The sequence below is a fragment of the Vibrio sp. HM8-C genome (genome assembly GCF_058630515.1).
The window spans coordinates 1-43,815 of record NZ_JBMMKS010000024.1; the positions used below are offsets into that span (position 1 = coordinate 1).

General features: G+C 44.2%; 39 protein-coding genes and 1 pseudogene. 25 read left to right on the forward strand and 15 right to left on the reverse strand.

Features of this window, described 5'->3' with window-relative positions; translation table 11 throughout:
* Positions 1 to 47 precede the first annotated feature (47 nt).
* From ACOSVQ_RS19655 to rsuA, 3 genes are all read right to left on the reverse strand, one after another.
* Positions 48 to 707, reverse strand: coding sequence for a DUF2913 family protein (locus ACOSVQ_RS19655; RefSeq protein WP_491984131.1), 660 nt, complete (start codon positions 705 to 707; stop codon positions 48 to 50).
* Positions 707 to 1,915: a Bcr/CflA family multidrug efflux MFS transporter gene (locus ACOSVQ_RS19660; protein WP_491984132.1), complete on the reverse strand. Its 1,209-nt coding sequence runs from the start codon at positions 1,913 to 1,915 to the stop codon at positions 707 to 709. Before ACOSVQ_RS19660 ends, ACOSVQ_RS19655 begins: the two co-directional genes overlap by 1 nt.
* 168 nt (positions 1,916 to 2,083) lie before the next feature.
* Complete coding sequence (gene rsuA / locus ACOSVQ_RS19665; protein WP_491984133.1) at positions 2,084 to 2,779, reverse strand: 16S rRNA pseudouridine(516) synthase RsuA; 696 nt, start codon at positions 2,777 to 2,779, stop codon at positions 2,084 to 2,086.
* An 86-nt stretch (positions 2,780 to 2,865) separates the two neighbouring features.
* Here rsuA and radD point away from each other — a divergent pair, with 86 nt between their 5' ends.
* The 5 genes from radD (at position 2,866) to rplY (ending at position 7,622) form a co-directional block, all read left to right on the forward strand.
* Positions 2,866 to 4,602 (forward strand): DNA repair helicase RadD, encoded by a 1,737-nt coding sequence (gene radD / locus ACOSVQ_RS19670; protein ID WP_491984134.1) that lies wholly within the window; start codon positions 2,866 to 2,868, stop codon positions 4,600 to 4,602.
* A gap of 203 nt (positions 4,603 to 4,805) precedes the next feature.
* Positions 4,806 to 5,126 carry a PepSY domain-containing protein gene (locus ACOSVQ_RS19675; RefSeq protein WP_491984166.1) on the forward strand — a complete coding sequence of 107 codons (321 nt, stop codon included), beginning with the start codon at positions 4,806 to 4,808 and terminating at the stop codon, positions 5,124 to 5,126.
* Positions 5,123 to 5,782: a response regulator transcription factor gene (locus ACOSVQ_RS19680; protein ID WP_491984135.1), complete on the forward strand. Its 660-nt coding sequence runs from the start codon at positions 5,123 to 5,125 to the stop codon at positions 5,780 to 5,782. Before ACOSVQ_RS19675 ends, ACOSVQ_RS19680 begins: the two co-directional genes overlap by 4 nt.
* The gene (locus ACOSVQ_RS19685) at positions 5,772 to 7,148 is read left to right on the forward strand and encodes an ATP-binding protein (RefSeq protein WP_491984136.1); all 1,377 of its coding nucleotides are present in this window, start codon (positions 5,772 to 5,774) and stop codon (positions 7,146 to 7,148) included. Before ACOSVQ_RS19680 ends, ACOSVQ_RS19685 begins: the two co-directional genes overlap by 11 nt.
* A 195-nt stretch (positions 7,149 to 7,343) precedes the next feature.
* Entirely contained in the window at positions 7,344 to 7,622 is a 279-nt protein-coding gene (gene rplY / locus ACOSVQ_RS19690; protein ID WP_491984137.1) for a 50S ribosomal protein L25, read from the forward strand.
* Between the two features lie 136 nt (positions 7,623 to 7,758).
* On the opposite strand, the gene ACOSVQ_RS19695 is transcribed toward rplY, so the two are convergent.
* On the reverse strand, positions 7,759 to 7,944 hold the full coding sequence (locus tag ACOSVQ_RS19695; RefSeq protein WP_491984138.1) for a hypothetical protein: 186 nt from the start codon (positions 7,942 to 7,944) through the stop codon (positions 7,759 to 7,761).
* A gap of 239 nt (positions 7,945 to 8,183) precedes the next feature.
* Here ACOSVQ_RS19695 and ACOSVQ_RS19700 point away from each other — a divergent pair, with 239 nt between their 5' ends.
* The 6 genes from ACOSVQ_RS19700 (at position 8,184) to ACOSVQ_RS19725 (ending at position 18,140) form a co-directional block, all read left to right on the forward strand.
* Positions 8,184 to 8,414: a cysteine-rich CWC family protein gene (locus ACOSVQ_RS19700; RefSeq protein ID WP_491984139.1), complete on the forward strand. Its 231-nt coding sequence runs from the start codon at positions 8,184 to 8,186 to the stop codon at positions 8,412 to 8,414.
* 358 nt (positions 8,415 to 8,772) lie between these two features.
* On the forward strand, positions 8,773 to 10,227 hold the full coding sequence (locus ACOSVQ_RS19705) for a circularly permuted type 2 ATP-grasp protein (RefSeq protein ID WP_102941744.1): 1,455 nt from the start codon (positions 8,773 to 8,775) through the stop codon (positions 10,225 to 10,227).
* Between the two features lie 2 nt (positions 10,228 to 10,229).
* Positions 10,230 to 11,174: an alpha-E domain-containing protein gene (locus ACOSVQ_RS19710; protein ID WP_112403969.1), complete on the forward strand. Its 945-nt coding sequence runs from the start codon at positions 10,230 to 10,232 to the stop codon at positions 11,172 to 11,174.
* A complete protein-coding gene (locus ACOSVQ_RS19715; RefSeq protein ID WP_491984140.1) occupies positions 11,171 to 14,530 on the forward strand; it encodes a transglutaminase family protein in 3,360 nt (1,119 codons plus the stop codon). The genes ACOSVQ_RS19710 and ACOSVQ_RS19715 overlap by 4 nt, the downstream gene beginning before the upstream one ends.
* A gap of 191 nt (positions 14,531 to 14,721) precedes the next feature.
* Positions 14,722 to 17,259: a circularly permuted type 2 ATP-grasp protein gene (locus tag ACOSVQ_RS19720; RefSeq protein ID WP_491984141.1), complete on the forward strand. Its 2,538-nt coding sequence runs from the start codon at positions 14,722 to 14,724 to the stop codon at positions 17,257 to 17,259.
* Positions 17,256 to 18,140 carry a transglutaminase family protein gene (locus ACOSVQ_RS19725; RefSeq protein WP_491984142.1) on the forward strand — a complete coding sequence of 295 codons (885 nt, stop codon included), beginning with the start codon at positions 17,256 to 17,258 and terminating at the stop codon, positions 18,138 to 18,140. The genes ACOSVQ_RS19720 and ACOSVQ_RS19725 overlap by 4 nt, the downstream gene beginning before the upstream one ends.
* Before the next feature lie 130 nt (positions 18,141 to 18,270).
* On the opposite strand, the gene ACOSVQ_RS19730 is transcribed toward ACOSVQ_RS19725, so the two are convergent.
* Positions 18,271 to 19,908, reverse strand: coding sequence for a methyl-accepting chemotaxis protein (locus ACOSVQ_RS19730; protein WP_491984143.1), 1,638 nt, complete (start codon positions 19,906 to 19,908; stop codon positions 18,271 to 18,273).
* 172 nt (positions 19,909 to 20,080) lie between these two features.
* Positions 20,081 to 20,365 carry a N(2)-fixation sustaining protein CowN gene (gene cowN, locus ACOSVQ_RS19735; protein WP_491984144.1) on the reverse strand — a complete coding sequence of 95 codons (285 nt, stop codon included), beginning with the start codon at positions 20,363 to 20,365 and terminating at the stop codon, positions 20,081 to 20,083.
* Between the two features lie 376 nt (positions 20,366 to 20,741).
* Between cowN and ACOSVQ_RS19740 the strand changes: the two genes are divergently transcribed.
* Both ACOSVQ_RS19740 and ACOSVQ_RS19745 read left to right on the forward strand, forming a co-directional pair.
* Positions 20,742 to 22,370: a methyl-accepting chemotaxis protein gene (locus ACOSVQ_RS19740; protein WP_491984145.1), complete on the forward strand. Its 1,629-nt coding sequence runs from the start codon at positions 20,742 to 20,744 to the stop codon at positions 22,368 to 22,370.
* Positions 22,371 to 22,598: 228 nt separating this feature from the next.
* The gene (locus ACOSVQ_RS19745) at positions 22,599 to 23,309 is read left to right on the forward strand and encodes a hypothetical protein (RefSeq protein ID WP_491984146.1); all 711 of its coding nucleotides are present in this window, start codon (positions 22,599 to 22,601) and stop codon (positions 23,307 to 23,309) included.
* Between the two features lie 17 nt (positions 23,310 to 23,326).
* Here ACOSVQ_RS19745 and ACOSVQ_RS19750 read toward each other — a convergent pair whose 3' ends face one another.
* Together ACOSVQ_RS19750 and ACOSVQ_RS19755 are read right to left on the reverse strand one after the other, a co-directional pair.
* On the reverse strand, positions 23,327 to 23,491 hold the full coding sequence (locus ACOSVQ_RS19750) for a hypothetical protein (protein WP_491984147.1): 165 nt from the start codon (positions 23,489 to 23,491) through the stop codon (positions 23,327 to 23,329).
* A 198-nt stretch (positions 23,492 to 23,689) separates the two neighbouring features.
* Positions 23,690 to 26,560, reverse strand: a complete 2,871-nt coding sequence (locus ACOSVQ_RS19755) for a polysaccharide lyase family 8 super-sandwich domain-containing protein (protein WP_491984148.1) — start codon at positions 26,558 to 26,560, stop codon at positions 23,690 to 23,692.
* A gap of 307 nt (positions 26,561 to 26,867) precedes the next feature.
* Between ACOSVQ_RS19755 and ACOSVQ_RS19760 the strand changes: the two genes are divergently transcribed.
* Complete coding sequence (locus tag ACOSVQ_RS19760) at positions 26,868 to 27,497, forward strand: TetR family transcriptional regulator C-terminal domain-containing protein (protein ID WP_491984149.1); 630 nt, start codon at positions 26,868 to 26,870, stop codon at positions 27,495 to 27,497.
* A gap of 85 nt (positions 27,498 to 27,582) precedes the next feature.
* Here the strand turns inward: ACOSVQ_RS19760 and ACOSVQ_RS19765 are convergent, their stop codons facing one another.
* From ACOSVQ_RS19765 to ACOSVQ_RS19790, 6 genes and pseudogenes are all read right to left on the reverse strand, one after another.
* Positions 27,583 to 28,335, reverse strand: a complete 753-nt coding sequence (locus tag ACOSVQ_RS19765; RefSeq protein ID WP_491984150.1) for a transporter substrate-binding domain-containing protein — start codon at positions 28,333 to 28,335, stop codon at positions 27,583 to 27,585.
* Positions 28,336 to 28,358: 23 nt separating this feature from the next.
* Positions 28,359 to 29,240: a DMT family transporter gene (locus ACOSVQ_RS19770; protein WP_491984151.1), complete on the reverse strand. Its 882-nt coding sequence runs from the start codon at positions 29,238 to 29,240 to the stop codon at positions 28,359 to 28,361.
* A gap of 9 nt (positions 29,241 to 29,249) precedes the next feature.
* Positions 29,250 to 29,933, reverse strand: coding sequence for an ABC transporter permease (locus ACOSVQ_RS19775; protein WP_491984152.1), 684 nt, complete (start codon positions 29,931 to 29,933; stop codon positions 29,250 to 29,252).
* 10 nt (positions 29,934 to 29,943) lie between these two features.
* Entirely contained in the window at positions 29,944 to 30,654 is a 711-nt protein-coding gene (locus ACOSVQ_RS19780) for an ABC transporter permease (RefSeq protein ID WP_491984153.1), read from the reverse strand.
* Between the two features lie 9 nt (positions 30,655 to 30,663).
* Positions 30,664 to 31,443 carry an ABC transporter ATP-binding protein gene (locus ACOSVQ_RS19785; protein WP_491984167.1) on the reverse strand — a complete coding sequence of 260 codons (780 nt, stop codon included), beginning with the start codon at positions 31,441 to 31,443 and terminating at the stop codon, positions 30,664 to 30,666.
* Positions 31,444 to 31,542: 99 nt separating this feature from the next.
* Positions 31,543 to 32,676: pseudogene (locus ACOSVQ_RS19790) on the reverse strand (pyridoxal phosphate-dependent aminotransferase); the annotation flags it as partial.
* 484 nt (positions 32,677 to 33,160) lie between these two features.
* On the opposite strand from ACOSVQ_RS19790, the gene ACOSVQ_RS19795 reads away from it, so the two are divergent.
* The 4 genes from ACOSVQ_RS19795 to ACOSVQ_RS19810 all read left to right on the forward strand — a co-directional run bounded on the left by ACOSVQ_RS19795 (position 33,161) and on the right by ACOSVQ_RS19810 (position 36,538).
* The gene (locus tag ACOSVQ_RS19795) at positions 33,161 to 34,105 is read left to right on the forward strand and encodes an HlyD family secretion protein (RefSeq protein WP_491984154.1); all 945 of its coding nucleotides are present in this window, start codon (positions 33,161 to 33,163) and stop codon (positions 34,103 to 34,105) included.
* An 8-nt stretch (positions 34,106 to 34,113) separates the two neighbouring features.
* Positions 34,114 to 35,040 (forward strand): ABC transporter ATP-binding protein, encoded by a 927-nt coding sequence (locus ACOSVQ_RS19800; protein WP_491984155.1) that lies wholly within the window; start codon positions 34,114 to 34,116, stop codon positions 35,038 to 35,040.
* Positions 35,037 to 36,134, forward strand: coding sequence for an ABC transporter permease (locus tag ACOSVQ_RS19805; RefSeq protein WP_491984156.1), 1,098 nt, complete (start codon positions 35,037 to 35,039; stop codon positions 36,132 to 36,134). The genes ACOSVQ_RS19800 and ACOSVQ_RS19805 overlap by 4 nt, the downstream gene beginning before the upstream one ends.
* A gap of 176 nt (positions 36,135 to 36,310) precedes the next feature.
* The gene (locus ACOSVQ_RS19810) at positions 36,311 to 36,538 is read left to right on the forward strand and encodes a hypothetical protein (RefSeq protein ID WP_491984157.1); all 228 of its coding nucleotides are present in this window, start codon (positions 36,311 to 36,313) and stop codon (positions 36,536 to 36,538) included.
* Positions 36,539 to 36,607: 69 nt separating this feature from the next.
* Here ACOSVQ_RS19810 and ACOSVQ_RS19815 read toward each other — a convergent pair whose 3' ends face one another.
* Positions 36,608 to 36,856 (reverse strand): DUF1289 domain-containing protein, encoded by a 249-nt coding sequence (locus tag ACOSVQ_RS19815; RefSeq protein ID WP_491984158.1) that lies wholly within the window; start codon positions 36,854 to 36,856, stop codon positions 36,608 to 36,610.
* Between the two features lie 390 nt (positions 36,857 to 37,246).
* Between ACOSVQ_RS19815 and rbsD the strand changes: the two genes are divergently transcribed.
* The 7 genes from rbsD to ACOSVQ_RS19850 all read left to right on the forward strand — a co-directional run bounded on the left by rbsD (position 37,247) and on the right by ACOSVQ_RS19850 (position 43,793).
* Positions 37,247 to 37,666: a D-ribose pyranase gene (gene rbsD / locus ACOSVQ_RS19820; RefSeq protein WP_491984159.1), complete on the forward strand. Its 420-nt coding sequence runs from the start codon at positions 37,247 to 37,249 to the stop codon at positions 37,664 to 37,666.
* A gap of 33 nt (positions 37,667 to 37,699) precedes the next feature.
* Positions 37,700 to 39,205, forward strand: a complete 1,506-nt coding sequence (rbsA, locus tag ACOSVQ_RS19825) for a ribose ABC transporter ATP-binding protein RbsA (protein ID WP_491984160.1) — start codon at positions 37,700 to 37,702, stop codon at positions 39,203 to 39,205.
* A complete protein-coding gene (gene rbsC / locus ACOSVQ_RS19830) occupies positions 39,202 to 40,185 on the forward strand; it encodes a ribose ABC transporter permease (protein WP_491984161.1) in 984 nt (327 codons plus the stop codon). Before rbsA ends, rbsC begins: the two co-directional genes overlap by 4 nt.
* Before the next feature lie 57 nt (positions 40,186 to 40,242).
* Positions 40,243 to 41,121, forward strand: coding sequence for a ribose ABC transporter substrate-binding protein RbsB (rbsB, locus tag ACOSVQ_RS19835; protein WP_491984162.1), 879 nt, complete (start codon positions 40,243 to 40,245; stop codon positions 41,119 to 41,121).
* A 130-nt stretch (positions 41,122 to 41,251) separates the two neighbouring features.
* The gene (rbsK, locus tag ACOSVQ_RS19840) at positions 41,252 to 42,172 is read left to right on the forward strand and encodes a ribokinase (RefSeq protein WP_491984163.1); all 921 of its coding nucleotides are present in this window, start codon (positions 41,252 to 41,254) and stop codon (positions 42,170 to 42,172) included.
* A 14-nt stretch (positions 42,173 to 42,186) separates the two neighbouring features.
* Positions 42,187 to 43,188: a substrate-binding domain-containing protein gene (locus ACOSVQ_RS19845; protein WP_491984164.1), complete on the forward strand. Its 1,002-nt coding sequence runs from the start codon at positions 42,187 to 42,189 to the stop codon at positions 43,186 to 43,188.
* A 164-nt stretch (positions 43,189 to 43,352) separates the two neighbouring features.
* A complete protein-coding gene (locus tag ACOSVQ_RS19850; protein ID WP_491984165.1) occupies positions 43,353 to 43,793 on the forward strand; it encodes an META domain-containing protein in 441 nt (146 codons plus the stop codon).
* Positions 43,794 to 43,815 lie beyond the last annotated feature (22 nt).

The window sequence follows — 43,815 nt, forward strand, 5'->3', positions numbered from 1 at the left end:
GCTCTGGAAAAATTCACAGAGCCTTTTTATTACTCAAACACTTGCCACTAATCCGCTTTAAATGACAACGGAATCTCAGCCAGTTGCTTACCCTGATTGGCAGGAAATACCAAGTATTCACCATGATATTTCACATTCGATTTGTAGTCTGTTTGCTTATGGACCATAAATCCGGCTGCACTGGCCATTTCAACAAACTGAGCATGGTTGCCGCGAACAAACCAGTTCATTGGCTTCACCATCAATTCGCCATCAAAGCTTGATTCACACTGTTCAGAACACAGCGCCAATGAGTTTTGCCCGTCAGTAAAGATTTGCACTTTACCCGCACCAACCAAAGGTTCAGAAGTAGAAACTTCCCATTCAGCCTGCTCCATCTGGTCTAAAAATGCTTCAACTTTTTTGTCGGTAATCACGTTATCAACGTCACCTTCAAAAAAAGTTTTATAAAACGAAGAGATACGCTTAAAAGTAAACAGCAATTCCGACTGATTACCCTTCGAACGACCTGCTTTTAGCCAACGTGTTAGATCTGGTACAACACAACGGTCAAAACGCTGCGCTTTAATTGCTTTAGATACCCAGTGAACCAAGAAATGGTTATTTGCCACGGGTGCGTTGACCAGTTTTCCAGACTCATGTTCCGCGGCCAGTTCGCCCAGCGCTGAGTTAACTACATTTTGAATTTCTAAATAATAAGCTGACACTATGCTTTTCTTCCTAATGTCCAATAGAAGGTTGCTGAAAGTACCGAACAGGCTGACATCACTAAAATCATCGGCCAGACAACGTCGCTAGGCATTGCTGCGACAACCATACCAACCACAGATCCTGTTCCAAATCTCAACGTTCCCGCCAACGAAGCGGCGGTCCCCGCCATTCTTGGGTAACGGCTTAGTAATAGCGCCATCGAGTTACTACCGATGGTTGAAATCGTGCCAACAAACATCACCACAAATGGTACTGTACCCCACAATCCCCAATCCAATAGCCAACCTAGGAACAAGCCAAAGCCAGCCATTAATTGAATGAACAGACCAAAGCGCAGCATGGCGTGAGAGCCTACTTTTTTAACGAATCGACCATTCAGACTTGTCATGGCAATCATGGCCACAATGTTAAGACCAAACAGATAACCGAACTCACTAGGGCTAACACCGTACAAATCGATATAAACGAATGAACCTGCAGTTAAGAATGCAAACATACCCGCAAAAGAGAACGCGCCGGCGAAAATCAAACCCATAGCAAAGCCAGAACGACACAACTGAGCATAGTTACGAATCGTACTGCGAATATGCAGCGGTTGACGGTTTTCAGCAGAGAGCGTTTCTGGAATTTTCCAGAACACCATCAGGATGACGATCACTGCAAAGATTGCCAGTACCCAGAAAATCGAGCGCCAACCAAACCAAACGGCTAAGTGACCACCAATCATTGGCGCGGCAAGTGGCGCAAGAGTGATGACCAAAGTCACAAACGACATCGCACGGGCGAAATCTTCACGGTCAAACATGTCACGAACAACCGCCTGAATCACCACCGCAGCTGCAGCACCCGCAAACCCTTGAGCTGCACGAACATACGTTAATGCATCAATACCGTTAGTGGTTGCGCTGACAACTGACGCAATTGCAAATAACGCAATACCCACCAACATGACTGGCCTACGACCATAGCTGTCCGCTAGCGGACCATGCAGAAGCTGGCCAATAGCAAAACCGGCAGTATAAGCGGTAAGCGTAACTTGTACCGAACCCGCGCTTACACCCAAATCTCTTGCAATAGCAGGCATGGCTGGCAAATACATATCAATAGCCAGCGGCGTCAAAGCACCAATAGCACCCAGCACGATAAACATTATCAAGCTCATCTTAGTGGCGTCGTTGGCAGACGTCGTAGTATTCGAAGTCATAAATCTCCGGTTGAATGTAGAACAAGTGCATCACCTAAGTGACGCACTTAATAATAGCTTAAAGAAAGGACAATACGCCCAGGCTATGAGAACTGTATCAGAATGCGAATTCTTGTAAGGAAACAAAGTGTTTCCTAAAGTTGTATTTGTAAAATCCAGCGAGAGTCATTATTTCCAAATTGAAGCGACTTCTTCTTCCGTAAGGTATCGGTATTCACCTGGCTCTAATGTTTCATCAAGAACAATATTGCCTACTCGTTCACGGTGAAGGCCGACAACTTTATTGCCTAACGCGGCAAACATTCGTTTCACTTGGTGATACTTACCTTCGTGAATCGTCAGAAGGACTTGCTGTTCATCGATCACTTCCATTTGTGCAGGAAGTGTTAGTTCACGCTCATTACGCAGTTCAATGCCTGCTGCAAATTTTTCTTGGTAATCTGACTCAATGGGGTCGGCAAGCCAAACACGATAAATCTTGTCGCACTTATGTTTCGGTGAAGTGATGCGGTGAGACCATTGACCGTCATCGGTAATAAGCACTAAACCTGTGGTATCAACGTCCAATCGACCTGCAAAATGCAAATCGCGCATGTTTACTTCATCAAGCAGTACAAATGCAGTTTGGTTAAAGCCATCTTCGTGTGAGCAAACAAAACCCTGAGGTTTGTTAAGCATGATATAACGCGGACCACTTATTCTGATTTCGCGTCCTTGCCACTCAACGTCCGATTGTTCAGTAACCTTAAATGAACCAACCTTCTGAACTTCACCATCAACAGTAACTTCGCCACTTTTCAGGATTTGAGTCGACTCTTTACGCGTTGTTCCTAGCGCGTCACACAAAAATTTATCTAAACGCATGAATACCTCATCTGCTTGAAGTCGGGTATTATACGCATCTCACTCAAAATAGTTGAGCTATTTCACAGAATTATTCGCCCTATTGCATGTACACACTTCGCCCATATCAAGCTGACTCAGTAAAAGCCGTTATTCACTACTTTCGCAAGCATTCGACTCCCGCCGTCATCGTGCTGCCAACAGGTGCAGGGAAAAGCTTGGTCATTGCCGAACTAGCTAGGCTGGCTAAAGGTCGCGTGTTGGTACTTGCTCATGTCAAAGAGCTGGTTGAACAGAACCACGCAAAGTATGAAGGCTATGGTTTAACTGGCGCTGTATTCTCTGCGGGCTTAGGGCGCAAAGAGACAGACCAGCAAGTCGTCTTTGCTTCAGTACAATCGGTTGTGCGTAACTTAGACGCGTTTAAAAACCAGTATTCCTTGTTGGTTATTGATGAATGCCACCGCGTTCCTGATGATAAAGACAGCAGCTATCAAAAAGTGATTTCACATCTTCTTGAACTCAATCCGGGCATGAAAGTGCTTGGCTTAACGGCGACGCCTTATCGTTTGGGGATGGGTTGGATTTATCAATATCACACTCGAGGATTAGTGCGCAGCGAAGAGCCTCGTTTCTTTCGCGACTGCATTTTCGAACTCCCGATTCAATATCTGCTGGATGAAGGCTTCCTAACTCACGCACGCTTAATTGATGCGCCAGTACTCAGTTATGACTTCTCACAGCTCAAGCCTGCAAATACTGGACGATACAAAGAGTCTGAACTGGATTTAGTGATTGAACAATCTAAACGTGCAACACCCCAGATTGTTTCTCAAATCGTTGAGCACTCCAAAGACAAACAAGGTGTCATGGTATTTGCCGCCACTGTCCGTCATGCTCAAGAAATCATGGGGTTACTGCCCGAGGAACACTCCGCATTAGTAATAGGCGATACGCCATCTCCTGAACGAGACCGAATCATTAATGCTTTCAAGCAGCGTGAAATTAAATATCTGGTCAATGTGTCTGTTCTGACAACGGGTTTTGACGCCCCCCATGTTGATTTAATTGCGATTTTACGCCCCACAGAGTCCGTGAGTTTATATCAGCAAATTGTTGGACGTGGGCTACGTTTATCACAAGGGAAAGATGAGTGTCTGGTCCTTGATTACGCAGGAAACACTTACGATTTGTATCAACCTGAAGTAGGCGACCCAAAACCCGATTCCACCAGCGAAATCATAACCATTCCCTGCCCTGCTTGTGGTTTCAACAATAACTTCTGGGGAAAACTAGACGCTAACGGATTTCTTATCGAACACTATGGTCGAAAATGCCAAGGCTATTTTACCGATGAAGAAACCAACGAACGCGAACATTGCGGTTACCGCTTCAGAGCCAAGTACTGTAACGAATGCGGAGCAGACAATGATATTGCAGCCCGTATCTGCCACGAGTGCGATGCCACCTTGGTTGACCCTGATAAAAAGCTTAAAGAAGCGTTGAGTCTTAAAGATGCTCTAGTCTTTGAATGCCTCAACATGGATTTGAGTGTACATAAAGATGACAAAGGTAAGTCACAACTAAGGGTGACCTACATTGGTGACAACAACGCACAAGTACACGAATTTTGGGCACTGACTACGCCAAAACAAAAAGCCGTGTTTAAAGAACGTTTTGTGCGACCACATTTGGCAGACAGACATCGACCATTCGACGAAGCGTCACCTTCGAAAGTCGTCGACAATCAACATCGTTTTCGCCCGCCACAATTTGTCATTGCCAGAAAATCAGGTCGTTTCTGGAAAATGCGCGACAAAATATTTGCTGATGAGCTAGTGTAAGTTTTCCGACTTGCAAGATGATATCTGTTTTCAAGGCGATAAGATTCACATCCTATTCATATTCCGGCATTTATACTGCACCAATCATGACGTAACGGACGCTTTACATGCTAAATTCCAAACTCAATACCGCTACTTTGATTGCTCTCCTTACCAGCCTTTGTTCTTTAAGTACGGTCAATTCAGCATTTGCCGATCAACCAATGCTCAATGACCCTATTCAAGATACCTACAAAGAAGGCACGCAAGTCAAAATCGACGAAGATCAAGATGAAGTCTACGCTGCGGTGCAAAAAGGGCTTATCAAACCGTTTTCAGAACTCTATGCTGCAATTGATAATGAGCTCTATGGGCGTCTGATCAAAGTAGAATTAGAAGAAGAGGACGATGAATGGATATACGATTTAAAATTAGTTCATGAAGATAAAGTGATACGTGTGGAATACAACGCAACCACACTTGAGCTAATGTCTATCAAAGGCAGAAACGTGCTAAGCGTAATAAAAAATAGAGATGCACAATGAAGATCCTCGTAGTTGAAGACGACCAAAAACTGAGTGAACAGATAGCCCACGCACTTGAAGATGCTGGCTGGGTGCCAGAAGCTTCTTTTGATGGTGAAGATGCGTTGTATCGAGCAACCACCGAAGAGTGGGACTGTATTGTATTAGACTTGGGCTTACCTAAGCTCGATGGTATTTCCGTACTCAACAGTCTGCGCGACCAGCAAATCAATACTCCAGTCATCATACTCAGCGCTCGCGACACACTTACCCAACGTGTGGAAGGCTTAAATGCTGGTGCCGACGACTACCTGACCAAACCATTTGAAATAGTCGAACTGATAGCGCGAATTCGTTCTCAATTACGCAGAGCTTCTGGAAATGCAGCCCCTATTTTGCAAGTAGGAAATTTAAGTTTGGATACGCGAAGTTCAGTGGTGATGTGGAAAGACCAACCACTAAACCTAACGGCTCTGGAATATAAAGTTATCGCCTACTTCATGCATAACCCAGATAAGGTAATTTCTCGTACCGAGTTGGTTGAACACATCTATAAACAGGATTTCGACCGAGATTCGAACACCATAGAAGTGTTCATTGGACGTATCCGCAAAAAAGTGGCGCCAGATGTCATCAAAACTGTGAGAGGCTTGGGGTATCAATTGCATGCCCAATAAACACGATTCGTTAAAAACTGCACCGTTAAAACGAGCTTCGTTAAAACATCTCAGTATCAAAAATCGGTTACTGTTGGCTGCCACGCTTTGGTTAAGCGCCATGATACTGGCTGCGGGATATCTTATTCCTTCAATGGTGAAAGACTATCTTATCGAAGATGCACAGAGCCAATTGCGCCTTTCACTGGATGAAATCACCGCCAATTTAGAAGCAGATAACACAGGTAGACTGAGCCTTTCACGCCGCCTGTCCGACCCTCGATTTAATCAACCCTACAGCGGTGTCTATTGGTCAATGCAGATTGGTGAGCACGCTATTCGTTCTCGCTCTTTATGGGACAAAACGTTGGTCGAAGAGCAGCATAGCCACAAAACCATCTACAAAGGCGCAAAAAACGAAAACTTAGTGGTGCTCACTCAAACTATTTATCTGCCTGAATATTCACGCCCTATTCAGATCATCGTCGGTATGGATGAATCCCCTATCCAAGAAACGTTAAAGCAAGTGATTGGGCAGCTTTGGATCATTCTTGCACTGTTGTTCTCTGGTGTATTAATTCTGATCAGTGCGCAGATTTCTTGGTCGCTATGGCCTCTTGGGAAGATGCAGAAAGAGCTCGCTTTATTGCGCAAAGGTGAGCAATCAACCCTCAGCGAAAACTACCCCAAAGAAGTCTATCCGTTGGTTAAAGATCTCAATGCTCTGCTGTTTCACTATCAAGAGTTATTAGAGCGCGCTCGTAACCATGCGGGTAATCTGTCCCACGCGTTAAAGACACCGCTCTCTGTGCTCAAAAACGAAGTGGCGACACTCAATGAAGAGAACAAACAAGCACTACAAGAACCCATTGAACAGATTCAACAGCACATTGATTACCACCTAGGTCGTGCGCGCATGGCTGGCGCTGCAAACATACTGGCCGTAAAAACAAACCCCAGCGAGAGGGTCGATGCCATTTCTATCGCTTTTGACAAAGTGTATGCCGAGCGTGAAATCACTTTAGTCAACGAGCTAGACTCCAATCTCACTGTCGCCGTAGAACCCACCGATTTTGAAGAAATGATCGGTAACTTATTGGAAAACAGTTACAAGTGGGCGAACTCACTCATTCGTGTGTACAGCGTAGAAGAAAACAAAGAACGCATTGCTATCTGCGTAGAAGATGATGGCGCAGGTATCAGTGAAGAAGATATCGAACGTGCCATCAAACGTGGTATTCGCTTAGATGAAACTGTTCCGGGCACAGGGTTAGGGTTAAACATTGTGAGCGAAATGGCACACAGCTACCGAGGAAAACTTTCCCTATCGAAAGGGCAACTTGGCGGGTTAAAAGCGACTTTAACCTTACCTATCCCCGCCGCTTGATGAATCCTTGTTCAACAAAGCGATAGATACAGATAAGATTCACCGCTAGAACGACATTTTTATTGCTACATACCTGATTGGATGATAGTATCCGCGCTCGTTTTGATAGACATACTTAGTTTATCGAACGTCTATACAACACAAGGTCGCATTGTGTTGTTCATTTATTTTTTACTAATTTTGAGAGTAAATACTATGAAATTTGAAGCAGTAGTACGTACTGAACTAGGTAAAGGTGCGAGCCGCCGCCTACGTCACGCTGGCCTATTCCCTGCTATCGTTTACGGTGGTGAGGCTGCGCCTGTATCAATCACTCTAAACCATGATGACATCATGAACCAAATGGACAAACCTGAGTTCTACGAAGGTATCGTTCTAGTGATTGACGGTGCTGAAGTTAAGGTTAAGCCACAAGACGTACAACGTCACGTGTTTAAGCCAAAAGTTGAGCACATGGACTTCATCCGTATCTAATTCCCTACCAAGGAATTAGTTGGATAAAATCCAACCTTTTGCATATATAAGATAAATCAGCCTTACCAACTGAGACATCTAAAAATTCGAAACCCCGATGCTACCAACATCAGGGTTTCACCGTTTTAGGGAAGAATTAATATCTTCCCATTCCGTGGAACATTCCGCCGAACACTGCCATCAGCAGTGTAAAAATCAAACTCAATATGACAAAAGCTGGGATTGAAGCGATAGCGAATTTCACCATAAAAATCACCATTGACATGAATGGCATTTTGATATCGACAACTGTCACTTCCTGCTTAGCATTATCTTGAGACATATATCTTTCCTTGAAATTAAAACCCAATAATACGTTAACGTAATCAGTGTAGTCGTTCTCTGATTTGGCAATAAGTTTGTTTGATCCTTTAATTGCTAAAGTAACCTGATGTCAAAAGGCGAATGAAAGTAACATCCATCCCCGTCGCATTAACCATGCATTTTATCTACGCTCAGTGTATAACACTCGCTAAGTAACAAAAGCGTATATAACCAAAGTATGACGAAGAGACCTGAGTTGTGAAAATAACCGAACTTAAACCCGATCCACTTGTTTGCCCTTTGTGTGGAAAGCCGAACTCTTGTATTAATATGGGTGCACTGGATATTAAGAAATCCTGTTGGTGTAACGACCCAGCGATCACCTTTCCCGAAGAGTTACTTTCACAAATCCCGCCTGAAATGAGACGAAAAGCCTGCGTGTGCAAAACTTGTGTCTTGAATTTTCATGCCTCAAAGAAATCACTGTAGCCCGATTATTTTTTCCTTAAAAAACAATCTATTTTAGTAATTGTTAAATTATCACCTATGCTTATCTACTGAAGTGCCACGTTGTTAAAAAGCGCGCACTTCTCTGTTTTCAATTTGGAATAGCGGCTTTGACGTAACACCTGTTTTCCAAGACGTTTGTCACCACTCATCGCTCTGGCTTATTCCTTGCTTAAACAACTATATACCGAACCAGATAACTAGGTTCAGGTATAGAAGTAGTTAACTTCAACTAAGCCTTAACAGGAAGTTAAAAGGCAACCACCTCTGATTCGGCACACCATAACTGGCAGTGCTGATCACGTGTTCACTGTTGGTTGCCATAAAGGACGGAACTCCCATGGATAAATTAACTAAAAACTACAACTCCGAATTGTTCTTTGATGAACTCATTGATAGCCAAGGTAAGCCTCGTCAATCGGCTTCGCAACTGCTCACCTATTTAGAATCATTGCCTGCTGAAGAGCTTGAAAAACGTCGGCTTACCGCTGAGACCACCATTCAGGAAATGGGGATCAGTTTTACGGTTTACACCGAAGAGGGAAATATTGACCGAGCTTGGCCTTTCGACATCATACCGCGCACTATTGATGCCAAAGATTGGCAGGTCGCGGAGAAAGGATTAAAGCAAAGACTTACCGCTCTCAACCGCTTTATTGATGACCTTTATCACGATCAAAAGTGCATTAAAGACGGCATTATTCCCAAGCATATTATTGAAGAATCGAAAAACTTCCGACCTGAGTGCATCGGAGTGTCGCCCGCTTTTGGTGTGTGGGCACACATTTGTGGCACCGATTTGGTGCGTGCCGACGATGGTCAGTTCTATGTGCTTGAAGATAACCTACGTGTTCCTTCAGGTGTATCGTATATGCTCGAAAACCGTGCAATCACCAAGCGAGTTCTTCCGGAGTTATTTGAAAACGACGATATTCTTCCGGTCGACTCATACACATCTAGACTGTTTGACATGCTGGCAGCCCTTTCACCAAGAGCGATCGAGCATCCAGAAATTGTCGTTCTGACACCGGGTATCTATAACTCCGCTTATTTCGAACATGCGTTCTTAGCTCAGCAAATGGGGGTAGAACTGGTTGAAGGTGGAGATTTATATGTCGATACCGACGACTGTGTGTATATGAAAACCATCTACGGACCAGAACGCGTTGACGTTATCTACCGTCGTATTGATGACTGGTTTATTGACCCTGAAGTGTTCCATCCTGATTCTATGCTAGGCGTTCCCGGATTAATGCGTGCTTGGAAAGCGGGGAACGTGGCTTTGGCTAACGCTCCAGGCGCTGGCGTTGCCGATGACAAAGTGGTTTACGCCTATGTACCCGATCTGATTCGTTATTATCTGGATGAGGAACCGATTCTACCGAACGTAGAAACTTTCTTATGCGAAGATGAAGAACAGCGTGCTTACGTGTTAGCTAACTTAGATAAGCTAGTAGTAAAACCAGCCAACGAATCTGGCGGTTACGGTATGCTTGTTGGTCCTCACTCTACGGAAGAAGAGCGTGTTCTTTTTGCAGACTTAATACAGAAGAACCCACGAAACTATATAGCGCAACCAACCCTGAAACTCTCCACGGCGCCGACCTTGGTTGACACCAACTGTATCGAACCTCGTCATTTGGATTTGCGTCCATTCATTTTGCAAAGCAACAAAATCTATGTCACCACAGGCGGACTTACTCGCGTTGCGTTGAAGAAAGGCTCCCTTGTCGTTAACTCGTCACAAGGCGGTGGTAGTAAAGACACATGGATTGTTAAGTCAAAAGGAGAGTAACAATGTTATCAAGAGTTGCTGAGCGCCTTTACTGGAGTGCGCGTTATTTGGAGCGAGTCGAGAACATTGCTCGCCTATTAAATGTTTACGATGAACTGCTGTATGACTTACCAAGAGACATTCGAATTTCTTGGTACAACCTTATCGAGATCAACGGCAGCGTTATTGATTACACCAGCAAATACAAAGATCACGGCGAGCGTAACGTGGTGAAGTATTTGCTTTCTGACATGGATAACCCAAGCTCCCTACTCGCCTCGCTCAATATGGTGCGCGAAAACATTCGTACCTCTCGTGATGTAGTACCTGAGGAGATGTGGGAACAGATCAACGAACTTAACATCTACGCTAAAAAACACATTCAGCTAGGCATCAACCGCTCTGATCGCCACGTCTACCTGAACGACATCATTGAAGGTTGCCAAAAAGTGATTGGGCTTCTTGCTAACGCGATGCGTCGCGATGCGGGCTGGAGCTTTATTATCTTAGGTCGCTACCTAGAGCGCGCGGATATGAATACGCGCATTTTGGACTCTGCGGTGTCGATCATGAACCAATCAAGTGAAGAAGAGCGTCTTCATCTTGAGCAAGTTTTGTGGTCAAAAGTTCTCAAATCTCAGAGTGCCTATCTCAACTATCGCAGAACGATGCGTGCATCGGTCACTGGTGAAGATGCGGCGACTTTCTTGCTGATGGATGAGTTCTTCCCTCGCTCACAAACATTTTGCTTAACGCAAATCAAAATCGCCGCCGAAGCGCTACCAAGTGCGGAAGAAGTGGTAGTTGAAGTTAATCGTCTACTGCAAAACACCAAAGGTGTCGACAGCGCAAAAGAGCTTAATATCGAATTCAGTAACTATCTCAATGACGTCCAGTTAGCCATTATCGATCTGCATAGCCAGATCCGAGAGACTTGGTTTCACTTCCGCCACGGAGAAGCTGCATGACCATTCGCGTAGCGATATTGCATAAAACAACTTACGAGTTTGACCGCGATGTGAATGTTTCTCCGCATGTGTTGCGCCTTCGACCGGCGCCACACTCGCGCACGCACATTCATGGATATTCACTCAAGGTGTTACCTGAAAAGCACTTTATCAACTGGCAACAAGATGCGTTTGGCAACTATCAGGCGCGTCTAGTGTTCCCAGAAAAAATGCGCAAGCTGCAATTCGAAGTAGAAGTCATCGCCGATATGACGGTGATTAACCCCTTCGATTTCTTTATTGAAGAGTACGCCGAAACATATCCGTTCAAATACGACAGCCTACTCGAAGAAGAGCTGGCTCCGTATTTGAAACACGATGAACCAAACGCACTACTCTCGGCATGGCTTAAAGATGTCGACCGAAGCGAAACGCCAATTGTGAGTTTTCTTTCTAAACTCAATAGCCAGCTTTCACAACAAATTGAATACGGTATTCGTTTAGAACCCGGCATTCAGAGTGCCGAAGAGACACTTACGCTTAGAAAAGGCTCTTGCCGCGATACTGCTTGGCTACTTATTGAAGTGCTGCGTAATCTCGGTTTAGCTGCTCGCTTTGCTTCTGGCTATTTAGTGCAGCTTACCGCCGATGTGAAAGCCTTGGATGGTCCTTCAGGTCCTGAGCAAGATTTTACAGACCTGCACGCATGGTGCGAAGTCTACCTTCCGGGTGCAGGTTGGGTGGGATTAGACCCTACCAGTGGTTTGTTTGCTGGTGAGGGACACATTCCTCTAGCTTGTACCGCAGACCCAGCATCTGCCGCACCGATTACCGGTATGGTTGATGAGTGTGAATGCGAATTTAGCTACACCAACACGGTTATTCGTATTCACGAAGACCCTCGTGTCACAAAGCCTTACAGCGATGATGAGTGGGAAAACATCAAAGCATTAGGGAATGCCGTTGATAAAATTTTAGAGGAAGAAGATGTTCGCCTAACCATGGGCGGTGAACCCACGTTCGTCTCTATTGATGATATGGATTCTGAGCAATGGAACACCGGCGCTCTGGGTGCTGATAAGCTTCGTCTCTCCAAAGATTTATTACTTAAGCTCAAAGACAAGTTCGGCTCTGATGGTTTGCTCCACTACGGTCAGGGCAAATGGTATCCGGGTGAAGAGCTACCTCGTTGGGCGCTGGGTTACTTCTGGCGTACCGATGGTGAAGCGTTATGGAGCCACCCTCAACTGCTTGCCCGTGTCGATAAAGACTATCAACACAACTTGCAAGATGCTCAGCGCTTTGGTGAAACCTTATGTCAGCAGCTTTTCCTAGACAGTAAGTATCTGCAACCAGCGTATGAAGATTCACTCTACTATTTGTGGCTTGAGCGCTCTTTACCCGATTCAGTGAATCCGAAAAAAGCATCCCTTAAAGACGATTTGGAACGCAGACGTTTAGCAAAACTGCTCACCCGAGGACTCGATACGTCAACGGGTTATGTGCTACCACTGAGCTACTTTAATGGTCAGTGGCAAAGCTCTCTGTGGCCAATGCGCAGTGATGTCATTACTTTGATTCCTGGCGATAGCCCGATGGGTTTCCGTTTGCCTCTCAATTCACTTCCACCAATCAGTCAGGAAGAGATTGTTCCCGAGCGAGACCCGTTTGAACAAAGAGAAGCGCTGCCCGTTTACTCGTTTACCGAATCGGCAAACCAAACTCAAAGCGAGCAGCACCAAACTCAGGTAGAGCAAAAGCAGACAATAACTAAAGCCGTCATTCATACAGCGCTTTGTATCGAGCCAAGAGAGGGTCGCTTACACCTGTTTTTGCCGCCAATGACGTCCTTGGAACACTACGTGTCTCTGATGCATTTCATTGAAGTGACAGCGCTTGAGCTATCAATGCCAGTTGTGATTGAAGGTTATGAGCCGCCAAAAGACTATCGCTTACAAAAACTACTGATCACACCTGACCCGGGCGTTATCGAGGTCAACATACATCCAGCTCATAGCTGGAAAGAGCTGGTCTACAACACCGAAACGCTTTACGAACAGGCTCACCTATGCCGCTTAGGTACAGAGAAGTTCATGCTCGACGGGCGACACACTGGTACAGGTGGTGGTAACCACATCACATTAGGTGGAGCCACACCCGCTGACAGTCCAATGCTACGTAAACCGGATTTGTTACGTAGCTTTGTTAATTACTGGCAGCACCATCCGGGTTTGTCTTATCTGTTTTCAGGGATGTTTATCGGCCCAACCAGCCAAGCACCTCGCCCAGATGAAGGCAGAGATGAAGCACTGTACGAAATGGAAATTGCGTTCCAGAACATGCCTGAAGGCTTAGTCGATCAGCCTTGGCTCGTCGACCGACTAATGCGTAACCTACTGGTTGATATTACGGGTAACACACATCGCTCAGAATTTTGTATCGACAAGCTCTACGCTGCTGGCAGTAGTAGTGGACGTCTCGGGATTCTTGAGTTTCGTGGGTTTGAAATGCCGCCACACGCCAGAATGTCGTTAGTTCAAACGCTTTTATTGCGCTGTCTGGTTGCTCGATTCTGGAAAGATCCTTACCACAAACCTCTGATTCGTTGGGGTACATCCCTACACGACAAATTTATGATGCCACACTACGTATGGCAGGACATAAAAGAGGTGGTGGAAGATCTGCAACGTCACGGCTATCCGTTCAAACTGGAATGGCTTGCACCTTTTGAAGAGTTCCGCTTCCCGCATTATGGTCGCCAACAAATTGATGATATGGAGCTAGAACTGCGCTGGGCAATCGAACCTTGGCATGTATTGGGTGAAGAAATTACCCATTCAGGAACCGCGAGGTATGTGGATTCCTCAGTGGAAAGATTGCAAGTGCGCCTTACCGGATTAACTGAAGGTCGCTATTTGCTCGCCTGTAACGGACGCCGCGTACCTTTACGCGCTACCGGTCGTAAAGGTGAATATATTGCAGCTGTCAGATACCGTGCATGGTCGCCACCTTCTGCGTTACACCCAACATTGGGTGTCGATGCACCACTGGTGTTTGACATTATCGACACTTGGAATGGTTTATCGATTGGCGGATGTACTTATCATGTTAGCCATGCCGGTGGTCGTACGTACGAAACACTTCCAGTGAACAGTAATGAAGCGGAAGCTCGTCGAGTGAACCGATTCTGGGATCACGGTTTTACACAAGGTCCTCTCGAAGTGAAACCAGAGTTCAATGCGCTGCGTCAGTTTTACGAACACACTGATGTTCCAAGACCGATGTCTCCGCCAAATGAAGAGATTTGCCGTGAATACCCACACACACTGGATCTCAGAAAGCGGGATTTTCAGGCTAAGGCTCGGTACTCAAAATAGGTACCATACGAACAACTTAGATGAACAAATATAAGTCTCGATAGAAGAGAAAACGCGAGCCAGTAAAATGGCTCGCGCGAATTTTAAAACGAATGTGTATAATTAACGTCCTGTTACGTGAGGTAGTCATAAAAAAAATGATGCAACAATCCAGACCTGACCAGTCGACTAATTCAACCGAGCAAGGATCGATGGAAACATCGGTCCTTGCTAGTCCTTATCCAGCCTCATCTTACGCGTTTGATGAAGTGTATGATGAGCAGCGAGCACCACGCACGCACTGGAAACCTTTGCTTGAACATCTGAATAAACTGGATGTTGATGGTCTGGATGATCGCCACCAAAGAGCGCAGCGCATTTTGCGTGACGATGGCGCGACTTACGATTTAAAAAATGACCCTCTGACACCCGATGTGTGGGCATTAGATGTCATTCCTAACCTCATCCATTGGCAGGAATGGCAGAAGCTGGAAAAAGGATTAGTTCAACGTTCTAATCTCTATGACCTCATTTTGAAAGATATCTACGGTGAACAAAATCTGATTAAGGACGGTATTATCCCGTCTGAAATCATATTCAGTCATCCCGGATTTCTGCGCGCTTGCCACGGTATCAAAATGCCGGGCGACAAGCAGCTAATCCTGCACTCCGTCGATTTGGTGCGTGACACCCAAGGCAACCATATTGTTATTGGTGATCATACACAAGCACCTTCGGGAGTCGGTTATGCTTTAGAAAACCGCACTGTTATTTCGCGTGTTATGCCGAGCATTTTCCGCCAAGGTAATGTGAGACGCCTATCCGCGTTCTTCCACACTCTGCGCAATACCCTTTCGCATCTAGCCAGCCACAAATCCGATTCACCACTAATCGTTGTGCTCACTCCGGGTGCCTATAGCAGCACCTACTTTGAGCACGCTTATTTGGCAAACTATTTAGGTTACCCGCTTGTTCAGGGTGGTGACTTAACCGTACGTAACGGTAAAGTATGGCTAAAATCCCTTAATGGCTTATCACAAGTAGATGTTATTTTACGTCGACTCGATGATGCCTATTGCGACCAAGCTGAACTTAATGCTGACTCACTGCTTGGTGTTCCCGGGCTATTGGAAGTGGCACGTGCTGGTAACGTTATTTTAGCAAACCCACTCGGTGGAGGTGTTCTGGAGGCTCCTGCCCTTTATGCCTTCTTACCTAAGATTTGCCAATATTTACTGGGAGAGCAACTTCTCATCCCAACGGTGAACACGTGGTGGTGTGGTGACAAACAGAGCCTTAGCTATATCAAAGAGAATCTCGGACAGCTGATTATCAAACCGGCGTGCCGCAGCATGGGTCAGCCAACGATTTACGGACACTGTTTATCAGAAGAAGACCGAGTCAAAACGCTAGCCATGATTGAAAAACGTCCATACATGTACGTTGCTCAAAGCTATGTACCGGGCTCGATGTTACCTATCTGGTCAGAACAACACATTCAAGCCAGACCGAGTTTATTAAAAGCATTTACCGTTGCAGACAAAGACCACTACACCGTCATGCCCGGTGGATTAACTCGCGTAGCAGAATCCACTGAAGATTACATAGTCACAAAGCTTTCAGGCTCACGCAGTAAAGACACCTGGATATTGTCGAACTCGCCAGATCTTTCTCACCAATCACTGTTTGATAAGTCGCTTGATGTGGCGCAGCAAACCAGTATGCCTAGCCGTGTTGTCGAGAACTTGTTCTGGTTCGGACGTTACGCCGAGCGTGCGGAGATTAGCCTGCGTTTAATGAGGACAGTGTTTAAACAGCTCAATGGTCTGGAGTCATTGGTGCCTGAAAGCCGAGATATTTTGCTTGAAGCGATTTCCCATCAAACACACTGCTTACCTGGCTTTACAACCGGAGATGCGGCTTTGTTTGAAAATCCAAACAAAGAACTCGCCGATTTGGTCACTAATGGTAACCGCGTAGGAAGCATTAAAGCGAACTTACAGTCATTGCTTGCTTGCGGTGAACAAGTGAAAGAGATGCTCTCAGCGGATACTCGCGTAATATTAAACGAGCTTCGCGACCACATCGCCAAAGTCGATCGTGCCTATGAGTTTGGCTTACCTGCGATCCCTGAAGAGTCGTTAGATGGTTTAGTTACCACATTGCTCGCTCTTTCAGGCTTGAACCATGAAAGTATGTTAAGAGGTCAGGATTGGGTGTTCCAACAAATTGGTCGCCGAACTGAACGAGCACTGCAAACGGCGAACCTACTGCAATCAACGCTGACAAAACCTTTGGTTGGGCTTGCTCAACAACAAGTATTGGAATCGGTTCTTTTAAGTATGGAAGCGTTGATCTCCTTCCGTCGTAGATACCGCACACGTGCGAGAGTAGCCTTTGGTCTCGATCTCTTAATGGTGGATACCACTAACCCAAGAGCGTTGGTTTACCAGTTAGAAAGACTGCGTGAATTTCTCAATGTGTTACCGCGTCACCAAAATTACATTCCGGGTGGACTCACACAAGAGAGTCGTTTGATCATTCAAACTCTAACGGACATCCAGCTAACTGATTTGGAAGAGTTGGCGCAAATTGATGACGAAACAGAAACTCGTCTACAACTGTCGCAGTTGATGGCTAAAGTTACCGAGCAATTGGAAAAATTCACTTCGCTTATCAGCGATAAGTATTTCGACCACACCGCGGGACCGCAACAGTTGATCAAACCGAAATGGAAATTGGACGTATGAAGTACCGCGTGCGACACACCACCACCTATGAATACAGTGCACCTGTAACCTTGTGCTATAACATGGCGCACCTTTTACCAAGAGATACTGAGCGTCAACGCTGTCTTAACCGACGAATACAGGTACACCCGACACCAATATATCAGCGTGAAGGCAAGGATTACTTCGGCAATTCTACTTTCTATTTCTCAATTCAAGAGCCGCACAAAAAACTCACTATCGATGTTGTAAGTTATTTCGACATCAGCACACCGAGTTGGTCTGACGAAGCAGATCAGCACCCGTTAACGTGTGGTGAACTTCGCGCATTGATCAACAATGCCGATACCACTGAGTTAAGAATGGCAAAAGAATACTGTTTGGATTCGGAGCAAATCCTGTGCTCAGACACCTTGCACGATTACGCTCTACCCTTTTTTGCAGACAATCAACCGGTACTCGCCTCCGCAAAAGCGTTTACGCACCACATATTCTCCGAATTCAAGTTTGACCCAACAGCAACAGATGTAACGACGCCAGCAGAAGAGGTGCTGAGGGAAAAACGCGGTGTTTGTCAGGACTTTGCACATTTAGCCATTGGGTGCTTGCGTTCGGTTGGTATACCCGCACGCTATATGAGTGGTTACATCGAAACACTTCCCCCTCCAGGACAAGAGAAGTTAGTCGGTGCAGATGCCTCACACGCTTGGTTCGCTATTTTTGTACCCGAGTTAGGCTGGGTAGAATTTGATCCAACCAACAATTTGATACCTTCAGAGCAACACATCGTCACAGGTTGGGGGCGAGATTATGCAGACGTTACGCCACTGCAGGGTGTTATTTTCGACGGCGGAGACTCACAATCTTTAAGTGTTGCTGTTGATGTTTCAAGGCTTGCTTAGGCGCAAAATGTTATAGACATAAAAGACCACACTATGTGGTCTTTTTTAACTTGGTCATTGCGTTCTTGTTTAAGCGAAACGAATACAAAGCATCAGATTATTCAACCCTAAGTCAGTGTAAGTTACTCAGTTACACTTTGAATTGACTTACCTGACCATCCAACTTGCCACCTTGCTCACGCAAGAGAGTAAGTGCTCGTTGTGCTTGTTCAACAATATCAACGATGGCTCTGCTGCTGTCAGCTATACCTTGAACATTACTATTCACTTCATCACTTACAGTGCTTTGTTGACTTGCTGCAGTTGCGATATGGGTATTCATCTCGTTCATTAGAGATATTGCGTTTAAAATTTCAGACAAAGCGTGACTAGCTTTTCCTGCCTGAATGATTGTATTGTCACCACTCTTCGTACTACTTGCCATAGCTTCAACTGCCTGCTCTGCTCCTACTTGCAGTCTTTCAATCATTGATTGTATTTCGCCAGTACTCTGCTGAGTTCTGCTAGCTAATGAACGTACTTCATCAGCCACAACTGCAAAACCTCGCCCTTGTTCACCTGCTCGAGCTGCCTCAATCGCTGCATTAAGCGCTAATAAGTTAGTTTGCTCAGCAATCCCTTGAATTACATCTACAACAGAAGCGATGTTGCTAACATCTCTGTCTAAATTGTTGATAACCGTGCTTGCACGCCCAATCTCGTTAGCAAGTTGCCGGATTGAATCCACTGAAGATTCAAGAATTGCATTGGTGTTCAACAGTTCCTGATTCGCAATTTGGCTAGCGTTGGCAGCCTCCTGAGCATTGTCACTGACACTTCGACTGGTAGTTTGCATTTCATGGACAGCTGCTGCGACTACTTCACTGTCCTTCTGTTGATGCGTGGTTGAATTCTCGATATTAGAGGTTAGGGTTTGTAGGTTGCCTATCTCTCTTTGAAGTGCACTGCTGCTTTCCACCACTTGCGCCACCGTAGTTTGAATCTTAGAAACAAACAAGTTAAATGAACCCGCTAACTGACCAATTTCATCTTTTGAATTAACTTCGATTCGTTGTCGTAAATCACCATCACCAGTAGCAATTTGCTCCATAGCTTTTTGAATGCTTTTGACTGGCGTCACAATAGTTCTCACAAGCAGCAGCACCATCGCAAGTGCAGCAATAGAAACCACAGCTGTACCGCCCATAATAACGAGATCAGCAAGATGAGCCGCAGTTGCGATGTCTTTTTCTAACTCAGATTGCTTGGATTCCATCGCTCCTTTAACAACATTTAACTGAACACGAACAGCGGAAAAAAGCTCATCGAATTCTTTACTATTTTGTTCGTAATATCGCTCCCAATTGACTGGTTGTTGCTTAACCATGGCTTCATAACTTGTTAGCCACTTTTCTCCCAATTTAATTAGGTGTTGAACCTCTGATTGGTAGGCTACAGGCATAATTCCCTGATCAACGAGTTCCACAGACTTACGCATTCTCGGTATGGCTTTATAAGCATTTTCTTTGAACTCAAATAGATGATGTTCTATCTCGGTTTGATTGTCGGCTAGAGCTAGTCCCTGTATGGCACTTGTCGCCTGATATAAATCTCGGTAGGCATCTTCTAGAACAAAGAGATTTGGGATCACCTTTTCGTTTAAAGTATCCGTTAAAACTGACTGTTTCGATGAAGTTAAAACAATCACAGTTGAAGTAGATACGAGCAACAAAACGATAAACGTAAGAGGTAGGATTAACTTTTGCTTCAGTGTAAGGTTCTTGAACATGTAGGTGTCCTTATAATTATCTAATATATTTCAAGAAACTATACCAAACACCATATTTATAATGACCAAGCCATAATGCATTCATATGCAAATAATTGAGTCAGAAATGACTCAATTACCATATAAAAAGGTCGATAGCGGAGAGTTGTTGCACACTTCTACTATCGAATAGCTAACAACACTCTTGCTCCAACTTGTAGAGAAGATCGAGCGCATCACTGTCATCACATTCTGCAAAATAGCTGTATAAAACGTTTAATTGATTGCCGACAAAATTTAGGTTGTCACGCCCCATATTCTTCTGTTCTTTCTGTTTATTACGAAAATAGCTGTGCCACTGCTCTTTGCCGTGTCCGGCTTCTAAATGTTTATCAAGTAGACTGACAAGCAGATCGGCATTTTGATCACATTCGATATTACAAAAAGAGATATAGCGATCGGTTTCTAAATTCGACATTACCCATTCCTTATAAACAAAAGCTTTAACAAATAAGTTTACTGGGCAAATTACAAGCCAATCATTAACACTTTGATTTATTTACAAAACTATTAATTTAAGTTTTTTCTAATTGTCGTAATTACTCTAATTTTGTTGTTATTCAGACAATTACAACCAATAGCCAAACACCTATAGAACAATCCTCTGTCGACATGACGTATTCAAACGCGGATATTCCAAAGTTCAACAAATTCACATTTTATCGACATGACCTGAGGTATTGATGCATATAGACAAGTCGCTTTACAGCTATTTTGTTTTTCAACTAAATTAAAACAAACAATAAAAAAGATCGTCAGTGTTGTATTTGAATTTTTATCACATGAGGTGATTTATGTTCGGGATAGTAACTAAGAGCATTCGAGCAAAACTTTCAATATCCATGGGAATAGCTGTTGTATCGCTCATCATTCTATTTGTTAGTTATGGATCGCTAACGAAAAAACTGAATAACGGTGTCGATAGTTTTGGTCACCAGTTCATTCCATCCGTCTCCTTCGTTTTAAACGCAGACCGAGATTTATATCAAGCCTATGTGGCGCAATTACACTATTTGCTAAGCCCTGGCAAAGAAGACTTACAAGATTTTAAAGACAATGCGAAGCAAGCTTATGACCGCATGATGAAGTTTAAAAGTCTTATGAGTACTCACCCAACCGTCACTGCCAAAGTGAATGATTTTGATAACCGCTTTAAAAAGTGGGAGCAATCATCCAATGAATTCTTCAAATTGGTAGACAACGGCAATACAAAAGAAGCCGAAACTTTGCTTGGTTCTACGGTATCTCAAGATTTTGAGAACTTACGACAGCTCTACGACGTTGCTAGCCAAGAACTCGATACTCAAGCGAATGCTGAAGTCACTATGTTCTCAGAAGAAACAGCAGACATGCAGTTCTATATGTTAGTGTTTGTTGCCTTCATCATCATCGTCACCGCTGTATTAAGTTACCTAGTACCTAAAGTATTGGTAAGTAGCGTAAACGATCTAACAAAACGCATTAAAGAGATCAGTGAAGGTGATGGTGATTTAACACAGAGAATTAACTCTCAACGTAGCGATGAACTTGGTAAATTGGCTTCTGCTTTTGATGATTTTGTCGCGAAACTTCAAACCCTTATTTCTGAAATATCATTGAGCAGCACATCGCTTGATAACAACGCCGTACAACTGGCGAATACACACGAAAATGCTCAACACGTAAGCAATGAACAAACTAGAAGCATTGAGCAAATTGCCGCAGCAGTGAACGAGTTCAGTGTGTCTATTCGAGAAGTCGCCGAACGGACTTTAAGTACCGCCAGCGAAACAGACCATACCGCTGAACTGACATCTCAAGGTATGAAAGTGGTCGAGAACTCCGTTGACGAAATTCGCCAGCTTGCAAACTCCATTAAGAAAGCAAATCAAGTAATCGAACAGCTATCGAATGAGTCAAATAACATCGCAACAGTGCTTGAAGTGATTCGCAATATTGCAGAGCAAACAAACTTGTTGGCACTGAACGCGGCTATCGAGGCTGCGCGCGCAGGCGAACAAGGACGCGGATTCGCGGTGGTTGCCGACGAAGTTCGCTCACTTGCCAGCAAAACACAAAAATCGACAGAAGAAATTCAGACCATGATCGACAAGCTACAAAATGGTGTGAAAGACGCAGTGAACTCGATTTTGGACGGTTCAAACCGAGTAGAGAAAAACGTAGAACTCTCTTTGAATATTCAGCAAATGTTCGAGTCCATCCAGTCATCTGCGACCATAGTGAGTGATATGGCAACACAAATAGCCACTGCGACTGAGCAGCAAAGTAGCGTATCAGAAGAGCTAAGTGCCAACCTTGAACACTTAAATGAACAAAATCGTGTTAGCCAAGGTTTGTCTGATGAAATTAACGACGTAGCAAAACTGGTCGGCAAATCTGTCGGTAAACTGTCTAAAGATGTAGGTCAGTTCAAAATCCGCTAACTGATTTAATTTCTTTAGGCTGAACAAATTCAGTAAGAAAAAATACAGTAAGAAACTAATTCAGTAAAAAACAAAAGGAGCTCCTTCAGGGGCTCCTTTTTGTTTTAGGTCGCAATTAAGGTACAAGAGAGATTGCTATGAAGGACGATATGTCCTTGGTTTCATGTTTATAATGACGTTAGCAACCTTTCACCAATACTTACATCGAATCGATATAGAGACAGACCTATGACAAAGATACTCAGTTACCTAGCCCATTACCGATTTAGCCACATCCTTGTATCACTTAAACAAATGATGTTGCTGACAATCATTTCACTATGTTCCAGCACTGCTGTTTATGCCACGGACACTCTACAAACTGAAACCCTACCTAAGAAGGCTCCCGTTCTCGATGTCAACGTCAATTCAGTAAATGTTGAACTGACGACCGTTGGTGAGGCAACAAAGCAGTTAGCCGAAGCCATGCAGGCTTTGTCAGGCTCTCTGGATACATTGGCGAAAAGCGATGTGGAACTGTCACCAGAGAATCAGCAAAAGCTATCAGAAATGATCGGTAGCGCGACACAATTAACCAACTCAGTAAATGGAATGCTAGAAACCATTCCAACCACCGCTCGCGAGCTGCCTCAGGTGAATGATTCACTTGCAGGAATTGCGCTTAGCTTAGAATCGATTAATAACGACGTTCTAGAGATACTTGCTCAGTATCCTGACTTCGTTAGTAACACCGAAAAACTATTTGAGGTATCTAAGGATCACATTCCGAGCATCTCTCTCAATGTTTTAGATAACGTGCTTTGGAAGCTGATCATCACTCTCATTATTGTGGTGGCGATTATCCTGCTGCTAGCCGTAGGTTTGCCTGTCGCGTTCATTTACGGCGTCGTAGCGAAGCCTAAAAAAGCCCTATTGGAAAAATTGGAAGCGAAGAAATAGGATGAACGAAGAAGTTATTACGATTGCTTCGCCGTCTGCTCTAGATTGCGAAGCGGCTTTTTCGGCATAAAGTAATCGCAGGCAACTCTCGTTGCGGTCGTAGGTTGTTCCCAAGCTCCACACAAATCTTTTTGGTTATCCGGAGTTCGAGAAAACTGTCTGCATTGTCCACATTTGTTCATAGAAGTTGTCTCCTTCAACTTAACAGTGACAAGAGTTCACATTAGCCAGAACAGTTGCTGTCTACTTTGATCCAAAGCAGACGAAAAGTATTAAGTGGAAATCATTACCCGTCTAGAGATAAAAAACGGTGGCAAATGCCACCGTTTTTGAATAGTTGTTGAATAAAAGCTGCTTGCTTCTTTAGCTATTCAGCTTGCCTATCTTTCAATATCCAATAATGGAATTTGTTCGGTTTCATCTGAGCCAAACGCCACATAGCCCTCACTTGCATTTTCAAACATCAAGCTTAATACACCTTGCTTGCGTGATGCTTCCACCAGTTCAGTAATATCTAACTCAACCCACTGCTTCTTGTCTGTATCACTAATCGTCAACGCCTGATTTATTGGCAATGCGCTACCATCGACATCATTCCATGTCACGTGGCTTTCATGCCAATCGTTGTTGTCTAGCTTAAGAACATTGATGATTTGCTCGCCCACTCCGTTTACGTCTCGCACATGAAGTTTCAACACCGCTTTTTTAACTGGTGTAGCCGCGATTCGATCAAGATTGAATTTAACCAAGGATTTAGATGTCTTTAACGCATTCTCCTGTTGCGATTCCTTATCAGCGATTTGCCCTACGTACAAATCCCAGCGAGAGACTATGTCAAAGTTCTGATCTGCGTAGCGTCCACCTTGAATTTCTGTGTCTGCTTCTGCAAATAATTGGAACTCAGTTTGAATTGCCAACGCTTTCTGTTCATCAACAAGCTGAACATGACGAAACGTGTTATCAACTTTGTCATTCCAAGCAAAAGTCACTGTTTTACCTGTTTCTGAGTCAGTGCCTGGAGTCAGAATTGAATGCGTAACATCACCGTATTGTGCTGAAACAAGTGTCAACTCAAGTGGTGCATAACTTTGCCCCGGTGTAGATACACTCAACTTCGGTTTTTCACCACTTTCATCAATCAACAGTACACTGGGAAGATTCGCTTTAACCACCATTCCTTTGCCAAGTGCTATTTCTCCTGCTTCATGGAACACCACACCAGTGATGTTGAGACCGTTGTGACGAACAACTTGAAGCTGCTCTGTATTGGCGATAACAGTGACAGGCATGTTAGACGCATATGCAGCAACCTGCTCAGCATTTGTTGCCGGAAGGATAATGTATTGATAGTTCTGGTTGGCGGGTTTTACTCCATGGTTCATTGATATAGTAAACACGTCTTTACTTACTTGATCTGCAGAACTTGCAGTACGAATAGCATTCCATGAACCAGTTTGAGTTTGATTCGACAACTTACCATTCCAGTTGTCTGGGAAAACATAACCTACGTTGTCATGGTGAACCCACTTCGCATTGGCTAGAGTGCGTTGCCCCTGCTCAACCGTCATACCATCAACGGTGACTTCACCATTAAGTAAAACTTGGTTGACTGACGTATTGACGTTTTCATGGTGAGTGGAATAGATACCTGCGCCCAGTGCAACTACCTCATCAGCAAAACTGAACCATGCTTTTTTAGCTCTGGTTTTGCCCTTGCCTTCTCCATACTGATAGAAATTGGGTTGAGTTGAATGTGCAGTTTCCGCATGTCGTATTTCGATATCCAGATCCAAGACCGTCACGCCGACATTTCCGTTGGATACACCGCCAACAAAGGAGACATCAGGTTGCATGATTCGCCCCCAATCAGCTGCTTGCCCTACATATTCGGGAGCAGTGACACCCGGAACCAGCGCCCAATCCCAAACGGGGAAAATGTTGTGATACTCGTTGCCACGTTGCAGTAAGAAAGTACTGCCAAAGCCTAACCAGAAGCCTTTTAGATTCTCTCCATTCCCTGCTTCCGCAGGTTCAACGCGCTGCGAGTTCATACCGATACTGAACATGTGACTGTCTGCTGATTTCACAGAATAATCACTGCGCCAGAAGTGCTTAAATCCATTCAAACCAGATCCTGCATTTCCGTATTCATGCCGTTTAAAACTTTCTGCTTCTTGAGCGCGGTCTGGTGCCCACTTCGCTACCAGATCCATCGGCGTATTCTGTGGCAGAGTATCTGAATTAACTGGCTGAAATTCTGAGGATTTAACACGGCTAATTCCGCGGCTCATGGTGTTGTAATCCCATTGACCGTGACGTTTAGACCAACGCTGTCCATCCATCATGTAAGAAACAAGAATGTTGGTTTTTTCTGTCGCAAACTGCCAAGGTAGACCATCAACAAAACCAGCCCACTTAGCCGCAGCATCAAACCATACAGGACCATAACCTGAGGTGTATAACTGTGGACCGTGCTGATGAAATGAAAAATCAGCTTGAATACCTTCCGCAGTGCCGATAGTAATCGTCGCTTCAATGTCAGAGATCGCCTTACTAACCATTTCTGCATCACCGGTTAGCAAACCTCTGTTTAACACCGCCAGCGCAATGTCAGTACGGTTCGCAGCTTTAGGGATTGGACTGTTGGGGTTATTGGGAGAATAGTTAGGCGTATCAGGTAGATTTTGAGCAATTCTCTCTAACAAACTGTTATCTAAAGCATCCTTAGCCATGACCGCACTGTAACCAATACGTTTAGGAATACCGATATCATGCCACCACCAGTTCCAGCTTTGCGGGTTTGCATCTAACCAAAACGTAAGCGCCTGACTGACAGCTTTGCCTAATTCTGATGTCGGCTTTTGATTGTATTGCGCTGACAATATAACCAATCGATCAAGATGCAAGCTAGGCTGCCAGCCCGGTTTTTCTACCTGTTGATAGTTAATATCGCCCCAAGAGCCTTGTTGGGAAATTGAAGAGAGATACTCACCAGCCAAAACTTCCAATGTCTTGCCCTGCTTTTTGGCTGAAGCTTCAGAACTTGCCACAAAATCAGGAATAACTCTTTGTTTTAACGTCTCAAAGTCTTGTTGGCTTGCATTCATCGACTTAACTTCAGGCTCATTATTACCCACAGTTTGCTTGGTATCATTGGTGTGCGTTTGTGTCTCAGATGTCGGTGGATTCTCATTGCACCCCATCACTGCCATTAAAGAGATGGCTAACAGTGAATATTTAAAAGTTTTCACATTTTATCCTTATTTATTAACCAGTTGACGAACTGGAAGCATCATAAAAAGGAAGCTAAACCGTACGTTACCCACAGTTGAAGTTTATGAGATCAGATGTTGATATTTAGAAATTAAAAACAATAAAAATTAAAAATGCGATCAGAGATAAGATTCAAGAACCCGTGATTAACATCAAACAATAATGAAAAATTAAATTAAATACAAAGCAGAGATAAATAACAAAAGAATTGTTTTCAATATAAATATATAATCAAATAAAATTGAACACTCACACAGACAAATCCCAATCCAAAATGAATATTTTATGAAAATAAAAAAATTTGATAGATATGAACCAGACGAACGAAAAGCGCTATTAATCAGTAGCGCGTTACGATGTTTAATATCTGAAGGATATTCTGGTTTATCTGTTCGTAAAATAACCAAAGAAGCCAACGTATCTCAAGGATTAGTGAACCATCACTTTGGCTCAGTTTATAACCTCATCGCTCAGACTTATAACGTTATCTCTAACGATTTCCTTCAGTCGGTACAAGAGCAAATCCAAGCAAGCTCAGGTAGTGCAGCCGAGAAGTTGGACATTTTTTTCCGTGAAAACTTCTCAGAAGAAGCTCTAGATCCTGATTTACTGAAAGCATGGTTAGTTTTCTGGAGTTTAATTCGAGATTCTCAAGAAATGGCAGACACTTATAACCGAGTGAATAATGAAACTCTGTCATTATTAGAAGAGTTATTGACTAATATAAGTGTGGAAGAAAAGCTCAGCATTGATAACATTTCAATGGCTACACAAAGTTTAATGGCATTATTAGATGGACTTTGGGTAAGAGAAACCTTATTTGATAATAAAAGAAAATCTGAGAACAAAGAAAGTTATGATGCTCTTACCATTGCAAGAAATTGGCTAAAAGGATATAGAGCAGAAATATTCTAGTTATATAAAACAATAATCAGAGGCAATAATTCCGCCTCTGATTATTCATTAAACATTCGATAAACCAACGTTTAGTAGTAAATTATTACGGCGCAATATTAGTTCCAAAATATTGCATTGAAAGTTTGTCATAATAATCACTCTTCACTAAAGCTGTAATAGCACCACTCAGTTTTTGTTCTAGCGCGGTATCATCTTGGCGTACTGCTGCACCAATGCCTTGACCTAACATCGGCTCGTAATTCACTTTGCCATAGTATTCTAAGCCTGCTTTGTTGCTATTGAAGAATTCTGTCGCTGGGATATCGTCTGCAATCATGTAATCGATACGTCCTGCTAACAAGTCCGCGTTTACTGCATCTTGAGTATCGTATTGGCGAACTTCAGCCCATTTGCCAACTTTTTCCTGAGCGTAAAAAGCCGCGATAGTTGAAGTCTGAACACCGATAATTTTGCCTTTTAGTGCATCTTTTTCAAATGCAAATTTCTGACCTTCTAAACCCACAACCGCAGGTAGAGTGTTGTAGTAAGGCTTGGTGAACAATACTCTCTTAGCACGTTCATCGGTAATGGTCATAGAAGCAAAAATTGCGTCTACCTTATCGGCAACGAGCGCTGGAATAATGCCATCCCATGCAATTTCTTTAATTTCGCAATTAAGACTCGCATCACTACAGATCTTATTAATCAAATCAATTTCGAAACCCTTCCACGAACCATCTGCTTGTTTAGTCGCAAACGGTGGATAGGGTTCTGCAGCTACTGCAACACGTACGGTGTCTGCTGCCTGAATTGAGAATGTCGCGAGTAACGCTGATAACAATAGTGCCTTTTTCATATAACTCTCCTTGTTGTATATCCTTAAGACTCTGCATTAACCATCAATGATTTCGTTTTACGATCATTAGCAATAATCGACACTAACCCACTGATTGCAATAAGTACGGCTCCTGAGATCAGGAAGGCATTAGGCTCATCTCCCCAGATCAAAAATGAGAACAAAAATGCCCAAATAAGCCCTGTATATTCAATTGGTGCTAGCACCGTTGCTTCTACGTGTTCGAAGCTGACAAAAAGTAAATACTGCCCCAGACCACCAATCAGACCGGTTAATAGCATCACCATGATGGTACTGTTGTCCCAAACGGTGAAGGTGAAAGGTAGGCTCAGCCCCGTCATCAAAACAAACATGCCATTGGCGGCAAACATCTGCATCAGTACCGAAGCCTTGCCAGCAAGTTGTCTAAGTAGCACATAGGTGTATGCCCATAAAAGCGCTGAGAACAGTGCGTAAAAGACGGATAATGCTTGGCTGGTAAAACTTGGGCGAGAGGCCACTAAGACGCCGACAAAACCAATAACGACACTTGCCCACTGCATTGGCGTTGGCTTTTCTTGAAGAAAGGCGACCGCTAACACCACAACGATAACTGGCGCTGAATAATACAATGTCGTCATCTGCGCTAGAGTGAGTTCCTTGGCTGATAAGTAATAAAATACCCAAGCCAACCCAGCGATGAAGCTTCGCCACATCAAAGGTTTTAGTACTGGTGAAGCTAGAGTTTGAGAAACTAATTGACGACGCCCAATCGCTAAACAAACCAACAGCATGGTCAGGCTGCGCCAGAATAAAAGCTCAGCAACCGAGAAGTCTGCGACCATCCATTTCATTACCGCGTCTTGCACAGAGAATGACGCATAAGCCGCGAAGCAGAGTACTATTCCTTTGTTAATGCTTAACATGTTTATCCTCTATCGACGCGCTGGAATTTTCTGTTCGATTCTGGCGAACACAAATTCAATCAAATACGTCATCACAATGTAAATCACAGCAACAACCAACAAGGGCTTATAGATTTCAAAGGTGATTGAGCGAAGTCTGTTCGCGGCTCCTAAGAGATCCACCACCGCAATTGTCGAAGCCAGTGCCGTCGACTTAAGAAGCAGTACCGTTTCTCCTGCGAGTGTGGGTGCGAGTTGATACAGCGCACGAGGCAAACGAACTCGCAACATCGCTTTGGTGGCGGTCATACCAAATGAGCGAGCGGCTTCCACTTCACCTTTCGGTACAGACAATAATCCACCACGGATCACCTCTCCTAAATAGGCTGCGGTTGAAAGAATCAACGCAAAAGCTACATACCAGAAACCATCTCTTAAATAGGGCCAAAGAAAGCTTGAACGTATTCCTGGCATCTGCGAAAACAGCGTGCCCAATCCGTAGTAATAGATATAGATCTGTACCAGCAAGGGCGTTCCACGAATCACACTGGTAAAAGCAAACGCAGGATAGGCAATAAGTCGATTGTTCGAGATGCGAGCAATACCCACGCCTACCGCGAACACAAAACCGAGTACTAACGAGATAATCAAAAGCAGCGTGGTCACTTTCAAACCACTCAGCACAAGATCTGCATATTCAATAATGAAGTCCATCAGTCTCTCCTTAGTGTTTAGGCTGCCAGCGGCGTAAATGCTGTTCCAGCAATCTCAACAAGAAGCTTGAAGCGAGCGTAATGAGGTAATAAATCACGGCGGCGGCAAGGAAAAAGACCAAATATTCTCGTGTTGAACCACCAGCCTGTTTCGCTGTGTAAAGCAACTCGTTGGTTCCAACCACACTAATAAGCGCACTGTCTTTGATAAGGTTTACCCAAAGGTTTGAAAGCCCTGCCAAGGCATTGGGCGCCATCATAGGCAATGTGACACGAAAGAATAATTTCTTACCGCTCATACCATACGCATGCCCTGCTTCGACTTGTCCAATATTGACTGACTGGATAGCACCACGAAAAATCTCAGAGGCATAAGCGCCCTGCACTAAACCCAGTACCACAATCGCAACGGGCATACCCGCGATTTCAATATCTCCAAACCCTAAAGCAGAAGCGAAATAGTTAATTAGTGTGCTACCGCCATAAAATAAAACGATGATCAGGAGCAACTCAGGGACAGCGCGACAAACCGTGGTGTAGCCTTTTGCTACTGTGTTTACAGCCGGCGAACCTTGCAGCTTGGCGATAGCAGTCAATAGACCAATTATGATTCCGACTAAAAATGCTCCCACAGAGATCTGCATCGTAACCACTGCGCCCTCAAGCAAGGCATTCCCCCAGCCGTTCTCACCAAAACCAATAAGTTGAAATACATCGTTCATATTCAACTCCTAACCACGGTTATGCTGAGCGTTAATAAACTGACGACACCGTTCGCTGGTTGGGTTATTAAACAAAGACGCCGGAGTGCCTTGTTCTTCAATAATGCCCTGATGCAGAAATGCAACATGAGAAGAAACTTCGCGCGCAAATGCCATTTCATGCGTCACCAGAATCATGGTTCTGCCTTCCTCCGCCAAAGAGCGGATAACTTTAAGCACTTCGCCAACCAATTCTGGGTCGAGAGCTGATGTAGGTTCATCGAACAGCATTGCTTTAGGTTCAACCGCCAACGCCCTCGCAATCGCTACTCGTTGCTGCTGACCACCGGACAAAAAGCCCGGATAAGCATCTTTTTTATGAGCCATTCCCACACGTTCCAGTAGAACTTCTGCACGCTCAATCGCTTCTGCTTTGGATTCACCAAATACATGAATAGGTGCTTCAATCAGGTTCTCTAAAACAGTGCGGTGCGGCCACAAGTTAAAATTCTGGAAAACCATGCCCAACCGAGAACGGATATCAAGCAGTTGACGCTGATCTCTCACATAAGGTTCACCGCGATTATCAATGGCCGTCTCGATGCCTTCTCCATTGATGTACACCAACCCTTTGTTAGGCACTTCAAGCATATTGATACAACGAAGCAAAGTACTTTTGCCCGAACCAGAACCACCAATAAGAGAGATGACTTCACCTTCACGTGCCGTCAGCGAAACACCTTTCAGCACTTCATGATCACCAAAGTTTTTGTGCAAATCGACCACTTCAATCACTTTCTTCGGTAACACGATTTCAGGTTGTTTCACGCTGTTAAACCTTGATACGGTCTGAACGTGAGTAATGCCGTTTTCGACCAGTTCACTGACAAAGCGGGTAATGCGTTTACAGGCATCAGCGAGCTTCTCTTCACTAATCGCAAAGGAAAGTCTGACAAAACCTTGTGTTGCTTCGCCAAAAGCCGAAGCATCCAACGTTGAAACTTGAGAATGTTCAAATAACTTCCAAACAAATTGTTTACTGGTCATCCCAAGCTGACGAATATCGAGCAATACAAACATGCCTGAATCCGGTCTCAGTACCGTCAAGGATGGACAGTTCGCTAGGCCCTCACACACCACGTTACAACGTCTACGATACACTTCTCGCATATCCGCGGAGATATTGTCGTAATGTTGCATCGCAGTGATGGCAGCTTGTTGAATAAAGCCCGGTAATCCATAAAACATATTGAGTAGCAAGCGATCTACGTGTTCAATGAGCTGGGTATTGGCAATCATCCAACCCACACGCCAACCTGTCATGGCATGGGATTTAGATAGGCTTCCAAGTACCACAGTACGCTCAGCCATTCCTTCCAGTTCACGAATGCAGATGTGCTCTTTTTCAAACGCCAGAGCGCAATAAACCTCATCAGATACCACCCATAAGTCAAACTCAACAGCAATATCCGCGATCTCTTGCAGCTCGTCTCTATCAAGCATTCTTCCGGTCGGGTTATTAGGGTTAGCAAAGAATATTGCTTTGGTTTTAGGGGTAACTGCGCTGCGTAAAGCCTCCGCATTCAAGCGAAAATATTCATCCGTATTGGTTTTAACAAGGACAACCTTTGCTCCAGAAGCGCTAAGCGTGGCTTCATATGTCAAATAAGCAGGATCAAGAACCAGCACTTCATCGCCTTCGTTGAGCAGACATGCTGCAGAACAATAAAGACCATTTTGGGCTCCGGGAACAATGATGATGTTGTCTTCAGTTATTGGATGAACAGCACTCTGATTGTGTTTAGCAGCAATGGCTCTGCGCAGTTCAGGATAGCCTTGAATATCTGAATAATGAGTATCACCTTCATTAATCGCTTGTATTAGGCGATCACAGATAACATCGGGTGTTTTAAAATCAGGGTCACCGACGCTGAGTACAATAACATCCTCACCCGCTCTTTCTGCTTCAAGTGCTTTCACGTGAATTTCCCACGCGTCACCACCTTCACTTTTTAGTCGCTCAACAAACGGTGAATATTTCATGCTACTGACTCCCTTTTCAGCCAATCCAATGCTGCTTTCATCCTTGATAGAATCGAGCCTACAACAAAAATGTACGATCGTTCAACAAGCAAAATTGACAATTTATACAAATGTATAAAACGCATTAAATCAGTGCATTATCCGGCCGTTTTTGGTGCGCAAGAAAAGTGATGTAGCAAGGACAATGTATGGTGAAAAACTGAACATGAAATAAACCACCGCCCAAATACGGTGCATAAAAATATTTTTTGTAGCCCACCCTATTCAAGCTGATTTCACGTAAAAGAAACTTAACAAGGTTAGAGTGAAGACAATGTCTCAAATGGAGTACAAAGCTCATTTTGTGCACAAAGCGGTTTGCTAGCTCACACCCTTGATGAATAATGTGTGCAAGAAAGCCCTTAACGAACATAAACTTATAAAGCGTATTCTTCGTCTCAGTTAAAAACCGAATTGTTCTCTATAGATTTCAATGGAGCCTTTTATGAAACCACTCGGCACTACCTTGCTCCTTCTCTCCTTGCTTGTTGGCTGTACACCAGACGACAGCGCGCAGGCTCTTGGTACATTAGAAAGAGATAGAGTCACTTTTTCTGCCACCAGCAATGAAATCATTCGAGAATTACCAGTAAAAGAAGGCAGCCAAGTCAAAATTGGTGACGTTCTAGTTAAGTTGGACACAACCAGCCAACAAGCCGTTCTTGCACAAGCCATCGCGCAGCAATCAAAGGCGAATGCTTATCTGACCAAGTTAACCAATGGTGAACGCCCTGAAGATATTGCTGTCGCTCAAGCAAAAGTGACCTTAGCGACGGCAAAATTGACTGAAGCCAACAAAAACTATCGCCGCAAAGCAGAGCTAGTTTCTAAAAACCTTATAAGCGAATCTGAGAAAGATACTGCACTCTCAGCGCGAGATTCGGCAAAAGCAGAAGTAGATTCTGCCAAAGAAGAGTTTGCAAAACTTACCGCTGGTACACGAGTTGAGGATATTGAGCAGGCAAAAGCAGAACTAGCAGCCGCTATCGCCAACACCGCAGTTCAACAGCAAAAACTCAACGAACTAACCATAGTAGCAACACGAGATGGAGTTTTAGATAACCTGCCCTACAATCTCGGTGAACGCGTTTCTGTGGGTAGCATTGTTGCCGTAGTTCAAGCCAATAACTCACCTTTTGCTCGCGTATACGTACCTGAGCCTTACCGCGTTAAATTAACCCAAGGCACCGCTCTGGATGTGCACGTTGATGGCTTAGATAAAACCTATAAAGGAACATTGCGCTGGATAGCCAACGAGCCATCATTTACTCCCTATTATGCCCTTACAGAAAATGAGCGTGCGCGCTTAATGTATCTGGCAGAAATCGACTTGGCGGAAGAGGCTCAAGAGCTTCCTTCAGGAATTCCGGCTCAAGTCGATTTACCTTAGGAGTGACGATGAGCGAATACGCAATTCAGGCAAATGATGTCGTTAAGAAATTTGGTGATTTCACCGCGATAGAGGGTATCAATTTAAATGTTCCAAAAGGCAGCATTTATGGTTTTCTAGGTCCCAATGGTTGCGGTAAATCCACCACTATTCGAGTTCTTACTGGTTTGCTCAGCCCTACTTCTGGTTCCGTAAATGTTCTGGGATTAGAGATCCCCAAACAATCTGAGCTACTACGTCTTAAAATCGGTTACATGACACAGAAGTTTTCACTCTACGACGAACTCACCGTTGAAGAAAACTTGCAGTTCATGGGGCAAATATTTGGTATGAACCGCAAAGCACTGACTCTGCGAACCAATGAACAGTTAATCACTTACGGACTCGATAAGCGAAGAAAGCAACGCGTATCAAGCATGAGTGGTGGTCAGAAGCAGCGTCTAGCTTTAGCCGCCGCCACTATGCACAATCCAGAACTGCTGTTTCTTGATGAACCAACCTCAGCGGTCGACCCAGAAAACCGACGCGAATTTTGGGAACAATTGTTTGACCTATCTTCTCAAGGCACAACCATTCTCGTCACCACCCACTATATGGATGAAGCCGAGCGTTGCCATAGGCTTGCTATTATGGAAGCCGGTGAAATACGAGCTGACGATGAACCAGAAAAGCTTATGCAGCAGATGGGGGTAAACGTGGTCGAAGTCAAAACAACAAATCTTCGTAAACTTAAAGAACAACTTATTGCTCGACCAGAAATTCGTTCTGCGGCGCAATTGGGCGTTCGCCTGCGCGTATTAATACACAGAGAAATCGAAAACCCAATCGAATGGTTAAAGACCATTGAACCCAGCTTACAAAATGCAGAACTGGTCATTGCACGCCCAAGTCTTGAAGATGTATTTGTCACTGTGACGGGGAAAGGACGCCAATGAATAGCCTATTTCGAATGAAAGCAGTGATGATTAAAGAACTTCGTCAACTGTCTCGTGACCGCATCACGTTTGGCATGGTGGTCATGATTCCGCTGATCCAGTTATTGTTGTTTGGCTTTGCTATCAACACAGATGTGCGCAACATCCCTGTGGCAGTGGTTGATCAAAGCCAGAGTACTTTTGGTCGCTTACTCACAGAATCGGTTAAAGTAACCCAAGTTGTTACTGTCACGGAACAATTCGCAACCGCTAAACAGGCAGAACAAGCTATACAACAAGGGGATGTACGAGCTGCACTTATTTTGCCAAAGGATTTACTGCAACGTTTACAAGAAGGCAGAGAACTTGGGCAATGGCTGGTTGATGGTTCAGACACCATTATTGCCGGTTCAATCATGGGCTTAAAAGCCATGCCTCTGACTGACTTTGATTTCAACATTAAGCCAGCAAGCACGCCTACGTTCGAGATCACCCTACTTTACAACCCCAGTCGCCGATCTGCGGTCAACATCGTTCCCGGTCTTTTGGGCGTGATACTGACAATGACGATGATTCTTTTTACCAGCGCCGCCATTGTGCGTGAAAGGGAAAGAGGTAATCTCGAACTGCTCATCACAACGCCTGTACACCCTATCGAGTTGATGGTGGCTAAAATCGTCCCTTACATTTTCGTTGGTTTGATTCAGGTATTTATCATTCTAGGCTTAGGACATTTTATTTTTGGCGTTCCTATTAACGGTGATATCAGCCAGATTTTATTTGGCACTTTACTCTTCATTTCCGCCAGCTTAACGCTCGGTCTTATGATCTCGACATTAGCGAACACGCAGCTTCAAGCAATGCAGATGACGGTGTTTATTTTGCTGCCTTCCATTCTGCTCTCGGGTTTTATCTTTCCTTATGAAGGAATGCCCGTTTTGGCTCAATGGATAGCCGAAGTATTGCCCGCTACACACTTCATGCGATTGATACGAGGCATAGTCCTTCGAGGAGCTGATTTGGTGGATTTGTGGAAGGACACTGCATGGCTGGCCGGATTTACACTTCTTGGCCTCATCGTCGCTTCTATGAGATTCAAAAAGTCCTTGGATTGAGACGACAAAAATGGCTTGAGAACTCGTCGCAACTCATTATTGAATGACGCTTTCATGGTATCTCAAACAACTTTGTGAACGATTACGCATTAGAAAAAATATGGCTTGATCTTCGTTGACTAAAAAATGAGCAGATCCTAACTTTTTTAATGGTCACATCGTTTACGGAGGTCGAAATGAAACGCGCGAGTAATAGCTATCGTTTGCAACTCATCAAAGAAGTTGCTATCAGAACACAAGCATCTAACGCCGATCCAACTGACCCTATGGCTTGCCATATACGAGCGATCATGTCCGAACAGCATAATTCTGAACCATTTAGAGAGATGAATAGCAAATTCAACGGCTTACACTTTGACGCCCATGCGGGTGGCTGGGTAAGCGATCGTTGGACTTTAAAGTAAGCTCCTCTTAAGAGCCCACCATAATAAAGCTGCTTGCAATTACTGATTAGGTAAGGGTTATTGATTGCTTCAAAACAATGATTGTTGCGGGCTTTCGGATTCGGAAGCCCCTTCGTTTGAAGCCTTACCTTGAGCCACTTTTCTGCGATAACGTTGTCGACATAACTTGATGACGTGTATTTGCTGTGCAGGTGTCATCTCCAGCCAGCCAAAACGCTCTTCACGTTTACGCATACACCCACGGCAGTACCCTTTATCGTCCATAGAGCAAACACCAATACAAGGACTGGGGACAGTAAAAAATTCGAGCTGTTCCATTACATTTCCTTCTGTTTGGTGACTGGATATCAAAATGAACCTCAGTGACTTGTTCGTCGACTTAGAATGTTGATTAACAGTTATAAGTATAGAAAAGAGAAGTTTCAATCAACAAATTCTAGCCAAATTGAGCAGTTGTACATTTCCTACGTAAGTTTAAGTGCGCCTTCTTCATCAGATAGAAAAACAAAGTGATGGTGATCACTTTATTTTTAGCTGATTCATCTATTTCATCGATCATTGTCACACACGAAATCTCTCATCCTACCCAAGTTAAATCGAATGACCTAGCATTCATCGAAACGTTTCGATGAACTGTTTTTTTACCGTTACTGCGATAAAAACACTTTGTTCCAGCGACTAAACATTTGCGAATACAAAGGTAAAACAATGAAAAAAAGCGCCCTACTGAACTCAGAACTTTCTTATTTGACTGCCACCCTTGGCCATACCGATGAGATCACCATCTGTGATGCAGGTTTACCTATTCCTGAAGAAACTCTCCGTATTGATTTAGCGTTAACTCATGGAATTCCAAGCTTTCTGGACACAGTTCGTGTGATTCTTTCTGAATCTCAAATCGAAGGTGTGGTGATGGCAACTGAGTTTGCTCAAGTAAGCCCTGAGCTTCATGCTGCTTTGCTTCAAGAACTTAAAGATGAAGAGAGCCGCTGTGGTAAGAGCATTGAAGTTGCCTACGTATCTCATGAAGAATTCAAAGTGCGCACACAAGATAGCCGCGCTGTGATCAGAACGGGTGAATGCACACCTTACGCAAACGTCATTTTCCAAGCTGGTGTGGTTTTTTAATTCCATCCCCCACTCGAAGATTGAGGAATGAGTATGACTCAACCAATTTTAGCGCTAACCAATATCGACAAATCCTTTCCAGGGGTTAAAGCGCTCGACCAAGCAGGACTGCGTGTATATCCCGGTCGTGTAATGGCACTGATGGGTGAAAATGGCGCAGGCAAATCAACCCTGATGAAAGTGCTAACTGGCATCTACACCAAAGATGCTGGTGATATTCAATATCAAGGTCAAACAGCGGCTTTCAAAGGTCCAAGAGATTCGCAACATGCAGGTATCAGTATTATTCACCAAGAATTAAACCTGATCCCTGAACTGACAATTGCTGAGAACATCTTTCTTGGTCGCGAAAAAACCAGTTCTATGGGACGTATCCTTTGGAATGAAATGTATCAAGAAGCAGACAAACTTCTTGCCCGTTTGAATGTGAAATACAGCTCTAAGGCTCTGCTCGGCACTCTAAGCCTAGGCGAGCAACAGATGGTAGAAATTGCTAAAGCTTTATCGTTTGAATCCAAAGTCATCATCATGGATGAACCGACCGATGCTTTGACCGACACAGAAACCGAATCGCTATTCAAAGTGATTAATGAACTGCGCGATCAAGGCTGTGGCATTGTCTATATCTCTCACCGTTTGAAAGAGATTTTCGAAATCTGTGATGACGTGACCGTACTGCGTGACGGCAAATTCATCGGAGAATGCCCAGTTGCAGACATCAATGAAGACGGTCTAATTGAAATGATGGTTGGTCGTAAACTGGAAGAACAGTATCCACGAGTTGAAGTTAAGCATGGTGATACGTGCCTTGAAGTGATCGGCTTAACTGGTTCAGGTGTTCACAACGTAAGCTTCACACTTAAAAAAGGCGAAATACTTGGCGTTTCAGGCTTGATGGGCGCAGGTCGTACCGAGTTAATGAAAGTGATCTACGGAGCTCTGCCTTCGGAGCGCGGAGTTATTAATCTCAACGGTCGCACTATAAACCCAGTAAGTCCTCAAGACGGCTTGATAAACGGCATTGCCTACATTTCCGAAGACCGTAAAGGTGACGGGCTTGTATTAGGTCTTTCTGTGAAAGAAAACATGTCATTGTGCGCCTTGGATAAGCTTTCGAAAGGCATTCAACTGCAACATAGCGACGAAGCTATCGCAGTGGAAGACTTTATCCAGTTGTTCAATATCAAAACCCCATCAAGAGACCAGATCATCGGCAACTTGTCTGGTGGTAACCAGCAAAAAGTCGCTATCGCAAAAGGTCTGATGACCAAACCAAAAGTATTGATCCTTGATGAACCGACTCGCGGTGTCGATGTGGGTGCAAAAAAAGAAATCTATCAGCTCATCAATAAGTTCAAAGCTGAGGGAATGAGCATCATCTTGGTCTCTTCGGAAATGCCAGAAGTGTTGGGTATGAGCGATCGCATTTTGGTAATGCATGAAGGCCGAATCAGTGGCGAATTTTCTGCTAAAAACGCCAACCAAGAAAATCTATTAGCGTGTGCCGTTGGTAAAACGGTGAACGAGGAAGCAGCATGAGTACTAATACTATGAATAAAACAAATTCTGTCAGCGAAAAGAAACTGCTGAGCAAAGAGTGGCTAATCGAACAGAAATCACTCATCGCTCTATTAGTTCTGATCGTTATTGTTTCTTTTTTAAATCCGAACTTCTTCACGATTGATAACCTGTTGAACATTCTTCGTCAGACGTCAGTAAACGCCATCATCGCAGTAGGTATGACGCTGGTTATTCTCACTGGTGGTATCGATTTAAGCGTAGGTTCAGTGCTCGCGCTTTGCGGTGCATTTGCAGCAAGTCTGATTGCTATTGAAGTTCCTGTTTTGATTGCTGTACCTACAGCACTGTTTGCAGGAGCAGCACTAGGTGCCATCAGTGGTTTCATTATCGCTAAGGGTAAAGTGCAAGCGTTCATCGCGACACTAGTAACGATGACATTGCTACGCGGTGGCACAATGGTTTACACCGATGGTCGTCCAATTTCTACCGGCTTTACTGACACTGCAGATGCATTTGCATGGTTCGGTACAGGCTACATGCTAGGTATTCCAGTACCAGTATGGTTGATGGCTATCGTATTCGCTGCTGTTTGGTACCTACTGAACCACACTCGTTTTGGTCGCTATGTTTATGCGTCAGGTGGTAACGAATCAGCAACTCGTCTTTCTGGTATTAACGTAGACAAAGTAAAAGTTGGCGTTTACTCAATCTGTGGTCTTCTTGCGGCTCTAGCAGGCATCATCGTGACTTCACGTCTATCGTCAGCTCAACCAACCGCAGGTATGGGTTATGAGCTAGATGCTATTGCTGCTGTTGTATTGGGCGGCACTAGTCTACTCGGTGGTCGCGGTAAGATTATGGGTACGCTGATTGGTGCTTTGATTATCGGTTTCCTGAACAACGCACTGAACCTACTTGATGTTTCTTCTTACTACCAAATGATTGCAAAAGCAGTGGTTATTCTGCTTGCAGTACTAGTAGACAACAAAAACAAATAACTCGTGAAACAACAGACCTAATTTCGGTTAGGTCTCCCCCAGCATAAGGACTATAAAATGAAAAAATTGGCAACTCTGATTTCAGCAGCACTGTTATCAACCACAGTTTCTGTTTCAGCTCACGCGCAAGATACTATGGCAATCGTAGTTTCTACGTTGAACAACCCATTCTTCGTTACGATGAAAGATGGTGCTGAAGCGAAAGCAAAAGAGTTAGGCTACAACATTATCGTTCTAGATTCACAAAACGATCCAAGTAAAGAGCTTTCAAACGTTGAAGACCTTACTGTACGTGGCGTGAAAGCTATTCTAATCAACCCTACAGATTCAGATGCGGTTTCGAACGCAATTCGAATTGCAAACAATGCGAAAATTCCAGTGTTGACTCTGGACCGTGGTGCGAGCCGTGGCACAGTAGTTAGCCACATTGCTTCAGATAACATCGTTGGTGGTGAAATGGCTGGTCACTTCATCATGGAAAAAGTGGGTGAAAAAGCAAAAGTTATTCAACTTGAAGGTATTGCAGGTACTTCTGCAGCTCGTGAACGTGGTCAAGGCTTCATGAACGCAGTAAAAGGCAGCGAAATGCAACTTCTAGCTAGCCAACCAGCGGATTTCGACCGTACTAAAGGGCTGAACGTAATGGAAAACTTGCTAGCAGCTAACCCAGATGTACAAGCAGTATTTGCTCAAAACGACGAAATGGCACTTGGAGCACTGCGCGCAGTAAAAGCTTCTGGTAAAGATGTTGTCATCGTTGGCTTTGATGGTACTGACGACGGTATCGCAGCGGTAAACCGCGGCCAACTAGCAGCAACGGTTGCACAACAACCAGACATGATTGGTGCACTAGGTGTATCAACAGCAGATCGCGTGCTTAAAGGCGAGAAAGTGGAAGAGTACATCCCTGTTCCTCTAAAAGTTATTACTAAGTAATGATGTATGACACCCTCTCCTCACGGGGAGGGTGAAAATAGACAGTTTTAAGGTTTTGAGTCTCAACACTTTCAAACAAATAGAAACCTTAAACCTCTCTCTTTTTCCTAAAACACTGAGGACAACCTTTATGAATAAGTTGGTGGTATTCGGTAGTGTCAATGCTGACCACGTTCTTCAAGTACCGACTTTTCCTCGCCCAGGCGAAACGCTACACGGTCGTAACTACCAAGTCATCCCAGGTGGCAAAGGTGCAAACCAAGCGGTAGCAGCCGCGCGCTTGAAAGCAGATGTCGGCTTCATCGCCTGTGTAGGTGATGACCCATTTGGTATCAACATTCGCGAAAGCTTCAAAGTTGATGGCATCAATGTGTCGGGTGTGAAACTTCAACCAAACTGCCCTACTGGCATTGCGATGATTCAGGTTTCAGACAACGGCGAAAACAGTATTTGTATTTCAGCAGAAGCCAACGCAAAACTGACAGCAAATGCGATTGAGCCAAATCTAGACCAAATACGCAACGCGCAATATCTACTTGCTCAGCTTGAGACACCACTTGATGGCATTATTAAAGCGGCGCAAGTTGCAAAAAGTGCACAGACAAAAGTTATCTTAAATCCAGCTCCAGCTCGTGAGTTGCCAGACGAACTTCTCAGCTGTGTGGATATCATTACGCCAAATGAGACCGAAGCCGAAGTACTTACAGGTGTCACGGTGTCTGACGATCAAACAGCGCAACAAGCGGCAGATGCACTTCATAGCAAAGGCATCGAAACAGTGATGATTACACTGGGCGCAAAAGGTGTATGGTTAAGCCAACAAGGTAAAGGCAGCATAATCCCGGGATTTAGAGTGAAAGCGACAGATACAACTGCTGCTGGAGACACCTTCAACGGTGCTTTTGTTACTGGCTTGTTAGAACAAATGCCTTTAGAATCAGCGATTAAATTTGCTCATGCAGCCGCGGCGATTTCTGTTACTCGCTTTGGCGCGCAAACCTCTATTCCACAACGCGCAGAGGTTGATGCATTCCTAGCAGAACAAAACTAAAGGATAAAAGTTTCATGGCAACAATGAAGGATCTCGCTAAGCTCGCTGGAGTCTCAACATCAACTGTTAGCCATGTTATAAATAAAACCCGTTTCGTAAGCGATGAGATTGCGGAACGGGTAAACAAAGCCGCTCAAGAACTCAATTATGCCCCTTCCGCTCTAGCCCGCAGCCTTAAGATGAACCGCACCAAAACCATAGGTATGTTGATGACGACATCAACCAACCCTTTCTTTGGTGAAGTAGTAAAAGGTGTCGAACGCAACTGTTATCAGCAAGGTTACAACCTGATTCTGTGTAACACAGAAGGCGACCATGAACGCATGAAAGCCTCTATCAATACTCTGCTGCAAAAACGCGTCGACGGCATTATTTTGATGTGTTCTACATTGGTGGGTGAGCGCATCGATGAGTTTGAACGATACCCAGATATTCCCGTTGTCGTCATGGACTGGGGACCAATGCTGTTTTCCAGCGATAAAATCCAAGACAACTCATTGCTTGGTGGGTACATCGCAACCAAACATCTGATTGAATGTGGTCACAAGCACATCGGCTGTATCACTGGACCTTTACATCATCACCAAGCCCAAATGCGCTATGAAGGTTACAAGCGTGCCCTACGCGAAGCCAAGCTAGAGATTAATCCTGATTGGGTTGTTGAGTCTGACTTTGAATGCCAAGGCGGATACGACTCTTTTAATAAGCTATTAAAATCAGGTTCGCTACCTAGTGCTCTTTTTGTAGGAAACGACATGATGGCTATGGGTGTGATTAACGCAGCGAATGAAAACAATGTTAGCGTGCCAGACGATCTTTCCATTATCGGTTACGACGATATCCACATAGCCAAGTTTATGTCGCCAGCACTAACCACCATCCACCAGCCGAAATATCGACTAGGTAAAGCCGCCGTCGATACCCTCTTAAAAAAGCTCAACAAGCAGAGCAATGAGCCTGAAATCATTCAGCTTGAGCCGACACTCTCGATTCGTAAGAGTGTTAAACAAATATAAGAAATCGCTTACATTTGGCAATTCACTAACAGACAAAACTAATATAAATCAATGATTAACAAATGTTTCACTGTAATTTAAGACTCAATCTATGACCTTATGCTGACAAAAACAGTGTTTTATTGTCTATACTGAGCGGAATTTCCACATTCGGAGTGAAACATATGAAGCTGATTTCAAAATCGCTACTTGCAGCGGTTACGCTACCTGTAATTCTAACGGCTTGTCAAAGTACGGGGGATGAAGTGCAAATTACTGCTCAGGATCTACAACATCACAATTGGGAACTGATCCAAGTTGATGGCAAAGACGTAGTGAAGAATGAACGCTTAAAAACTCCTAGCTTAGAAATCGGCGAGAAAATGATCGCTAATGGTAACGCTGGTTGTAACAACTTCTTTGGCCAAGCAGAACTGAAGGACAACAAGTTCCGTATAGAGAAAATGGGTAAAACCATGAAGATGTGTATTGGTGACATTATGGACACTGAACAGGCGGTTTCTCAAACGCTACAAGACTGGAGTGACATCACGTTAACCAAAGATTCTTTAGTGCTGAAAAACGATGTGCACACACTGACATTCAAACTTAGTGATTACATGTAATCGCTAAGTAGCTAGTCACTAA

What these genes read in the sequence shown, in the direction of transcription:
- ACOSVQ_RS19660 (WP_491984132.1), bottom strand. Translation starts at nt 1,915, where the DNA reads ATGACTTCGAATACTACGACGTCTGCCAACGACGCCACTAAGATGAGC.
- rsuA (WP_491984133.1), bottom strand. Translation starts at nt 2,779, where the DNA reads ATGCGTTTAGATAAATTTTTGTGTGACGCGCTAGGAACAACGCGTAAA.
- radD (WP_491984134.1), top strand. Translation starts at nt 2,866, where the DNA reads ATGTACACACTTCGCCCATATCAAGCTGACTCAGTAAAAGCCGTTATT.
- ACOSVQ_RS19675 (WP_491984166.1), top strand. Translation starts at nt 4,806, where the DNA reads ATGCTCAATGACCCTATTCAAGATACCTACAAAGAAGGCACGCAAGTC.
- ACOSVQ_RS19680 (WP_491984135.1), top strand. Translation starts at nt 5,123, where the DNA reads ATGAAGATCCTCGTAGTTGAAGACGACCAAAAACTGAGTGAACAGATA.
- ACOSVQ_RS19685 (WP_491984136.1), top strand. Translation starts at nt 5,772, where the DNA reads ATGCCCAATAAACACGATTCGTTAAAAACTGCACCGTTAAAACGAGCT.
- rplY (WP_491984137.1), top strand. Translation starts at nt 7,344, where the DNA reads ATGAAATTTGAAGCAGTAGTACGTACTGAACTAGGTAAAGGTGCGAGC.
- ACOSVQ_RS19695 (WP_491984138.1), bottom strand. Translation starts at nt 7,944, where the DNA reads ATGTCTCAAGATAATGCTAAGCAGGAAGTGACAGTTGTCGATATCAAA.
- ACOSVQ_RS19705 (WP_102941744.1), top strand. Translation starts at nt 8,773, where the DNA reads ATGGATAAATTAACTAAAAACTACAACTCCGAATTGTTCTTTGATGAA.
- ACOSVQ_RS19710 (WP_112403969.1), top strand. Translation starts at nt 10,230, where the DNA reads ATGTTATCAAGAGTTGCTGAGCGCCTTTACTGGAGTGCGCGTTATTTG.
- ACOSVQ_RS19715 (WP_491984140.1), top strand. Translation starts at nt 11,171, where the DNA reads ATGACCATTCGCGTAGCGATATTGCATAAAACAACTTACGAGTTTGAC.
- ACOSVQ_RS19720 (WP_491984141.1), top strand. Translation starts at nt 14,722, where the DNA reads ATGGAAACATCGGTCCTTGCTAGTCCTTATCCAGCCTCATCTTACGCG.
- ACOSVQ_RS19725 (WP_491984142.1), top strand. Translation starts at nt 17,256, where the DNA reads ATGAAGTACCGCGTGCGACACACCACCACCTATGAATACAGTGCACCT.
- ACOSVQ_RS19730 (WP_491984143.1), bottom strand. Translation starts at nt 19,908, where the DNA reads ATGTTCAAGAACCTTACACTGAAGCAAAAGTTAATCCTACCTCTTACG.
- cowN (WP_491984144.1), bottom strand. Translation starts at nt 20,365, where the DNA reads ATGTCGAATTTAGAAACCGATCGCTATATCTCTTTTTGTAATATCGAA.
- ACOSVQ_RS19740 (WP_491984145.1), top strand. Translation starts at nt 20,742, where the DNA reads ATGTTCGGGATAGTAACTAAGAGCATTCGAGCAAAACTTTCAATATCC.
- ACOSVQ_RS19745 (WP_491984146.1), top strand. Translation starts at nt 22,599, where the DNA reads ATGACAAAGATACTCAGTTACCTAGCCCATTACCGATTTAGCCACATC.
- ACOSVQ_RS19750 (WP_491984147.1), bottom strand. Translation starts at nt 23,491, where the DNA reads ATGAACAAATGTGGACAATGCAGACAGTTTTCTCGAACTCCGGATAAC.
- ACOSVQ_RS19760 (WP_491984149.1), top strand. Translation starts at nt 26,868, where the DNA reads ATGAAAATAAAAAAATTTGATAGATATGAACCAGACGAACGAAAAGCG.
- ACOSVQ_RS19765 (WP_491984150.1), bottom strand. Translation starts at nt 28,335, where the DNA reads ATGAAAAAGGCACTATTGTTATCAGCGTTACTCGCGACATTCTCAATT.
- ACOSVQ_RS19770 (WP_491984151.1), bottom strand. Translation starts at nt 29,240, where the DNA reads ATGTTAAGCATTAACAAAGGAATAGTACTCTGCTTCGCGGCTTATGCG.
- ACOSVQ_RS19775 (WP_491984152.1), bottom strand. Translation starts at nt 29,933, where the DNA reads ATGGACTTCATTATTGAATATGCAGATCTTGTGCTGAGTGGTTTGAAA.
- ACOSVQ_RS19780 (WP_491984153.1), bottom strand. Translation starts at nt 30,654, where the DNA reads ATGAACGATGTATTTCAACTTATTGGTTTTGGTGAGAACGGCTGGGGG.
- ACOSVQ_RS19795 (WP_491984154.1), top strand. Translation starts at nt 33,161, where the DNA reads ATGAAACCACTCGGCACTACCTTGCTCCTTCTCTCCTTGCTTGTTGGC.
- ACOSVQ_RS19800 (WP_491984155.1), top strand. Translation starts at nt 34,114, where the DNA reads ATGAGCGAATACGCAATTCAGGCAAATGATGTCGTTAAGAAATTTGGT.
- ACOSVQ_RS19805 (WP_491984156.1), top strand. Translation starts at nt 35,037, where the DNA reads ATGAATAGCCTATTTCGAATGAAAGCAGTGATGATTAAAGAACTTCGT.
- ACOSVQ_RS19810 (WP_491984157.1), top strand. Translation starts at nt 36,311, where the DNA reads ATGAAACGCGCGAGTAATAGCTATCGTTTGCAACTCATCAAAGAAGTT.
- ACOSVQ_RS19815 (WP_491984158.1), bottom strand. Translation starts at nt 36,856, where the DNA reads ATGGAACAGCTCGAATTTTTTACTGTCCCCAGTCCTTGTATTGGTGTT.
- rbsD (WP_491984159.1), top strand. Translation starts at nt 37,247, where the DNA reads ATGAAAAAAAGCGCCCTACTGAACTCAGAACTTTCTTATTTGACTGCC.
- rbsA (WP_491984160.1), top strand. Translation starts at nt 37,700, where the DNA reads ATGACTCAACCAATTTTAGCGCTAACCAATATCGACAAATCCTTTCCA.
- rbsC (WP_491984161.1), top strand. Translation starts at nt 39,202, where the DNA reads ATGAGTACTAATACTATGAATAAAACAAATTCTGTCAGCGAAAAGAAA.
- rbsB (WP_491984162.1), top strand. Translation starts at nt 40,243, where the DNA reads ATGAAAAAATTGGCAACTCTGATTTCAGCAGCACTGTTATCAACCACA.
- rbsK (WP_491984163.1), top strand. Translation starts at nt 41,252, where the DNA reads ATGAATAAGTTGGTGGTATTCGGTAGTGTCAATGCTGACCACGTTCTT.
- ACOSVQ_RS19845 (WP_491984164.1), top strand. Translation starts at nt 42,187, where the DNA reads ATGGCAACAATGAAGGATCTCGCTAAGCTCGCTGGAGTCTCAACATCA.
- ACOSVQ_RS19850 (WP_491984165.1), top strand. Translation starts at nt 43,353, where the DNA reads ATGAAGCTGATTTCAAAATCGCTACTTGCAGCGGTTACGCTACCTGTA.